This window comes from Tistrella mobilis KA081020-065, assembly GCF_000264455.2.
Classification (GTDB): Bacteria; Pseudomonadota; Alphaproteobacteria; order Tistrellales; family Tistrellaceae; genus Tistrella; species Tistrella mobilis.
This window is the reverse complement of record NC_017958.1, coordinates 855,686-912,146: the sequence shown is the minus strand read 5'-3', so window position 1 is coordinate 912,146 and position 56,461 is coordinate 855,686. Positions and strand designations below refer to the sequence as shown.

The following is a 56,461-nucleotide window of genomic DNA, read 5'->3' as shown; positions in this document are numbered from 1 at the left end:
TGAAGATCCGGCGCAGCAATGTGTACAAGAAGTACACGGATGTCATCGAAGGGCTCTATGCCTGACGCGGACCGAATATGGGAACCGCTCAGCGCGGCCCCACCTCCGACACCCGCTCTGCGGTGACGTCGCCGGGCTGTCCGCCCCAGCGGTGGCGCAGATAGTTGACCAGCGCCGCCATCTCGCCGTCGTCGAGCAGGTCGCCGAAGGCCGGCATTTCCTGCATCCGGCCGGTGCCGGCGAGCGGGCGGGCCGGAATGCCGTCGCGGATCACCTTCACCAGATTGCGCGGATCCTGCAGCATGGCGGTGGTGTTGGTGGCCAGCGGCGGCGAGGCGGCGGGGTGGCCTTCGCCATCGGCCCCGTGGCAGCCGGCGCAGAAGCCCAGATAAATGTCGTGGCCGGCGTTCCGCGTGTTGCCGGTCGTGACCGGTTCGGGCCGTGTCGGGGGCGGGGCCCCGTCGGTCAGATAGGCGGCGATCGCCCCCACATCCTCCGCCGTCAGATAGCGGGTGGAATGGTGGAGCACCGGATACATGCGGAAGGTCATCGTGCCCTGGGGCGAGAGGCCGGTGGCAAGGAAGCGGGTCAGGTCCCTGGCCGTCCAGCCGCGGGCCGAGAGGCCGGCCGGGGTGATGTCGGGGGCGAGCGCGCCTTCGATCACCTCGCCCTGAAGATGCCGGTCGTCCTCCATCGCATAGGCAAGGTTGCGGGGGGTATGGCATTCGCCGCAATGGCCCAGCACCTCCACCAGATAGCGGCCGCGGGCGGGATCGCCGGCCGGCGCGGCGGTGCCCGCGGGCGGCGGCAGATCACCCGGCTCGGGCCGGAAGATCAGGTTCCAGAAGGCGACTGCCGGTCGGATGTTGAACGGAAAGGCCAGATCCGGCGGCCGGTTCGGCTTCTCCACCGCCGGCAGGCTGGCGAGATAGGCCGCGAGCGCATCCACATCCGCCCGGGTCATTGCGTGATAGGAAGTATAGGGCATGGCCGGATACAGACGGCCGCCATCGGGCAGGATGCCATAGACCAGCGCCCGATAGAGATCGTCCGCGCTCCAGTCGCCGATGCCGTGATCGCGCGAGGGCGTGATGTTGGTGCCGTAGATCGTGCCGACCGGGGTTTCCATCGGCAGCCCGCCGGCATAGGCGCGGCCATCCTCGGCCACATGGCAGGCGGCGCAGTCGGCGGCACGGGCGATGTAGCGGCCCCTTTCCACCAGCCGGGCGCGCTGGCCCGCATCCAGCCGGGCCGGGTCCACCGTCGCAGGCGGGATCGGCCCGGCGCCGGTCAGCAGCGGCACCGCCACCACCGCGACGACCACGACAACGACCAGGGCAAGCGCCCCCAGAATCAGCCGCCGCCTCATGATCCGTCATCCCGCTTCTGCGCCGGCCGGTCGGTGGTCAGCCCCGGCGTTGACAGGATGACGTCGCGCACCGCGGCCAGATAGCGGACATAACCGGTGCAGCGGCAGATATGCCGGTCCATGCCTTCCAGCACCACGCGCTCCACATCCCGGCGCGGCACCGGTTTGCGGGCCAGGCGTTCGATCAGCACGGTCGCGCCGTTGACGAAGCCCGGGGTGCAATAGCTGCACTGGAAGGAGAAATGGGTCAGATAGGCCTGCTGGATGGCGGACAGCGCCAGGCTGCCATCCTCGTTCCGGCCGGCATGGCCTTCGACCGTGCGGACCCGCGCCCCATCCAGATGGGCGACGCCGGTCACACAGCTCGGCACTGCCCGCGAGCGGCCGTCGGGGCGGTCCAGGATCACGGTACAGGCACGGCAGACCCCCTGGCCGCAGCCATAGCGTGTGCCGGTCAGGTTCAGATATTCCTGCAGGAATTCAAGCAGCATCAGGTCTTCGGGCACCTCGACCGGGCCGGTATCCCGGCCGTTGACGGTCAGCCGCACCGATCTGGTGGCGGGGATCACAGCAGCACCTCCCTGATCTTTTCGGGGCGGATCGGCAGGTCGTGGAAGCGGTGGCCGATCGCATGGGCGACGCCGTTGGCGATCGCCGCCACGATCGGGATCATGGTCACCTCGGCGATGCCCTTGGGCGGGTCGGTGGGTGAAAGCGGCGGCAGCACCTGGCCGGTCTGCGACCAGACCGCGACATCCGATGCGCGCGGCAACCGGTAGCGGTTGAAGTTCCAGGTGCCGTTGCCCGGCCCGTCCTCGTACAGCGGCAATTCCTCGAACAGGGCATGGCCGATGCCCATGGCGATGCCGCCCTGCAGCTGGCCCGAGACCAGCTCGGGCACGATCATGTTGCCGCATTCCATCCACGAGTGGTGCGACAGCAACCGGATCTCGCCCGAGCCGCCGTTTACCGACAGCTCGACCAGGGTTGCGACCGGCGCGTAATAGACCACGGCGGCATTGTTGCGCTGGACGGGCGGGTAGAAGACCCGCCGGCGGGGCTGGAAGTCATAGCCGCCATCGCCCCGGCGCAGCGCCAGCGCATCGATCGGCCAGCGGTGGGTGCCGTCCTCCAGCTCGAACTCCGCCTCGGTCCAGGACCAGCGGTTGAAGGTATGGACCACGACGCCGGTCACCAGCCCCATCTGATGGGCCCGGGCCGCCAGCCGGGCCAGCGGCAGCGGCTCCAGCGAGGCCGCGACCAGCAATCCGTCGCGCCACACCGCCTCCTCGCGCCGGATCGCGAGCGGGGCCGCCTGGCCGCCGCCGATGCCCTCGCGCCAGATCGACAGCGCCGCCGGCCAGAGCCCGCGTTCGAACAGGATCCGCGCCGCCTCCCGCGTTGCATGCGACAGGTAATAGGCCGAGTTGGAGGCGCTGCGCGGCGAGGTGATCCGCGGCACCCAATGGGGATCACGGGCCGCCTGGTCCTGCGCCGCCTGCGACATGGTATAGGGCTCGTCATTCGAGGTCAGCGGCAGTTCCGGCCAGTCGGTTACCGCGAATTCGGCATCATGGGCCGGCCGGCCCAGCCAGTCCGCCACCACCAGCATCTGCGACGAGGTCGACCCGTTGCCGATCTCGTTGCAGACGTGGCGAAGGTGGATATGGCCGTCTGCGTCCAGCGCCACCCGGGCGATCGCCGCCTCGGCGCCGGTGCCGTAATCCTTCTGCACCGCGGCGAAGCCCACCCCGTAGTGATGACCGGGATGGTCCTGGTCGTGCAGCCGCTTGCGCTCGTGCCGTTCGGTCCAGAGCGGGTGGCGGGCGGCCACCTCCAGCAGTTCGCCTGCCCTGAGCAACCCGGCCGGCACGGCGCCCTGGGTGTTCTTCATGCCCGCCGTGAGCAGGTTGCGCCGGCGCAGTTCGATGGCATCGATCCGCAGCTCGTCTGCAATCTCGTCGACCAGCATTTCGGTGGCACTCATCGATTGCAGCGTGCCATAGCCGCGCATCGACCCGGCGGTCGGGGCGCGCGACGCCTCCATCCGCACCGACAGGTCGCTTTGGGGGAAATAGTAGATCGACTGCGCCGCACTTGCCGCGACCTCGCCCACCGAGGGGCTGAAATTCATCCGCCCGCCACCATCGCCCAGCAGATCCATGCGCAGCGTCCGGAACTGCCCCGTCCGGCGGTCGACCGCGATCGCGGCATCGATCCGGAAGGGGTGGCGCTTGATCGCGGTCTGGAAATGCTCCCACCGGTTCAGCGCCAGCCGCACCGGCCGGCCTTCGGCGTAGAGCGCGGCCATGGCCGCGTAATAGGGCAGGGAATGATGTTCCTTCTGGCCGTAGCCGACAGTGTAGCCGGCATTGAAGCGCAGCTCGTCCAGCCGGAACCGGCTGGCCCGGACCATGGCGATCACATGGGTGGCGTTGGTGTAGGGCGACTGGGTGCCGGTCACCAGATGCAGGCGCCCGGCGGCCGGGTCGTACCAGGCATTGCCGTTGTCCGGTTCCAGCGCCGCCGGGTCGACATAGGGCGAATGATATTCCCGCCGGAAGACCGCGAGATCGTCGTCGGCGCTCTCCAGGCTGCGGGCGATCTCTTCTGCGGCATGCATGGCACGCGCCGCCGCATCCCCCTCTGCATCGGCCGCCGGCCAGTCGTTGCTGTCTGCGGGCGGTCGCAGCACGGTGCCGGTCATTGGCGAATAGATATCGGGCGCGACGGGGGTGGCCCCGCCGATGCGCACGAAGCGTGCGCGGCCATAGGGCGGGCGGGCCTGGGCCCCCGTCTCCCGGCCATAGCGGATGGCATCCTCGTTGAATTGCAGCAGCTGCTTCGCCCGGCGGAAGCGCGGATAGTCGTGATAGATCAGCAGTGCCACCGGCTGGCCCAGCAGAGGCGGTATCTCACCGGTCTTGAGCAGCAGGTCGCCATAGAAATCGGGCTCGGGCATGGCCACGCCGTCGGCTGCAAGCTCGGCGTCGGTCACCAGCCGGTCGGGCATCAGCTCTTCCGGCAGCATCGACAGGTCGACGCCCTCGAACACCCGGTCGGCCCGGGTCGCCCTGAGCAGGAAGCCATGAGACTGGGCTTCGGGCCAGCCCGGCATGTCGCGGGCGCGGATGTCGACCGCGAACACCTTGTCGCCGGTCACCTTGCGGATGCCGTCATGGCGGAAGCGGATGCGCCCTGACTCGTCCAGCCAGTCGGGAGGGCGGGTGCTGCCTTCGGGGATCATCGCCCCCAGGGCCTGGCCCAGCGGCATGACCGATGCGGTCACTCCCGCAGCAGCGGCGGCGCGCAGAAAATCCCGGCGCGAGATGTCCGTCGGGCGCGACACGTCCCTCTCCATCTCTGAACTGCACTCAACGGGCCGGCCGCAGGAACGACGCGGATCCCGTGACATGCCAACCTCGGCGTCGGCGATCGGGTTCCATCAGCAGGGATGCGGAAAGCGATGAGAGGAGAGAGAGCGGGACAAAAAAAACGGCCCCGACGGGGGAAGCGTCGGGGCCGTGATGCGGTGACCGGTCCGTCTTGCGGCCCGGCGATGCGGCCCCTTGGGGAGAGGGGCGGACGGTGGGGCCGAGGGAGGGCGGCCGGACCGTCGTTGATGCATCGCGGGGCTGGTCGCAAGTGGGGAACGACCGGTCCCGTCGGCGTCGCGCAGCACTCGGGCCTGAGGGAGGGCAGGCGGAGGCGCAGCAGACGCCGGGCTGGGGTCGGGCCGGTTGCCGAGGGAGGGCGGCAGCGGCCCGGGCAGGCTGAAGCGGGGGAAACGCTTCAGTTATCGCATCGGGATCCGGGGGAGGACGTCTCCCGATGCGAAGCTTGTTTCAGGCGCGATCTCCGGCTATATCCACAGCCGGGCTCGCTGGATCACACGCCGTAGCCGGCAACCTCGTGACCCTGGCGACCATGGGTCGCGACCGAGCGGATCTCGCCGCGCGAGATGCCGATATCGGCCAGCATGCGGTCGTCGAGGGACTTCAGCTCGGCATAGGTCCGACGCTCAAGGCGCCACCGGATCATCCGGGCAACAACGTTCTTCAGCGAGATGACGCCAGGGATGAAGGCGGTCATGACAGGTCTCCTAGGGGCTGCGCCGTCTTCGCTGCCGGGCCTCTCGACCGGTCGCATCCTGAAGGTCTTTCAGGGCTGCGTGCTTGGGGGGCTCGGTCGGGGCGCCTGAGCTGCGGCGGCGCATCGTGTCGTTTCGATGAGCTAGAGATACGCCTGATCGATCGGTTTCGGGAGGGGTCCATTTCGCACTGCAACAATGCAGCTTCTGCATGGCACCAGACCCGTGCGCGATCTGCATGGCTTTCCTATCAGGCGTAAGGCGAGTTTCCCCGCTTCTGGTTCCGCCCCCAGCCGTGCATAATGGCCCCAGCCCGAGCCCGGGGAGGCCGGGGCAGGTGGCCTGCGCGGGAGAGATGGCGCAGGGTCTCTCTGCTCCGGAACGACGGCTCGCGGTGGTCGGATCCGGGCCGGCCGGTTGCCGAAGGTGACCGCCCAAGGCCCCCGCCGGACGCCGCGGCACCCGGGTCGTCGACGCATGATGTTGGATCGCAACCAGAAAAAGATGGGGAAGCGATGAAGCTCAATCCGATCCGGACCGCCACTGCGGCCGTTGTCGCCTCGATGATCGTCGCTGCGGCGCCGGCCTGGGCCGCCGGAGCGAAGATCGGTGCTCTGATGCCGCTGACCGGCGACCTTCAGGCCTATGGCGTGGCCTCGGTGACCGGCTCCGAGCTTGCGATGGAAGAGATCAACGCGCAGGGCGGCGTGCTGGGCGGCAAGCTCGCCCTGGAAGTGGCCGACACCCAGACCAACGCCCAGGCGGGCGTGGACGCGGCGCAGCGTCTGGTCTCGGTGGCGGGTGTCAACGCGATGGTCGGCGCGCTCTCGTCGGGCGTGACCATCCCGGTCGCCACCACGGTCTCGGCGGCGCGCATGGTGCCGCAGATTTCGCCGGCTTCGACCTCGCCGGTGATCACCTCGCTCGACGACAAGGACTTCCTGTTCCGCTCGGTGCCGTCGGATGCGCTGCAGGGCACGGTGATGGGCCAGCTCGCGGCGAACGAGGGCTACAAGACCGTGTCGGTGATGTACATCAACAACGACTACGGCCAGGGTCTGGCGGAAGAATTCGCCAAGACCTTCGAGAAGGGTGGCGGCAAGGTTGCGGCCTCGCTCGCCTTCGAGCCGGGCAGCGCGTCCTATCGCGGCGAACTGACCAACGCCGCCAAGGACGGTGCCGAGGCGCTGGTCCTGATCGCCTACCCCGAGAACGGCAGCACCGTGGTGCGGCAGGCGCTGGAAGAGGGGCTGTTCACCAAGTTCGTCTTCTCCGACGGCCTGAAGGCGCCCGAAATGTCGCAGGCGATCGGCGAGGAATACCTGAAGGACACGGTCGGCATCGCGCCGGAAGCCGTGGCCGACAGCCCGGCGGCGGCGAAGTTCCGCACCGCCTACGAGGCGAAGTTCAAGCAGCTGCCGCCCAAGCCCTATATCGACACCACCTATGACGCCGTCTATGTCCTGGCGCTGGCCATGGAGAAGGCCGGCTCCACCGACGGCACCAAGATCCGCGACGCGCTCCGCGACGTCGCCAACGCCCCCGGCGAGAAGATCCTGCCGGGCGAGTGGGAAAAGGCGGTGAAGCTGATCAAGGAAGGCAAGGACATCGACTATGTCGGTGCTTCGGGCTCGCTCGATTTCGATGCCGCCGGCGATGTCTCCGGCACCTTCGCGATCTACGAGTTCAAGAACGGCACCGTCGAGACCCGCGAGATCGTCGAGCCCAAGCTCTGACCGATCCTTTGGGGTACAGAACTGACGACCAGCGCGGCGGCCGGGCAACCGGCCGCCGCGTCTTATTGTCCGGGGGAGGCGTCCCGGACCGGATGCCCCTGGCATATAGACGCATTCGGGATATATCTTAGAACGCGGCTCCCGAGGGGCCGGCACCGCCGCCACCGGAGCACGCCGATGCGCCTGACCACCTTTTCCGACTATGCCCTGCGCAGCCTGATCTTCGTGGCGGTGGCCCCCGACCGGCTGGTCACCATCAGCCAGATCGCCGAAGCCTACGACATCTCGCGCAACCATCTGATGAAGGTGGTCCACCAGCTGGGCCGGCTCGGCTATCTGGAAACCGTGCGTGGCAAGGGCGGCGGGCTGCGCCTGGGGCAGGCGCCCGAAGACATCCGCATCGGCGCGGTCCTGCGCGAAACCGAGCGCGACAGCGCCCTGCTCGAATGCTTCGACACCCACGGCAATTGCCGCATCCTGCCCGCCTGCGTGCTGCGCGGTGCGCTGGCCGAAGCGGCCGAAGCCTTCTATGCCCATATGGACCGCTACACCCTGGCCGATCTTGTCCGCCCGCGCTGCGAAATCGCCAGCCTGCTCGGCCTCGCCCGCGCGACCGACGCGGCCTGACGGTCACTCCGTCAACACCTGCACGCTCGACCAGTCCAGGCCGAAACGCGCCAGATATTTCCGCAGCCGGTCGGCATCGTTGGGTGCGGCTTTCCGGGCTCGCGAGGCTGCGAACAGGGCCCGCCCGGCGGCGCTCAGGCTGGGTGTGCTGCGGCAGACGCGCACGACCTCGGCCAGCTGGACCCGGTCGAACGGGTCGATCTCCGCCAGCCGTGCCTCGCTCAGCAGACCCGGCAGCGGGTCCTCCCGGGCCGGGGCGGCCCTCCGCTGCCAGGCCCATTCCAGCCGCTCGATCTCTTCCGCCACCACCTCTTCGGTGATCCGCCCGCCGGGGGCGAGGGTTGCCATCCGGGTGACTGCGGCGCCGAGGTCGCGGAAATTCCCCGGCCACAGCCCGCCTGGGCCGGTGGCGAAGGCCAGGAAGCGCTGCCGGGCCTCGCGGCTGAACGAGACCTGGCGGCCTTCCCGGACACCATGACGGCGTAATTCCTCGTCGAGATTGGGGTCGATGTCTTCGGGCCGGCGGGCAAGCCCCGGCAGGTCGAAGCTCCAGAGGTCGATGCGGGCAAGCAGATCCTCGCGGAACCGGCCGTCCGCCACGGCGGTGCCGAGGTCGCGATTGGTGCCGGCGATCAGCTGGAACCGGCTGGCGGCCTCGCGATCGGCGCCCACCGGCAGAAAGCGGCCCTCCTCGATCGCGCGCAGGATCATCGCCTGTTCGTCCAGCCCCAGTTCGCCGATCTCGTCCAGAAACAGCAGCCCGCCATCGGCCGCGCGCAACAGCCCGGCCCGTTCGGCCACCGCCCCCGTGAAGGCGCCGCGGACATGGCCGAACAGGGCCGACATGGCGCCATCGCCGCGCAGGGTGGCGCAGTTGACCTCGACGAAGGCGCCGTCGACCTGGCGGCGCTGTTTCTTCAGCTCGAAGATCCGGCGGGCGAGGGCGGTCTTGCCGGCGCCGGTCGGGCCGGTCAGCAGGATCGGCGCGGTCGAATGCAGGGCCACCCGTTCGATGCGCTCGATCAGCCGGTTGAAGCCGGGATTGCGGGTATCGATCCCGGCTTTCAGGAACGATGTACGCTCGCGCTGTTCCTGCCCGAAGCGGCCGGCGATGCGGTCGTAACGCGCCAGATCGATATCGATGATGGTATGGCTGCCGAAGCCGCCCGGCCGTTCCCTGGCCGGCGGCGGCGACACCTGGATCAGCCGTGCCGGGATGTAGCGTGCCTCCACCAGCAGAAACCAGCAGATCTGCATCACATGGGTCCCGGTGGTCATGTGGATCAGATAATCCTCGGCCTCGGTATCGAAGGGGAAGCTGCGGGCGAAATCATGCAGCAGGCCGTAGACCTCTTCGAAATCCCAGGCATCGCGGATCGTCACTTCTTCGGGGTGCACCTCTACCCGGGGCGCGATCAGGTGGATATCGTCCACAAGCCGCGCCACCAGTTTGCGGGCAGCGGCCCCGTGCAGAAGATGCAGCCGATCGATGCCGATCTCCGGCTGCTGGATCAGGGCGATTGTCGGCCGCCAGGCCTTCCAGCGATGCGGGCCCGCCGCCACATCCAGCGTGGTGCCCACGAACCCGATCGCGACCCGGCGCTTCGACATGCCCTTATCCTGACGTATAACTTCCGAGATGACCGGATCATATCCGGTCGGGATGCCTCTGCCCAGCCGGTGCGACCTCTGGCCATCAGGCCTTTACAAAGCAAGGACTTGGGTGGATTTCCCTCGCGCAGGGCCGGTCTGGCACGCACCTCGCAAAGAGCGCCAGACTTACCTTTTTGCAGTTGGGGACCCCCGATGACTTTCGACCTTCTGGCGCATCGCTACGAACCTGCCCGCGACCGGCCGGCCGCACCGGTCAAGATGTGGACCCGCGGCGTGCCGGTCGACGAGCGTGCGATGGGGCAGCTGCTCAACACCGCCTTGATGCCCTTCATCCACAAATGGCTGGCGGTGATGCCCGACGTCCATCTGGGCAAGGGCGCCACCATCGGCTCGGTGATCCCGACCGTGGGCGCGATCATCCCGGCGGCGGTCGGCGTCGATATCGGCTGCGGCATGATGGCGGTGCGCACCTCGCTCACCGCAGATGATCTGCCCGACAGCCTGGCGGGCATCCGCTCGGCGCTCGAAGCCGCCGTGCCCCATGGCCGCACGGTCGGGCGGAAGAAGCGGGATGTCGGCGCGTGGGGCGACGATCTGCCCCCGGCGGTGACGGAAGCCTGGGCCGGGCTCGATGCCGGCTATCGGGCGCTGATAGCCCGCCATCCGGCCCTGGTCAAGGCCAATGCCATCGTCCATCTGGGGACGCTCGGCACCGGCAATCATTTCCTGGAAGTCTGCCTGGACGAGGCCGGGCGGGTCTGGGTGATGCTCCATTCCGGCTCGCGCGGGATCGGCAATATGATCGGCACCCGGTTCATCGACCTCGCCAAAGAGGATATGCGCCGCTATCACCTGGATCTGCCTGATGCCGATCTGGCCTATCTGCCCGAGGGCACGGCGCATTTCGACGATTATGTGATGGCGTTGGAATGGGCGCAGCATTTCGCCCTGACCAATCGCCGGGTGATGATGGACCATGCGGTCGCCGCCCTCCGGAAGGTGGTCACGCGGCCTTTCGATGCAGCGCTGGAGGCGGTGAACTGCCACCATAATTATGTGGCGCGCGAGTGGCATTACGGCCGCGAGGTCTGGGTCACCCGCAAGGGGGCGGTGCGTGCGACCGAGGGTCTCCTCGGGATCATCCCGGGGTCGATGGGGGCGAAGTCCTTCATCGTGCGCGGCAGGGGCAACCCCGAAAGCTTCTGCTCCTGCTCCCACGGCGCCGGGCGGGTGGTCTCGCGCACCGAAGCCCATCGCCGCTTCACCCTCGACGATCATCTGCGCGACACCGCCGGGGTCGAATGCCGCAAGGATGCGGGCGTGCTCGATGAAACGCCTAAAGCCTACAAGGACATCGACGCCGTGATGGCTGCCCAGGCCGATCTGGTCGAGGTGGTCCACACCCTGCGGCAGGTGGTCTGCGTGAAAGGATGACATGTCCGACGGTGTTTCCCGGGCTGTTGACAGACCCTGTCAGCAGCCCGGGCGCATGATCCCGTCAGGGCGGCTCATCGGGGGCTGCCCGAACGGGAGCGGGAATGATGACCCATCCGAGCTATGCGCTGCTCTATGTCGCCGACCCGGCGGCCAGTGCCACCTTTTATGCCGATCTCTTCGACACCCGCCCGGTGGATGTGTCCCCGGCTTTCGCCCTGTTCGCCCTGGAGGGCGGCATGATGCTCGGCCTCTGGGCACAATCCGTGGTCGTGCCGGCACCGTCGGCGGCGCCGGGTGCCTCGGAACTCGGCATCCGCATGGCCGATGATGCCGCCGTGGATGCGGTCTTCGCCGACTGGCAGGCCCGCGGCGTCACCATCGCCGCGGCGCCGATGAAGCAGGGCTTCGGTTACAGCTTCATGGGGCTCGACCCCGACGGGCACCGGCTCAGGGTCTATGCGCTGGCCGGCGGCTGACGGCGCCGGTCAGATCACCCCGATCACCCGCAGCCACAGCACCTGCAACGGCCAGAGCACCAGAATGGTGACGATCGCGGTCAGCAGGCAGAGCTTCGCCACATCGCGGATCGGCAGCCCGCCGATCAGGATCGCCATCATCAGCGGCGGGGCCTGATAGGGCAGGATGACGGTCGAGAAGCCCATCACCTGCGCCGCCAGGACGGCGGGGGTGGAAAGGCCGGTGGCGGCGGCGAGGTCGCCGGTGAGCGGTGTCAGGATGGCGGGCACGCCGGGCAGGGTGGTGGCCAGTGCCACCACCGTCGCCAGCCCGCCGGTGCGCAGGAAGTTGCCGACGGCATCTCCCGGTTGCAGCCCCACTGCATCGAGCAGCACGGCGGCCAGCCAGTCGCCGAGCCCTGCATGCACGATCAGCGCACCGAGCCCGATGACGCCGCCGGCATAGAAGATCGGCTCCATGTTGAGCGTCTGCAGGGCCCGGGGCGGCAGGAAGGCGAAGCGCGGGATCAGGCAGATCACCGCCACCGTCATGCTGACCCAGGCGGGCGAGATGTGGTGCAGCGCGTCGGTCATCCAGAAGCCCAGCGCCACCAGCAGCACCAGGGCCAGCCGGCGCTGGTCGCGGGTCATCGGTGCCGGGCGGTCGGGGCGCGTCACCGGCTTCTGCCGGCCGCGGCCGTAGAGGGCCAGCAGCACGCCGGCCAGGACCAGCGTCTTCAGCAGCCCCAGCACCGGGAAATTGGTCATCAGATAGGTGGAGAAGCTGGGCACGGGCGCACCTGCCGCTTCCAGGATGCCGACCATGATGTTGTTCGGCACATTGGCGGGCAGGATGGTGAACGACGGCAGGAAGGTGCCGATCACCCCCGCCAGCATCATGCCCGCATGCCGGCGGTCACCCGGCTGATGCCCCAGATGTTCCCCCAGCGCCGCCAGGATCGGCAGGATCAGCACGATCCGCCCCATGGCCGAAGGCATCAGGAAGGCCATGACCAGGCCGAAGGCGAGCGCCCCCAGCAGCGCGCCCCGGTAGCTGGTCCCGACCCGTCGGGCCAGATGGCCGGCGATCCAGGCCCCCAGCCCGCTGTGGCGGACGGCCACCCCGATCACCAGCCCTGAGAAAATCAGCCAGAAGGCCGATGAGGTGAGCCCTGAAAAGATCACCTCCGGCGGCGCCAGCCCGGTGAGCATGGCGATGGTGAAGAAGCCGAGTGCGGTCACCGATTCCGGCAGCAGCCCGGTTGCCCAGAGGCCGAGGGTCATCACCACCAGGGTCGCCGCAGGTGCCGCCGCGGGCGACAGACCGCCCGGTGCCATCCCCGCCTCTGGCAGCAGGCGGATGGCTGCGCTCACGATCAGCAGCAGGCCGGCGATGAGGGCGGTGACGAGCGGCGGGCGGGCAGTGGCGGCGGACATGGGCGGACGGGTCTCCGGAGCGGCGGGGAACGTCTGGAGAATTTGCCCTTCGACACCATCGCGCAAGCCGCTGAAACTTGACCTGCCCTGTGCGTAAATGCACAGATGGAGACTGGACCTTCCGGAGGCGGGCAGGATGGCGGCAGGCATGGACTGGGACGATCTGAGGCTGTTTCTGGCCGTCGCCCGCGCCGGCAGCCTGACGGGGGCCGGCCGGGCCCTGGGTGTGCGCCATTCGACGGTGCTGCGGCGGATGGCGGGGTTCGAGGCGCGGCTCGGGCTCAGGCTGTTCGATCGCGGGCCGGGCGGCTATGCGCTCACCGCCGCCGGCCGCGAGCTGCTTGAGGAGGCGTCGGAGGTCGAAACCCGGCTGGTGGCGCTGGAACGGCGGCTGTCGGGCCGTGATCAGCGGCTGACCGGCACGGTGCGGATCGCGACACTCGGCGCACTGGCGCCCTGGCTGGCCGAGGCGCTGGCGGCGTTCCGGGGGCTGCACCCCGGCATCCGCACCGAGATTGCCATTTCCCATGAAACCGTCAGCCTTGCCAGGCACGAGACCGATATCGCGATCCGGATCAGCCGCAACCCGCCCGACAGTCTGATCGGCCGGCGGATCGCCACCCTGGTCCACGGCATCTATGGGGCCCGCGATCGCCTGCCGCTGCCACCGGAGGCCACGCTTGCCGAGGCCCCCTGGGTGACCTATGCCCAAGGGCGGGCGGATCTGCCCCAGGCACGCTGGGTGGCGGCCAATATTCCCGACAGCCAGGTCGTGCTGCGCACCGACCATACCGGCATGCTGATCCAGGCGGTCAGGGCCGGCATCGGTCTCGGGCTCTTCGCCTGCTATCTCTGCGATGCCGATCCGGGGCTGGTGCGGTTGCGCACGCTCAACGGGCTGGGCTTTGACCTCTGGATCCTGACCCATCCCGATCTGCGCGACACGCCCAGGGTGCGGGTGCTGATGGATCATCTGGCGGCGGCCCTTGCCGCCCGTCAGCCGGCCCTGACCGGGCAGATGCCGGCCATGGATCCGCGACAGCGGGGGGAGGGGGAATGGACGGGCTCGGCAGATTGACCCTGTTCCTGCAGGTCGCGGAAGCGGGCAGCTTCGTTGCCGCCTCGCGCCGGCTCGGCATTTCCGCCTCGGCGGTGGGCAAGGGCATCGCCCGGCTGGAAGAGCGGCTGGGTGTCACCCTGTTCCGCCGCACCACCCGCAGTCTCAGCCTCACCGACGAGGGGCTGCTGTTCCTGGAGCGCTGCCGGCGGATCCTGAGCGAGATCGAGGCGGTGGAACTGGAGCTTGAGCGGCGGGCGACCACCCCGCGTGGCCGGCTGCGCGTCGCGCTGCCACTGGTGCATCACCTGCTGCTGCCGGCGCTGGCCGCGTTCAATGCCGCCCATCCCGGGATCGAGCTGCATCTCGACTTCTCAGACCGGCTGGTCGATCTGGTCGAAGAAGGTTTCGACGTCGCCATCCGAACCGGACCGCTGGCGGATTCCCGGCTGAAGAGCCGGTTGATCGGCCGCTTCCGTCTGATCCTGGTGGCGGCCCCGGATTATCTGGCCCGCAACGGCATGCCCGCAGGGCCGGATGATCTGGCGGATCATCTCTGCCTGCATCACCGCTTCGCCCAGACCGGCCGGCTGGAGCCCTGGCCGGTGCCCGAAACCGTGCCGCTGCCCGAAAGCGTGGTCGCAACCACGGTGGAGGCCCTGCTGCATCTGGTCCTGGCCGGGCGCGGCATCACCTGCCTGCCGGATTTCACCGTCGCCGCCGATCTGGCGGCGGGCCGCCTGGTTCAGGTGCTGCCGGACAAGGCGGTGCATGACGGGGTGATACAGGCGGTCTGGCCGGCCAGCCGTCAGGCCTCGCCCAGGGTTCGGGCCTTCGTCGACCTGCTGCATGATCATCTGAAGACCTGATTGCGGACAGAACTGTCCGGAAAGTCCGGCATATCGGCCGGTTTATTCCGGGGTGGTGCTGATGCCTATTGGAAGCCGGTACCAGACACGGCCGGGCGGCCGCACCTCCTCCGACATCTTTCCGCAGGGTCCGACATGACGACATCATCCCCAGCCGGGCTGCCGCTCGGTGGCCTGCTCGCCCTCGCGCTTGCGAGTTTCATCACCGTGCTGACCGAGGCATTGCCGGCCGGGCTGCTGCCGGGCATTGCCGCCGTTTTCGACATTCCCGAGGCCCTGGCCGGGCAGATGGTCACGGTCTATGCCGCCGGATCGCTGCTGGCCGCGGTGCCCGTCACCCTGGCGACCCGCGGCCTGCGCCGGCGGCCGCTTCTGTTGGTTTCGGTCGCAGGCTTCGTTCTGGCCAACGGCATCACGGCCATCTCCGGCAGCTTCATCCTCACGCTCGTCGCACGCTTTGCCGCCGGGATCGCGGCCGGGGTGCTCTGGGCGCTGCTTGCCGGCTATGCCGCACGCATGGCGCCGGATGCGCTGCGCGGCCGGGCGATCGCCATCGCCATGGCCGGCACACCACTCGCCCTGTCGCTGGGGGTGCCGGCCGGCACTTTCCTGGGGGGCATCATCGGCTGGCGGGCGAGTTTTGCGCTGATGAGCCTGGGGGCCGCGCTGCTGATGGTCTGGATCCGGCTGGGCCTCCCCGATTTCCCCGGCGAGCCGGCCGGCCGGCGGGTGCCGGCGTCCCGGGTTCTGGCCCTGCCGGGGGTGGCGGGCGTGCTGGCCGTGATGATGCTCTATGTCCTCGCCCACAACCTGCTTTACACATACATCGCACCTCTGCTGGCGCTTGTCGGGCTGGGCGCGCGGGTCGATCTGGTGCTGGCGGTCTTCGGCCTGGCTGCCATCCTCGGCATCTGGGCAACCGGGCTGGTGGTCGACCGGCATCTCCGCCGGGCAATGCAGCTCAGTCTCTGGGGGTTCGTGCTCTCGGCCATTCTGCTGGCGGCTGGCAGTGACGCTGCGGTGATCGTGGCAGCCATCGGCCTCTGGGGTCTTGCCTTCGGCGGGGCTGCAACCCTGTTTCAGACCGCACTCGCCCGCGCGGCCGGCCCTGCCGCCGATATCGCCCAATCCATGCTGGTCACCGGCTGGAACCTTGCCATTGCCGGGGGCGGGCTGATCGGTGGCCTGCTGCTCGACCTTCGGGGGCCGGACCTCCTGGGCCCGGTGGCCCTGGTGCTGCTGCTGCCCGCAGCCGCCATTCTGGCCGGTGCGCGCCGCCACGGCTTTCCCGCCGCGATGCGCTGACCTTCAAACGCAACCGGGGGCGATCGCAGGTTGGTTCTGGTCAGCGGACCTCGCGGCGATGGGCCTTGGGGTCGGCCTGGGCGGTGCGCCCTGTGCGGTAGAGCCGTTCTTCCGACAACAGGCCGGCCGGCCGGGTGAGCAGGATCACCTGCAGCAGCACGCCGATCAGCAGCAGGCGCAGTGCACCTGCCTGGGTCGTCAGGCTGGCCGGCAGAACCTGGCTGATGATGAACTCGCTGCCCGACCAGATGACCCAGATCACCAGCGCGCCCAGGATGGCGCCCTTGTTGTTGCCGCTGCCGCCGGCGATCAGCATCACCCAGATCAGGAAGGTGCCGACCTCGGGCATGAAGGCTTCGGAACTGATGAAGCCGATGAAATGGGCGTAGAGCCCGCCGGCAAGCCCCATGATCGCCGCACCGAAGACGAAGGCCTGGATGCGGAAGCCGACCACGTCCTTGCCGGCCGCCGCTGCCGTGTCCTCGTTCTCGCGGATCGCGCGGAGCACGCGGCCCCACGGCGATTTGCGGGCGCGCTCGATCGCCAGATAGACCAGCACCACCAGCACCAGCACCATCGCCAGATAGGCGAGTTCGAAATAGCCGCTGTCGAAGAAGGGCCGCGGAATGCCGGGAATGCCGCGCACGCCGTTGGTCAGCCAGGCCTCGTTCTTCAGGAACAGGCGGACGATTTCGGCGATGCCGATGGTGGCGATCGCCAGATAGTCGGCGCGCAGGTTCAGGCAGATCAGCCCGATCGCCAGGCCCAGCAGGCCGGCGACGATCATGCCGCCGATCAGCCCGATCGGCAGCGGCAGGCCGAAGCCGCCCAGATAGCTGCCGCCGCTGTCGGGTCCGGTCAGGATCGCCGAGGTATAGGCGCCAAGGGCATAGAAGGCGACGATGCCGAAATTGAACTGGCCCGACAGGCCCCACTGCACGTTCAGCGCCAGGCAGACGATGGCATAGATGCCGACCGAGGTGAGAAAGAAGACCGCATAGGTTTCAAGACCACCCATACCCATCATCACACCTTCCTCCCCGCGAACAGGCCGGTCGGGCGGACCAGCAGCATGACCACCATGATCGCGAAGGCGACCGCCGGCTTATAGGCGGGCGAGATCACCATGGTCGACCATTCCTGGACGATGCCGATCACCAGCCCGCCGGCGATGGCGCCATAGGGGCTGCCGATGCCGCCCAGGATGGCGGCCGCGAAGACCGGCAGCAGGATGTTCCAGCCCATGGTCGGGTGCAGGCGGGTGTCCATGCCCAGCAGCACGCCGGCGGTGGCGGCAAGTGCGATGCCGATCGCCCAGGTCCAGATCACGATCCGGTCGACCGAGATGCCGGTCACCTGGGCCAGGTCGCGATTGTCGCTCATCGCGCGCATGGCCTTGCCGACCCGGGTTTTCTGCAGGAACAGGTGCAGCGCCAGCACCAGCCCCGCTGCAACGCCGACGATCATGAAATGCGCCGGCTTGACCCGAAGGTCGCCGAAGCGGACCGGCATCTGGATGCCCGACTGGTAGACCTGGGTTTCCGAGCCGAAGATCATCTGCAGCAGGGCACGCAGGATCAGCGCGGTGCCGACCGACGAGATCAGCAGGATGACCGGCTGGGTCTTGCGCAGGCGGCGATAGATGGTCTGGTCGACGGCAATGGCGAACAGCACCGCACCGGCGGCGCCGAAGGGCAGGGCGATGATCGGCGGCACGCCGAAGGTGGTGACGATGGCGAGCGAGATATAGGCACCCAGCGTCATGAAGTCGCCATGGGCGAAATGCGGGAAGCGCAGGATCGCATAGACCAGCGACAGGCCCACGGCACCCAGCGCGAAGATGCTGCCCAGCACGATGCCGTAAATGGTGAGCTGAAGGAGATCGGTCATTCCGCGTGGCCTCCGCCGCCCAGGAACATCTCGGCCACCTCACGATTGTCGAGCAGTGCCGCGCCGGTATCGGTGAAGCGGTCGCGGCCCTGGACCAGCACATAGCCGCGATGCGACATGGCCAGCGCCTGTTTGGCGTTCTGCTCCACCATCAGGATGCCGACGCCCAGTTCATTGATCTTGATGATGTTCTGGAACATCTGGTCGATGATTGCGGGCGCAAGGCCGGCGGTCGGCTCGTCCAGCAGCAGCAGCTTGGGTTCCAGCATCAGCGCCCGGCCCATCGCCACCATCTGGCGCTGGCCGCCCGAGAGCGAGCCGGCGGGTTGTTTGCGCTTCTCGCGCATCACCGGGAAGAGATCGTAGATGCGCTCCATGGTCGGGCGATAGTCGTCGCGCCGGATGAAGGCCCCCATCTCCAGGTTTTCCTGGACGGTGAGCGTCGGGAAGACGTTGTTTTCCTGCGGCACGTAGCACATGCCGTGATGGACGATGCGGTCGGGCCGCAGATTGGTGATGTCGTGTCCCTGAAAGCGGACATGGCCCTGGCGGATCTTCACCAGGCCGAAAACCGCCTTCATGGCCGTCGACTTGCCGGCGCCGTTGGGGCCGATGATGACGACGATTTCGCCGTCCTCGACGCGCATGTTGACGCCGTTCAGGATGTCCACTTCGCCATAGCCGCCGCGGACGCCCTCGACTTCGAGCAGGCTCATCTGTTCCTCGTTCGCTGCGTCACGCCTTGCGGCGGAAAGCTTCCGGATCGCCGGCGGAGCCCAGATAGGCGTCGAGCACCGTCTGGTTCGCGCGGATCTCGGCCATGGTGCCCCGGGTCAGCACGGTGCCCTGGGCCATGACGATGACCGGGTCGCACAGCTCGGTCACGAGGTCCATGTCGTGCTCGATGATGCAGAAGGTCATGCCGCGCTCGCGGTTCAGCCGGCGGATCACATCGGCCAGCTTGACCAGCAGCGTGCGGTTCACGCCCGCTGCCGGCTCGTCGAGCAGGATCACCCGGCAGTTGTCGACCATCATGGTCCGGCCGAGTTCCAGCAGTTTCTTCTGCCCGCCCGAGAGGTTGCCGGCCAGCTCGCCCGCGACATGGGTGATCTCGAGGATGTCGAGCACCTCCATCGCCTTGCGGCGGATCTGCGCATCCTCGCGCTGAACCCGTCCCCAGGACAGCCAGGCCGAGATCAGGTTCTCACCCGCCTGGCCGGGCGGCACCATCATCAGATTTTCGAGCACGGTCATCCGACCGAGTTCGTGCGGAATCTGGAAGGTGCGCACCAGCCCCTGCCGGAACAGCTGGTGGGGTTTGAGCCCGGTCACGTCGCGCCCTTCCAGCAGCACCTTGCCGCTGGAGGGCGACAGGGCGCCGGCGATGATGTTGAAGAGCGTGCTCTTGCCGGCACCATTGGGCCCGATCAGGCCGGTGATGGAACCTTTCGGCACGTCCAGCGAGCAGTCGTCGACGGCTGTGAGCCCGCCGAAGCGCTTCACGATGTTCTGTACGGAAATCAAGGCCGACATCGCTTCCATATGTCGAAGTTGGCCGCATGCCGCACCGATCGTCCCGCGGGGGCCGGACGGCCGGACGGCGGTTGCCCTGATGGAATGCTGCGCGCTGTGGTTTCGCGCGTCCAGCCGTAACGTGTTCGGAAGCACGTGCGGTGCATCAATTCTCCCCCAGCACCGCAGCCCCTCCGCGGGCCTCCCCTGAAGGCTCCGGACCTAAGTAACCAAACCGTCGCGCGCTGGCAACCGTGAAACCCTACCAGAGCGAACGGTGTCGATTCCGAGGTTTGGGCCGCATGTTTCGCGATCCCCGAACCGGTGCGCGATCCCGATTATTTCCGGAAGAACCCTTCGGATCTGATACCGACCGCCGGATCGCAACGATATTGCGCTGCACAAGAAATATTGTGCATGGCGACATCCTGGATCCGGGCGATTTGATTCCGAACTGGTATACCATTATCTCGGGCGTGATTGCGATCGTATGGGCCGTCACCACTCCCGGTGGTGCGCAAGCTTCTGCCTTGATTTGCACGGGGCTGGAATGATCCTGCCCCACGCGCCCTCTGCCGGCGGGTGGATAGACAGCACATTCCCGCGGCGGCCGCCCAGACTTCGCGACCGGGAGCGGGCGGAGGCCCGATCCCGTCCTCATGCGAAGGGATCCCCGGATGACTGCCGCCGACACACGCATCGCCATCGTCATCGACCCGGCCCTGCCGGCCGGCCTGCTTGCCAACACCATCGCCGGCATCGCCATCGGCCTGGGGTCTGCCCGGCCGGCCCTCGGCGCCGTCGCCCTGACCGATGCGGCCGGTCGCCGCACGGCCACGATCACCAACCTGCCGGTCCCCGTCCTTCAGGCACCGGCGGAGGTGATCCGCGGCCTGCTGCTGAAAGCCCTGCCGGCCCCGGAAGAGGCGGTGGTCGTCCCGTTCCCGGCCTTCGCCCGCAGCCTGCACGTCTTCGCTGACTACGTCGCCGCCTTCCCCGACCGCGACCTCGGCACCGAGTCGATCGACGGCGTCGGCCTCGTCGGCCCCGGCAAATGGGTCCGATCGCTGACCGGCAGTCTCAAGCTGTTGCGTTGAGCGACCTCTGCCGACAGCCGGTTGTCCGGACCCTGGCGTTTCTGCATATAATTCGATGCAGAACACACGTTCCGGGCGAATCGTGTCCGTCGGATCGGCCGACGGGCTGATGGCCGGACGAATAGCGGGACGGTCCGTCCATCATGCTGAAATCGGCGTTGAGCCGTCTGACCGGGAGCCTGCATCGCCCGGTCCATCTGAACCGTGCCTCGTTGCAGGTGTTCACCGAACTCGACGCCACCCGGGTGGCGACCGACCTCCGGCTTGAGGCCGAGGGCCGTGCGCGTGGCGCGCGTGAGGAGCCGCCCGCTGACAGCCTGGTCCCGGACGATGTCGAGGCCCGTATTGCCGAGCAGGTTGCCGCCCAGAACGGCCGTGCTTTCGAGACCTTCGAGGAACAGGTCCATACCTATTCGGAGCGCCTGGCCGGGCTCGCCTTCGAGGAACGGTTCAACGAGATCCGGCTTGCGGCGCCTGAATGTCTGTCCGAATTTCGGGCCGAGGCGGCGAAGGGCATGGACGAGCTGCATGGGCTGCGCCGCCGGGTGCTGGAGGCCGAGGCGGAACGCAACGCCTTCCGTGCCCGTCATGGCATCGACCGTGCAGCCCGGCTGCACACGCCGCTCCGGCGCGGGCTGTCCGTTGCGGTGATCGCGCTGCTGCTGCTGGTCGAGACCATCGCCAATGGCAGCTTTCTGGCGGTCGGCAACCAGGCTGGTCTGCTGGGCGGCGCATCGCAGGCCTTCTTCTTTGCGGCGCTCAATATCGGCGTGGCCTTCTTCCTGGCATTCTGGGGCGTCTCCTGCCTCGCCCACCGCAACGGGGCGGTGAAGGCCGTGGGCGTCGTCTCGCTGCTGATCTATCTGGTGCTGGCCGTGGCGATCAATCTGGCGCTCGCTCATTACCGCGAGGCTGCCGAACTCGTCGCCGAAGGGGCCGGGCAGGAGGTGATGCGCCGGCTTGGCACGGCGCCCTTCGTCATGGCCGACATCCAGTCCTGGATCCTGTTCGGCATCGGTCTGCTGTTCTCGGCCCTTGCCTTCGCCGATGGCTGGCAGTTCCGCGACCCCTATCCGGGCTATGCCGGCGTGCAGGCGCGGCTGAATGCCGCCCATGATGCCTATATGGCCCGCAAGACCGCGCTGATCGACACGCTCGACGACATCCGCCGCGACTATGGCGAAAAGCTGGGGGAGGTGAGCCGCGACCTCTCGGAACGGCGCAAGGACTACGACACGATCATCTCCAACCGCCAGCGTCTCCAGCTGCTGTTCGAACAGGCGCAGGTCAATCTGGAGGCTGCCGGCACCGCGCTGCTTCGGATCTACCACGCCGCCAACCAATCGGCGCGGAGCACGCCGTCGCCGGAACGTTTCGTCCGGGGCTTCACCCTGACGCGCATTCCTGCCGCCATCCCCCGGCGGGACGAGGGAGATCGCGACCTGCTGAACGAGCAGATCCGGATCGCCCAGCAGACGCTGGAAGCCGCGATCGTCGACATCAACCGCGCTTTCGCCGACACGGTCGAACGTTATCGACAGCTCGACACCCTGATTCCGGAGGCGGGGGATGGCAAGGCGGCGTAGGCGGCGCGGCGGCCGCGGCGAGACCGGCACCGTCATCGGCCTCGTTCTTGCGGTGGTGGCGATCCTCGTCATCCTCGGGGCCGGCGGCTGGCTGTGGTTCGGCGCCGAACGTCCGACGAAGCGCGACCCTGAGAGCCTGTGTCCGGCCGACGGACGGCTTGCCGGCATCACCGTGATCCTGATCGACAGTTCCGACCCGCTGCCTGAGATCGGGCGGCGCGAAGTGAAGACCCTGCTCACCGATATCGCGACCCGTGCCGCGGTGAACGAGCGCATCGATCTGAGGGTGATGACACCCGAAAACGGCGGTTCGCGGTCGCTGTTCAGCCGCTGCAATCCGGGCGATGGCAGTGATCTCGACGAATGGACCGCCAATCCGGCACTGGCTCGCAAGCGCTGGATCACGGCCTTTGAACGGCCGCTTGCCGAGGCGCTGGGAACCGGATTGGCGCCGCATACCGCCGATGTCTCGCCGATCATGTCGGCCATCCAGGGCATCGCGGTCGACAGCTTTGCGGGCCAGGCCGTAGCCGATTTGCCTAAGTCCCTGGTGATCGTGTCCGACATGGTTGAGAACACACCGCTCTATTCGCAGTTCCGGGGGGATCTGCGCTACGACACCTTCAGGGCATCCCCTGCATACAGGCAGTACCACACCGATCTCAAGGACGCCTCGGTGACGCTGTTCTATATCGAGCGTGCGACATCGAGGTTCAGATCGGTGGAACATGTCCGCTTCTGGGGTCAGTGGATCGTTGACAACCTGGGCCGGCCTGGCCCGGTCCATAAGCTGCAGGGGGCTGGCTGAATGTCCGGCACGCGTCTCGACACGGCCTTTGGGCCGATCGTGTTCTTTGCATTCGTGATCGCGGGCGCCGGCTTCATCATGGCGGCGAAGCTGATGGGCCTGCCTGCCGGGGTGGTCACGGGCGTGCCGGTGGTCCTGATGCTCTGCTATGCAGCGGCCCTGCTCGGCTTCCGCAGGCTCCGGCTGCGCGCTGACCAGAACGGCGACAATCTTTACTATATGGGCTTTCTCTACACCCTGGTCAGCCTGGGGGCCTCGCTCTACCAGTTCAGCGCCGATGGTGCGGCCGACGAGATCGTGCGCAATTTCGGCATCGCGATTGCCTCGACCATTACCGGGGTGGCGCTCCGGGTGATGTTCAATCAGATGCGGGTCGATCCCATCGAAGTCGAGCATACCGCCCGCATCGAACTTGCCGACGCTGCCCGGAAGCTGCGGCGCGAGCTGGACCGGACGGTGCTCGAACTCTCCCATTTCCGCCGTGCCACTGAACAGGTGATGGGAGAAGGCTTCGAGGAGATTCTGAATACCACCCGCACGGTGTCGGAACGGCTGCTTGCCGAGGTCGAGACCGCCGTGCAGAAGGCGGTGCAGCCGATCGAGGCGGTATCGCAATCGTCGAGTGCCACGCTCGACGGACTTACCACCCGGGTGTCCGCCTCGCTCGGCGACGTCACCCGCCGTCTGGCCGAGGACACCGACGGGCTGGCCGCCAGCGCCGGCCGGGTGACCAGCAGCCTGGGTGAGACGGCCGAGCGGCTGCGCGCGATGCAGACGCCGGAACAGCTGATCCGGATCCAGCTTCAGCCGACCGTCGATGCGCTGGCCGGGGCTGCCGCAGGTTTCGAGCGGGCGTCGCACGGGAACACCGAGGCGCTGATCCGGGCGATCGGGGAGGTGGAACGAGCAGCCCGGGCGCGGGAGGCCGCCGGAGATGAGGTTCTGGGCGAGACCCGGGACGGGCTGCGCCGGCTCGCCGAGGCAATGGAGCGCGCCGAGGCCGGCAACCGCCGGATCGCCGAGGCGCTTGCCGCGCTTGCCGCCCGCGATCACGTGCAGGCGGTGCCTGTGGCATCGGCAGAAACCTTCCAGACGGCGGATGACGCGCGACCCGTGGGGCAGGGCGGATGAGCGACGCACCGGATGGCGGCATGCGGCGTTCTGCCGCCTCCTATCGTCGCGGCATCGTGCTTGGCCTGACCATGGCAGAGCTGATGCTGTTGCTGGTTTTCTGTCTGGCGCTGATCTCCGCCGTGATCTTCACCCGCGACGCCCGCACCATTTCGCGCATTCAGGCGGAGCTTGCCGAGGCGCGGCTCAAGGTCGCAGAACTCGATGCCGAGGGATCGGTGATGGCCCGGATGCTGGAGGCGCGCCCGGATGTGCCCGAGGACTGGCGCGAGCTGTCTATTGGCGCGGCAACCGCCCGCCAGCTGGCGGAGACCGGCATGACCGTGCCGGAGGTGCAGGAAATCGCCCCTTATTGGCGCGACCTCGCCCCTTATGTCCGAGCCGGTATCACGCCTGAAGAGCTGGCCCGCCTGATCGACGAGGCCCGGGCGCTCGACGCTGCCCGCGCGGAACAGGATCTGGTCGGGATGACGCCCGACGAGATTGCGCGGCTTGCAGCCGGAGCCCGCACGGCGGAGACTGCCCCGAAGACCGATGCGGCGCCCGGTATGCTCGACCGTCTGCTCGGGCGCGGGGCACATGACTGGCCGCCGATCATCAGCCTGAGCGAAGCAGACGGCTATTCCTTCGGGATCGGCAGTGCCGAGATTTCGCCGGAGTTCCGGACGCTTCTGTCCACGGCTGTGGTCGAGCAGCTGGTGCAGATTTCGGGCCGTTACGGCACCGATGTGATCGAGGTGATCGGCCATACCGACGAGCAGGGCATGGGCGGCCGCCAGTCAAATCTGGATCGCAGCCTGCTGCCGGTTCTGCGTGGTAGCGAAGGTGCCGGCCGGCTTCGTCCAGGGGACAATGCCGGGCTGGGCATGGCCCGTGCGGCCGCGGTCGCCCGCATCCTGCGGGCGGATCCCCGGCTCTCGGAACTGCGCATCCTGCCCTATTCAGGCGCGCAGACGATCATGCCCGGCGATGTGCTCGCCGATGGCTCGCAATCGGGCGACGTGAAGGAACGCCGCCGGATCGAGATCCGGGTCCGCCGCTCGCCGCAGGCGGGGTGAACGGATCAGCCGCCCGTCAGCCGCCGGATGTCGGCGCCGAGCGCATCGACGGCCCTGTCCAGATCCTCCCCGGTCATGCCCAGGCGGTCGCAGGCGTGGCGGCGGTTGTCCGGAAGGTCGAGCGTCTCGTGAACCCGTGAGAGGGCGGCCAGGACCGAGGGGCCGTAGGCGCCGACGGCCTTTGTGACCGCTGCATCCGGGACAGGGCCCAGATGCTGGATCAGCATGCCGAGATCGATCGCATCCCACCAGGCGACGGCTTTGTCTGCCTCGCGGTCGGCATTGGCGAGCAGTTTTTCGGCGTACTGGTCGGCTGTTGTCAGCACCGGACAGCCGCACAGCCGGGCATCTGGCGGATCCAGGTCGATGCGGGCTTCGCGGACGATTTCGAACTTCACCGGCCGGCCGTCGATCTCGATCAGGGCACGCAGGCCGTACTGATCGGCGCGGTGGCCGCGAGGCAGGGTGACGGGGGCTCTGAACAGGCTTCCGAATCCGCCGTCGAAGATGCGCTGATGGAGGAAGCGATACCCTTCCGTGCTGGCGCAGAGAAAGTCGACATCGGCCGAAACCCGGTATTCCCCAAGCGCCAGCACGATCGCGGTGCCGCCGCCGAAGCGGCAGGCGCCCGCATCCAGAACCGCCGCGTCCAGCCGATCGAGCAAAACGGCGACGGCCTGATGTTCGGGGCGACGATAGCCGGTCATCGGACCAGCATCCGCCCGGCCCCCCAGCGCCGGGTCAGGCGGTCGATCAGCGCCCGTTCGCGGGGCGTCAGGCGGTCCTGGTCGACATGGCGCCAATTGGCTTCGTAGAGCGCAAAAACTTCCGCTTCCGGCAGTGGTCGTGCCGGATCGCGGTTCCAGGCGAGCAGCCGGAGTTCGGGATACTCGGCCGGGACGATGAGGGCGGGTGGGGCGATGTCGTGGGCCATGGCCCTGACTCTAGGCATGGCGGGCCGCCGCTGCCACCAAAACCGAACGCCGCCCCGGTCGGAACCGGGGCGGCGTCGGGTGGTCATCGGGATGCAGGCAGGGGCGGGCGGGCCGCCCGGCCGGTCACGAGCAGCCGCTGGTCGAGCCGCAGGTGACGCATTTCAGGCAGGTGCCGTTGCGGACCAGGGTCATGTTGCCGCATTCGCCGCAGGGGTCGCCCTCGAAGCCCTTCTGGCGGGCGATGCGGATCGCCTCCAGGCGCTCGTCGACCACTTCGGCACGGCCGATGGCGGTCGGCGACAGGTCTTCATGCGCATGGGCATGGTCGTGGGGCTCGGCATAGGCAGTGGCGGTGTTGCCGCCGGCGCCGCCGCGGAGCACGTAGAGATTGCTGCGCACGAAGCCGGCGCTGGCGAGCCCCATGGCCGCGGCAACCGCCGGCGCCGGGACGGGCGTGCCGCCCTGACCATCTTCGCGGGTGCCCTCGCGCACGCCGCGGCCCACGCTGTCGGGCAGCAGGTCGGCGGCCTGGACCGGCTGAACATGGGCGAGATCGGTGCGGCCCAGATACGAGATCGCGAGTTCCCGGAACACGTAGTCGAGCACCGAGGTCGCCATCTTGATCGCGTCATTGCCTTCGACCATGCCCGAGGGCTCGAACCGGCTGAAGACATAGGCGTCGACATACTCGTCCAGCGGCACGCCGTACTGCAGGCCGATCGAGATGGCGATGGCGAAGGCGTTCATCAGGCTGCGGAAGGCGGCGCCTTCCTTGTGCATGTCGATGAAGATTTCGCCCAGCTTGCCGTCTTCGTATTCGCCGGTGCGCAGATAGAGCTTGTGGCCGCCGACCACCGCCTTCTGGGTATAGCCCTTGCGGCGATGGGGCAGGCGCTGGCGCTCGCTGATATACTGGGTGACGATCCGCTCGGCCACCACGCGCGCCTGTTCGGCGGCGGGCCTGGCTGCGAACTCGGCCACCGCCTCTTCCACGTCCTCGACATCGTCGTCCAGGATCATGGCGTTCAGCGGCTGCGAGAGCTTGGAGCCGTCGCGATAGAGCGCATTGGCCTTGAGGCCCAGGCGCCAGGACAGCATGTAGGCCGCCTTGCAGTCTTCAACCGTGGCCGCATTCGGCATGTTGATGGTCTTGCTGATCGCGCCCGAGATGAAGGGCTGCGCCGCCGCCATCATGCGGATATGGGCTTCGGCCGACAGGTAGCGGGTGCCCTTGCGGCCGCAGGGGTTGGCGCAGTCGAAGACCGGCAGGTGCCGGGCTTCCAGCCCCGGCGCGCCTTCCAGCGTCATCGCGCCGCAGACCCAGATGTTCGCGGCCTCGATCTCGTCCTTCGAGAAGCCCAGGCCCTGGAGCATGTCGAAAGCCGGGTCGTCGAGCTGGGCATCGGTGAAGCCCAGCGCGTCGCGGCAGAACTCGGCGCCCAGCGTCCACTTGTTGAAGGCGAATTTCAGTTCGAAGGCCTGGCCCAGCGACTTCTCCAGCCGCTCGATCGCGGCATCGTCGAAGCCGCGGGCCCGCAGCGCGTCATGGCCGATGGCGGGCGAGCCGGCCAGCGTGCCGCGGCCGACCGCATAGTCGATGATCGCGCGGATCCGCGGCTCTTCATAGCCGAGCTTCGCCAGCGCTTCGGGCACGGTGCGGTTGATGATCTTGAAGTAGCCGCCGCCGGCCAGTTTCTTGAACTTCACCAGCGCGAAATCGGGCTCGATGCCGGTGGTGTCGCAATCCATCACCAGACCGATCGTGCCGGTGGGGGCGATCACGGTCGACTGGGCGTTGCGGAAACCATGGGCCTCGCCCAGTTCCAGCGCCTGGTCCCAGGCGCGGCGGGCGGCATCGCCCAGGCGCGGATCGGGCAGGTTGGCATGGTCCAGCGCCACCGGGGCCACCGACAGCTGCTCATAGCCCTCGCTCGCCCCATGGGCGGCGCGGCGATGGTTGCGGATCACCCGCAGCATCGCCTCGGCATTGGGCGCGTATTTCGGAAAGGTGCCGAGTTCCTTCGCCATCTCGGCCGAGGTCGCATAGGCGACACCGGTCATGATCGCGGTCAGCGCACCGGACAGGGCGCGGCCCTCGTGGCTGTCATAGGCAAGGCCCGAGGCCATCAGCAGGCCGCCCAGATTGGCATAGCCGAGGCCGAGGGTGCGGAAATCATAGGACAGCTGAGCGATGGTCGCCGAGGGGTACTGCGCCATCAGCACCGAGATTTCCAGCGTCACGGTCCACAGCCGGACCGCATGCTCGTAGGTCTCGATGTCGAAGGAGCCGTCCTCGCGCCGGAAGGTCATCAGGTTCAGCGACGCCAGGTTGCAGGCCGTGTCGTCGAGGAACATGTATTCCGAGCACGGGTTGGACGCGTTGATCCGGCCGTGGGCGGGGCAGGTGTGCCAGTCGTTGATCGTGGTGTCGAACTGGATGCCGGGATCGGCGCTCGCCCAGGCGGCGTTGCCGATCTGCTCCCACAGATCCTTGGCGCGGATGGTGCGCACCGACTTGCCGTCGGTACGGCGGGTCAGCGTCCACTCGCCATCGGCCAGCACCGCATTCAGGAAGGCATCGGTGACGCGCACCGAATTGTTCGAGTTCTGGCCCGAAACGGTCAGATAGGCTTCCGAATCCCAGTCGGTGTTGAACACCGGGATATGGAGTTCGGTATAACCCTGGCGCGCGAACTGGATGACGCGCTGAACGTAATTCTCGGGGATCAGCGCCGCCCGGGCGGCCTTGACCGCGGCCTTCAGCGCCGGGTTGCGGCGCGGGTCGAAGCGGTCGTCCTCGGCCACCTTCAGATCCGAGGCGGCCTTGATCACCGCGTTCAGATGCTTGTTGGCGAGCTTGGAGCCGGTGACGAGCGCCGCCACCTTCTGCTCTTCGATCACCTTCCAGTTGATATAGGCTTCGATATCGGGATGGTCGACATCGACCACCACCATCTTCGCGGCCCGGCGGGTGGTGCCGCCCGACTTGATAGCGCCGGCGGCGCGGTCGCCGATCTTCAGGAAGCTCATCAGGCCCGACGAGCGGCCGCCGCCCGACAGCGGCTCGCCCTCGCCACGCACCGACGAGAAATTGGTGCCGGTGCCCGAGCCGTATTTGAACAGCCGCGCCTCGCGGACCCAAAGGTCCATGATGCCGCCCTCGTTCACCAGATCGTCCGAGACCGACTGGATGAAGCAGGCATGGGGCTGCGGGTGTTCATAGGCCGTGGCCGAGCGGGTCAGCTCGCCGGTGACGTGGTCGACGTAATAATGGCCCTGGGCCGGGCCGTCGATGCCATAGGCCCAGTGCAGGCCGGTGTTGAACCACTGCGGCGAGTTGGGTGCTGCCATCTGGTCGGCCAGCATCCGGCACATCTCGTCGCGATAGGCGGCGGCATCGGCTTCGCTGTCGAAATAGCCGCCCTTCCAGCCCCAATAGGCCCAGGTCCCGGCCATACGGTCGAAGACCTGGGCGGCGGTGCGCTCGCCGGTATAGCGCTCACCCTCGGGCAGGGCGGCCAGCGCCGCCTCGTCGGGTTCCGAACGCCACAGGAACTCGGGCACGCCCTCTTCGGGCACGCGCCGGGTGACGGCGGGAACGCCGCGCTTGCGGAAGTACTTCTGCGCGATGATGTCGCAGGCGACCTGCGACCACGAGGCGGGCACCTCGATATTCTCGAGCTTGAAGACGACCGAGCCGTCGGGGTTGCGGATTTCGCTGGTGGCGGTCCGCATCTCGATCCCCTGGTAAGGGGAGCGGCCATCGACGGTGAGCTTGCGGGCGATCCGCATCGTATCCTGCCTCCATCATGCTGGCGGGCGGCTTGAGGCCCGCTCGCGTGGGATTCAACGGAAAATGGCGACGCAACGACGCCCCGGGCACGGAAACACCCCGAAGCCCGGCCACCGGCGCATCGACTGCATCGGTTCGTTCCTGGGCGCGCGGGGTGCGGTGTCGGGGGTCGGGTCTGTCGGGTTGGGGTTATGTCCGAAGGTCGCCGGCCGGACCGGCGCCAAATCTGCGGCGGGATCCCCGAGGAAGATGTCTTCGGTCTGCCCGTCTGACCCGGATCGTAAGCCTGTACGGCCCCGCGCCGCAAGTGTTTTCCGAGCACCCTGCCTTACAATATCTAGGGGGTCTTGCGGGGGATTTTATCTATATGGTGTGGTCATGTATGGAAAAGCCCGCCATGTCCGGGACTTCGCACAGCATTCGCGCAAAGCCCCGGAGGGCCTTGATTCCGCGCCGGAACCGGGCGATTCTTCCCCCGCTTTTCCACAAGCGGCCTGTGGACAGGATGGCTGTCATCGATGCGTAATGCAGCGCCGCGGCCACCCCTGCACGGCACATATGCCCGCCCTGCACGGCCGAGGCTTGCGCACCCGGGGGGCAACCCCTATCTTGGCGGCGGCCAGTCATCCGGATAGTGGACCCCATGACCAATCTCATGACACGTCTTTACACCCTGCGCCACGGCGTGTCCGTGGGCGAGGACGAGTTCGGGAACCGTTATTTCCGGCACAAGGACAACCCGTCCAAGCGCTGGGTGACCTATGGCAAGGGTGTCGACCCGACCACGGTGCCGCCGGAATGGCATCGCTGGCTGCACGGCACCACCGACCAGACCCCGGTCGAGGCGCCGCTGGCGCGCAAGACCTGGGAAAAGCCGTTCGAGCCGAACCACACCGGCAGCGCCGAAGCCTATCTGCCCAAGGGCCATATCCTGGCCGGCGGCGAGCGGCCCAAGGCCACCGGTGACTACGAACCCTGGACGCCGTCCTGATCTGATCGGGTATCTGCCGGCCGGCACTGTCGCCGGCCGTCGCAGCTGATCCGGATCCAACGGCCGGAAGGAAGCAGAGCTTGCAGCGCAGTGTCGTCGAAACCCTGCTCGGCGCGGCCGTCATCGCGGTCGCGGTCGGCTTCGCCGTCCATGCCTATACCGGCGCCGGGCGCGGCGGCAGCGGCAGTGGCTATGCCCTGACCGCCGCTTTCGACAGTGTCGACGGCATCGTGCCCGGCTCGGAGGTCCGCATCGGCGGCATCAAGGTCGGCAGCGTCACCGGCCAGCATCTGAACCCCGAGACCTATCGCGCCGAGATCACGCTGTCGATCGACCCCACGATCAAGCTGCCGGCCGACAGCTCGGCCGAGATCGCAAGTTCGGGCCTGCTGGGCGACAAATACGTCTCGGTGGTGCCGGGCGGCGATGATCGCATGCTGCAGCCGGGCCAGGCGATCACCTATACCCAGTCCTCGGTCAGCCTCGAATCGCTGATCGGCCGCTATCTCTTCTCGTCCGGCGGCAGCGGCGAGGAGAAGCCGGCCGGTGCCGAAGCCCCCGCCGCCGGCGGTGCGGCGAAGAAGGATCCGTTCGCGGAATGATCAGGATGCGCAGCCTTGCGACCGTGGCGCTCGGCGCCCTGCTTCTGGCCTCGGGCCCTGCCGCCGCGCAGCAGCAGACGGGTGGAACGGGCGGCATCCCGGGCAAGGTCGCGATCTTCAACGGCCTGAACAAGGTGACGGCGCGGATCAGCCGGATCGTGGCGCCCATCGACCAGCCGGTCGAATTCGGCTCGCTGGTGATCACCGTGCGCTATTGCGAAAGCGCGCCGCCGGAACAGGCCCCTGAGGCCCGGGTCTTCCTGGAAGTGCAGCAGACCACCGCTTCGGCACCGACCGAGCGGATCTTCGACGGCTGGATGTTCGCCTCCTCGCCGGGTCTGAACGCACTCGACAACCCGATCTACGATATCTGGCCGATCTCCTGCGTCGACAAGGCGCCGGAGCCGTCGGACGAGGGCGCCGCGAAGCCCGCGGGCTGATCCCGCTCAGACCTCCACCACCACCGCATCGGCATCGTCCATCGGATCGCGCGGCCGCCGCCGCCGGGGCTGTGCCACCGGGCCGTCGATCGCCGCCAGCACCTGATCGGGCGTGCCCGCGCCGAAACCGAAAGGCTCGGGGATGAAGCTCGCCCTGATGCCCAGCGCATTGCGCAACCGGTCCTGATAGACCCCACGCGGGATCTCGATCGCCCCGAAGCGGGTCAGGTGGTCGGTCACGAACTGGGTGTCGAGCAGCCGATAGCCGCCACGTTTCAGCCGGGCCACCAGATGGACCAGCGCCACCTTGCTGGCATCGGTGCGGCGGCTGAACATGCTTTCGCCGAAAAACGCCGCTCCCAGCGACACGCCGTACAGCCCGCCGACCAGCTCGTCGCCCTCCCGTACCTCGATGCTGTGGGCATGGCCCATCTGGTGCAGCTCGGTATAAAGCGTCAGGATCTCGTCATTGATCCAGGTCCGCTCGCGCCCGGGGGCAGGGGTCGCGCAGCCGCGCATCACGCCCTCGAAATCGGCATCCACGGTCACGGTGAACGGCTGGCGGCGGATAGTCTTGCGCAGCTTGCGCGGCAGGTGAAAGCCATCCAGCGGCAGCACGCCGCGCCGGTCGGGGTCGACCCAGTAGAGTTCGGGTTTGTCGCCCGACTCGGCCATCGGGAAGATGCCGCAGACATAGGCGCGCAGCAGCAGGTCGGGCGTCAGATGCATGCCGGATGTCCCTGGGGAGGAAACTGCTCCAGATGTGGGGTGGCCGGCCGCGTTCCTCAACGTCGCCCCGGTCCCTGACCTGCAGCCGGCACCCAACCTGCACCCCGTGGCGCCGGGTGGCAAGAGCAGCCGTCAGTTGCCCGTCAGCATCCGCATCATGTCGCGGCGCAGATCGGTGGTGCGCGGCCGCTTCACTGCCCGGAAGGGCAGGGGGCGGCAGGCTTCCATGGCGCCGAGCCCGATGCGGGCGGCGACCAGGCCGTTGACCACGCCCTGGCCCAGCCGGGCCGAGACCGCGGCGGCAAGCCCGCCGCCCAGCGCGTCGACGGCGGTATCCTGGCCGGCCTCGCCCATGCCGGCGACGGCGGCCGCACCCAGGCTGCGGCGCACGATCTTCAGGCTGGCGATCCGCCCGGGCCGCACGCCGTAGAGTGCCGCCACCTCGCGCACCAGCCGGGCATTGCGCCACAGCACCACCGCGGCATCCAGCAGGGCCGCCGGGCTGGCGGCGGTCGCCAGGGCCGTGTCGCGGGCGGCCAGCAGCACCAGCCGCCGCGCCTCGGCATCGATCGGGGCCAGCAGCAGGCGTTCGGTCAGGGCCAGGGCCTCGGCGGCGTCATGGGCATCGGTCAATTGGGCGGCGAAATCGGCCCGCGCGGCGGCAAGCCCCGGCCGGGCCTCGTAGAGGGCCGCGACCCGGGCGGCGAGGGCCGCGGCATCGGCGGCCGCGGCGGGGTCGTGCAGGGCATCCGGTGCCACCAGCCGTTCCGCCTCGTCCCGCAGCCCGTCGACCCGGGCAAGCCGCCGGAGGGCGGCAATCTCGGCGCCGCCCAGAATGCCGAGCCCGCCAAGCGTGGCGACGCCGAGCCCGGTGACCATCCAGCCCAGCCAGTCGGCATGGGCGAAGGCGCGGGTGGCGAGATCCCAGGTCTCGAAGCCGATCAGCGCCACCGCAAGGCCGCCGAGCCCGCCCCAGAGCAGCCGGCGGCCGGTGCGGCGCGTCGCGGCCCCGGGCGCCAGATCCGGCATCAGCCCGCGGCCGGGCACTGTGGCGGGCAGTGCCGCCTCCTCTGCCGGCCGTGCGGTCAGGGCGGCCGCTTCGGGCAGCTCCAGCGGGCCCGACGCTGCCGCATGGGCGGCTGCCGGACGGCGGGGCGGCGTTGCGGCCGGTTCGTCGAAAATGCGCGGGCGGTCGGTCATCCGAGCCGGTCTCCGATCAGATGATCCAGCGCCTGATCCAGGCGGATATGGGCCATGCCATGGCCGTCGCGGACCAGACCCTCGGGCGGCAGGAAGGGCGGGAAGTCGAAACCGCCACCGGCGGCCCGGGCCAGCGCCTCGGCCGGATCGGCCGGCAACTCGCCCGGATAGACCACCGACGGCCGCTTGCGGCCGGCGATGCGGCCGCGCACGCAGGCGAGGTTGCGGCCGTCATGCTCGGCGAACACGCTTTCCGCCGCCTTGACCGCGGCGATGGCCAGTGTGCGGGTCTCGGCCCCCTCGAAGCGGATCGCGCGCGCGGCATCGGCCACCAGCGACTGCATCAGCGCGTCCAGCCGGGCATGCTGGGCGGCCGGCACCTGGTCGGCCTTGGTGGCGGCGAACAGCACCCGGTCGATGCGCACGCCCGACAGCAGCCGGCCGATCATGCCGTGGCCGCGGCCATAGCGGAAGGCGCCCAGGCTTTCGGTCAGGGCGAGCTTCAGATCCTCCACGGCATCGGCCCCGGCGCTGAGCGCACCGGGCAGGTCGACCAGCACCACCTGGCGGTCCAGCCGCGCGAAATGTTCTCGGAAGAAGCGGCCGACGATGCGCTTGCGATACTGGTCGAAACGCTCCGCCGCCACGGCATACAAACTGCCCGAGGGCACGCGCCCCTTGGGTTCCGGCAGAGGGGAGAAGGCCAGCACCGGCGCGCCTTCCAGATCGCCCGGCACCAGAAAACGGCCGGGGCCGAGGCGCGAGACGGCAAGTCCCGCCGTACGGCAGGCAATCAGATGCGCGCTCCAGCCCTGGCCGAGTTCGGCGAGCGTCACGTCATCGGCCGGGGCGGCCGGATCCAGGGTTTCCAACCGGGCGAGGAAGGGGCGGGCCAGCTCGGCGCGTGGCCCCTGGCGCAGCGTGGCCAGAGCCTCGGCCGACCAGTCGGCGAAGCTGCGCTCGATCAATGCCAGATCGAGTAGCCATTCGCCCGGATAGTCGATGATATCGAGCGTCAGCTCGCGTACAGGCCTGATCCGCCGGTCGACCATGCCGGCCGGTTTCCAGCGCAGCCCCATGCGTAGTTGCGAGAGCATGCGGGTGGAGGCGGGCCAGCCCGGCATCTCGCCATCGCTGCCGGCCAGTCGCGCCAGATGGGTTTCATAGGCGAAGCGCGGGATCTCGGGATCGCCCGGCCGGCGCAGCTCGGCGCCGATCAGCCGGCCATCGGCGCGGGCCTGAAGGAAGGGCAAGCGGTCGGGAAACAGCAGGGCGCGGGCGACCGCGGTGGTGAACACGGTCTTGCCCGACCGGGCAAGACCGGTCACCCCCAGCCGGAGCGGCCGGTCGAGCAGAGACGCCGCCTCTTCTGCCAGCGCCTCAGGCGTCAGGCGGCGGGCAAGACGGCGGGCTTCCAGGCCCAGGCGATCGAAGGGAGAGGTGGACAAGAGGGTGCGGTTCCGGTCGTGAATGGGCAATCCGGCTGACAAAGGGCAGCCGCGTCACCTTTCCAGATCGGGACCCGGTGGCCTCCCTTCAACAGGAGCCGTGAATCATCGCCGTGTCACTGGTCGCCGGATCACCAGCCGCCGAAACGCGGCCAGATCGCCGGGGCGGCGCCAATATCCGCCGGGATGACGTGATAGGCGTCGAACTGTGCGGCGGTGGCGCAGGCATGGTTGGGCAGGATGCGCAGCAGCGTGCCGACCGGCAGCTCCGGCGGCGTGGCCGCCGCACCGGGACGCAGGGCCAGGATGCCGTGTTCCTGATTGGCGCCGGTGACGATCAGATCCGGGATCACCCGGCCATCCGCAGTCAGCACCAGCCCATAGCCCTGATCGACCGCCTGGCCGGCCGTGCCGCGATCGCGCGACAGCGCCATCCAGCCGGCATCGACCAGGATCCAGCCCCGGTCGGGGCGGTGGCCGATCACGGTGGTGGCGACGGAGAGCGCGATGTCGTCTACCGCGCAGGCGCCGATCCCGGCCATCACCAGATCGAAAAAGACATAGACCCCGGCGCGGACCTCGGTCACGCCCGCAAGATCGCGGGCGGCAAGCGCCGTGGGGGTGGAGCCGACGCTGACCACCGGGCAGGGCAGGCCGGCCGCGCGCAGCCGGTCTGCCGCCGTCACCACCGCCCGGCGCTCGCGTTCGGCGAAGGCGGCATGGGCGTCCGCGCCCGAGACGTCGTAGCTGCCGCCGGCATGGGTCATCACCCCGCGGAGGTCGGCCCCGCCTTCGTGCAGGATATGGCCGATCTCGATGATCTCCGCCGCATCGGGGGCGAGCCCCGCACGCTTGCCGTCGCAGTCGATCTCGATCAGCACCGGGATCGGGCCGGCCCCGGCAGAGGCTGCCGCAACCGCCTGCGCCTGTCCGGCGGAATCCAGGATCACCGCCAGATCGCAGCCCCGGGCCCTCAGCGCCTGCACCCGGCCGAGCTTGGCGGGCGTGATGCCGACCGCATAAAGGATGTCGCGCACGCCCGCCGCCGCGAAGACCTCGGCCTCGCGAAGGGTGGAGACGGTGGCCGGCCCGCCCATGTCGGGCAGCATCCGCCGGGCGATCTCCACCGATTTGGCCGTCTTCAGATGCGGCCTGAAGCCCACGCCGAGCCCGGCGATCCGCCGGGCCATCCGGTCGATATTTGCCGCCATCTTCGCCTCGTCGACCACAAGGCATGGGGTCTGCAGATCGGGGGAGAGGCCGGCCATGGCAGGGCTCCGGGAGAGGGTGGGCTCCGGTAAAACGCAGACGGGCGGGCCGGAAACGCCTCCGGCCCGCCCGCCCCTTGATGCGGGATGGTCCCGGATCAGCCGCGATTGGCGACCAGGGCCTCCAGCCAGCGGATGTCGTAGACGCCGTCGACGAAATCCGGATGGCGGGCGATGCGCTGATGCAGGGGCAGGGTGGTGTCGATACCGCCCACGACATATTCCTCCAGCGCCCGGCGCAGCCGCATGATGCACTCGTTGCGGTTGCGGCCATGGACCACCAGCTTGGCGATCAGGCTGTCGTAATAGGGCGGGATGCGATAGCCCTGATAGAGGCCGCTGTCCACGCGCACCCCCAGCCCGCCCGGGGCGTGATAGGTGTCGACCAGCCCCGGCGAGGGGGCGAAGGTCTCGGAGTTCTCGGCGTTGATCCGGCACTCGATGGCATGGCCCTGGACGCGCACGTCGTCCTGGGTGAAGCCCAGCGGCTGGCCGGCGGCGACCCGGATCTGCTCGCGCACCAGATCGATGCCGGTGATCGCCTCGGTGATCGGATGCTCCACCTGCAGGCGGGTGTTCATCTCGATGAAGTAGAACTCGCCGTTCTCGTAGAGGAACTCCACCGTGCCGACGCCGCGATAGCCCAGCTTGCGCATGGCATTGGCGACGATCTCGCCCATGCGGGCGCGGTCGGCCGCATCGATCGCCGGCGACGGCGCCTCTTCCAGCACCTTCTGATGGCGGCGCTGCAGAGAACAGTCGCGCTCGCCCAGATGCACCACGGTCCCGAAGGTGTCGCAGAGGATCTGGATCTCGATATGGCGCGGATTTGCGAGATACTTCTCAAGATAGACCGCATCCGATCCGAAAGCGGCCTTGGCCTCGGCGCGGGCGGTCTGCAGTGCCTCGCGCAGGCCCTCGGCGCTTTCGGCCACCTTCATGCCGCGGCCGCCACCGCCGGCGGCGGCCTTGACCAGCACCGGAAAGCCGATCTCGCGGGCGATCTTCATCGCCTCGGCTTCGTCCGTCACCGGCCCGTCGGTGCCGGGCACCAGCGGCAGGCCCAGCTCCCTGGCCGCGCGCTTGGCCTCGATCTTGTCGCCCATCAGCCGGATATGGTCCGGGGTGGGGCCGATGAAGGTCAGGCCGTGGGCCTCGACGATCTCGGCGAACTGGGCGTTCTCGGACAGGAAGCCATAGCCCGGATGCACCGCCTCGGCGCCGGTGATTTCGGCGGCGGCGATGATCGCCGGGATGTTCAGATAGGAATTGCGCGCGGGCGCCGGGCCGATGCACACGCTCTCGTCGGCGAGACGGACATGCATGGCATCGGCATCGGCGGTGGAATGGACCGCAACGGTGCGGATGCCCATCTCCTGGCAGGCGCGATGGACGCGCAATGCGATTTCGCCGCGATTGGCGATCAGCACCTTCTCGAACATGATCGCTCCCGCGTCACTCGATGATCGCCAGCGGCTCGCCGAATTCCACCGGCTGGCCGTTCTGCACCAGAAGCCGGCTGACGGTGCCGCTCCGCGGGGCGCGGATATGGTTCATCACCTTCATGGCTTCGATGATCAGCAGGGTCTGGCCCTCGCGCACGCTCTGGCCTTCGGCGACGAAGGCCGGCGCACCCGGTTCCGGGGCCAGATAGACGGTGCCCACCATCGGCGAGGGCACGGCGCCCGGATGGCTGGCGGGGTCGGCTGCAACCGGTGCCGCAGGGGCTGCGGCGGCCGGGGCCGCCGCGGGGGCCGCGGCGGCGGGCGCCTGGAACAGCATCTGCGGGGCGGTCATCTGCGCCGGCGCCTGGCGGGCGATGCGGATGCGACCCTCGCCCGCGCCGACCTCGATCTCGGTCAGGCCGGTCTCGTCGAGCAGCAGCGCCAGTTCGCGGATCAGGCCGGTATCGACGGCACGAGCCTTGGTGTCAGACATGCGATTGGTCCTTCGTGGCCGCGCGGGCCTGTCCCCCAGGGATCAGCCCGGCCATCGCCTCGATCGCCAGCGCGTAACCCGTGGCCCCCAGGCCGCAGATCACGCCGACCGCCGTCCGGGACACATAGGAATGATGCCGGAACGTTTCGCGACGATGGATATTCGACAAATGCACCTCGATCACCGGCAGTGCCGTCGCGGTGAGCGCGTCGAGCAGGGCGACCGAGGTATGGGTGTAGGCGGCTGGATTGATCACGATCCCTGCCGCAGAGGTGCGGGCGTCCTGTACCCAGTCCACGAGAACGCCTTCGTGGTTCGACTGGCGGAAATCGACCGCCAGCCCCAGGGCCGCGGCACGGGCTTCGCACAGACGCCGGATGTCGTCCAGCGTCGTATGCCCGTAGACCTCGGGCTCGCGGGTGCCAAGCAGGTTCAGGTTCGGTCCGTTCAGGACCAGGATGGTCGGCGCCATGCGGGCTGTCGATACCCCGTGAACGGTGATTAGGAGAGGACGCCACGTCAGCCCTGCGTTATAAAGCACCCGTGCCGCGGGGCGCAACGCCGTTCGAAGCGGGCGTTCCGCCACCCCGGGGCCCGAGCATCATATCGAGCGGAGATCCTGGTATGCGACTGATGATCAACGGCGAGGCCCGCGAGGTTGCAGGCGAGCCGACCGTCGCCGGGCTTCTGGGCCAGCTGGGGCTGGATGCGCGGAAGATTGCGGTTGAACGCAATCTGGAGATCGTCCGCCGCGCCGCGTTCGACACCACGCAGCTCGCCGACGGCGACCGGCTGGAGATCGTGCATTTCATCGGCGGCGGCAGCGGCGCCGACGTGGCTGTGGCCCCCGTGGAAGATCCTTTCGTCGTCGCCGGCCGGACCTTCACCTCGCGGCTGCTGGTCGGCACCGGCAAGTACAAGGATTTCGAGGAAACCGCCCGCGCGATCGAAGCTTCGGGCGCCGAGATCGTGACCGTGGCGGTCCGCCGGGTGAACGTCACCGACCCGTCGGCGCCGATGCTGATGGATTACGTCGATCCGAAGCGCTACGTCTACCTGCCCAACACCGCCGGCTGCTTCACCGCCGACGATGCCGTGCGTACGCTGCGGCTTGCGCGCGAAGCCGGCGGCTGGAACCTGGTCAAGCTGGAAGTCCTGGGCGACCATAAGACGCTCTATCCCGACGTGACCGAAACCCTGAAGGCCGCCGAGGCCCTGATCCGCGACGGTTTCGACGTCATGGTCTACACCAGCGACGACCCGATCGTGGCGAAGAAGCTGGAAGATCTGGGCTGCTGCGCGATCATGCCGCTGGCGGCGCCGATCGGCTCGGGGCTCGGCATCCAGAACCCGGTCAACATCCGGATCATCGTCGAGCAGGCAAGCGTGCCGGTGCTGGTCGATGCCGGTGTCGGCACGCCCTCGGAGGCGGCGGTGGCCATGGAACTCGGCTGCGACGGCGTGCTGATGAACACCGCCATCGCCGGCGCCAAGGATCCGGTGATGATGGCACGCGCCATGAAGGCCGCGGTCGAGGCCGGGCGCCTCGGCTATCTGGCCGGGCGCATGCCGCGCAAATTCTATGCGGACCCGTCCTCACCGCTCGCCGGCCTGATCTGAGCCGGGGGCGGGGGGCGGTTCCCGGTTCAGCCAAGGAGCCCGACCCCCATGAGCATGGAACTCTACTATTGGCCCGGCCTGCCGGGGCGGGGCGAATATGTCCGTCTGGTGCTGGTCGCGATCGATGCCCCCTGGCGCGACATGGCCCGCCTGGCCGAGCGCCAGGGCGGCGGCATGGACGGGCTTTTGCGCGTGCTGGGGGATGAGCGCGAGCCCTTCGCCCCCTTTGCCTGCCCGGTGCTGAAGGATGGCGATCTGCTGATCGCCCAGACGCCGCTGATCTGCGCCTATCTGGGCGAGACCTACGGGCTGGCCCCGGCCGACGAGGCGGAGCGGCTCTTCGCGCGGCAGATCGCGCTCACCACCGCCGATCTGGTGAACGAGGCCCATGACGTCCATCACCCGCTCGGCTCCTGGGACTATTACGAGGACCAGAAGCCCGAGGCGGCACGCCGGGCGGCGGGCTTCCGCGATCAGCGGATCCCCAAATTCCTCGGCTGGTACGAACAGGTGCTGACCCGCAACCCGGCCGCATCGGGCTGGCTGGTGGGCGCCGGTCTTTCCTATGCCGATCTGGGCCTGTTCCAGACCGTTCTGGGCCTGCGCTACGCTTTCCCCAACCACATGGCGGGCCTTGCCGGGCGCTGGCCGGGGGTGGAGGCGCTGGTCGATCGCGTGGCGGCCCTGCCGCGGATCGCCGCCTATCTGGATAGCGACCGCCGGCTTGCCTTCAACCAGGACGGCATTTTCCGCCACTACCCGGAACTCGACGCCCCGGCCGTCCCCGGCTGACCGGTCACAAAACCATCGGTTTGGGTGTGATCACAGACCTGGACCAACTCATGATAGAATGATAGGGTGCCCGCCAGAGAGTTTTTTCGTCTGGCGGGCCACTGCATCCGGAGAGGCTGCCCCCCGTCCCGGTCGCTCCAGAACCGCCCCGGAGGACATATGGCGCTGACCGTCGCCCTGCAGATGGACCCGATCGAGACCATCAACTTCGATGGCGATACGACCTTCATGCTCGGGCTGGAGGCCCTGCGCCGCGGCCACGATCTTTATCACTACCAGCCCTCGGATCTGAGCCTCACCCCCGAGGGCGCAGTGGCCTGGATGCGGCCCATGGGGCTGCAGCGGGTGCGCGACGATCACTACCGTCTGGGCCCCAAGGAACGCGTTCCGCTCCGCGAGATGGATGTCGTGCTGCTGCGGCAGGATCCGCCCTTCGACATGGCCTACATCACCAGCACCCACCTGCTGGAGCATGCCGGCCCCCGGACGCTGGTCTCCAATGATCCGGTGCAGGTGCGCAATGCGCCCGAGAAGCTGTTCATCACCCGTTTCCCTGACCTGATGCCGCCCAGCCTGGTGTCGTCCTCGGTCGACGAGATCCGCGCCTTCCGCGAGGAACACGGCGACATCGTGATCAAGCCGCTCTACGGCTTCGGCGGGCTGGGCGTGTTTCGGGTCAGGCCGGATGACGAGAATCTCGGCGCGCTGCTGGAGCTTCACGCGCTCCGCGGGCGCGAGCCGCTGGTGATCCAGAAATATCTGCCGGCGGTGCGCGAGGGCGACAAGCGGATCATCCTGGTCGAGGGGGAACCCCGCGGTGCGGTGCTGCGCGTGCCGCAGCGGGGCGAGGCCCGGGCCAATATGCATGTCGGCGGCCGGCCGGTGAAGACCACGCTGACGGCGCGTGACCGCGAGGTCTGCGAGGCGGTGGGGCCGGAACTCCGTGCCCGCGGTCTCACCCTGGTCGGTATCGACATGATCGGCGACCACCTGACCGAGATCAACGTGACCTGTCCCACCGGCATCCAGGAGATCGACCGCCTCGACGGCGTCACGCTCGAACGGGATGTGTGGGATGCCATCGAAACCCGGCTGACCACCCTCAGGGCAGGCGCCGCCTGAGCTTTGCGGCCATCTGACATCTGATGCCACCTGACCTCTGATGTCCGGCGGCCGCCGTTCTTCAACCACCTCACAACCAACCCGGAACAGGACATGACCGGCGGCGGGACAGACCCGCCAGGGCTGGAACGGGTGTTTTATGCGCTGTCGCGTCGCGCAGAAAACACCCGCAGGGCGGAGCCATGCCCGCACCCGGCTCCGCACGGCCCCCGGGAACAGGTCCGCCCTCTCAGAGGTCGCATCAGGAGCCGGACGTGATGGAAACCGCTTCTCCCGCCTTATCATCCTCTCTCCCATCGCCTTCTCCCTTTCCGTCTCCGCCTCACGGCACCGATCCCGAGGTGCCAGCCGTCGTGCATGACATGGCTGTGTCGGCGCCCGATCAGGCCCTGTGCCGGACCAGGGGGGCCATCCCCCTCGACCGGTTGCCGGCCCTGCTCGCCGTGCTGGTCCATCGCTGGCGCGCCCTGCCGCAGCCACGCATCGCCGTGGCCGATGCCGGCGGGCTGCGCATCCTGGCGCTGGAGGTCACGGCCGATGCGCGCCTCGGTGATCTCGTCCCGGAGGGGCCGACGCCTGATGCGACCGAAGGCCCGGCCGATGCGCTTCTGGTTCCGGAACCTGCCGGCGATCTGCCGGCTGTAGCTCTGGCGCTCAGGGTCGAGGCGGACGGGCGGCTGCGGGTCGTTCTGGACCGGCGCCTCTGCCGTCCGCCCTTCGACGAGGCGCGGGCGAGTGATCTCGCCCATGCACTCGACCGCCTGATCGCCGCCGGCGCCGATGCTGCCCTGGGGGCGGTGGATCTCATTTCCCCGGCACGCCGCTACGAGCTGCTGATCGAACGCAACGGCCCGCGCCGGCCATGCCCCACGGCCCCCGCCATCCCCGATGCGATCCGCGCCATCGCCCGCCGGGACCCGCAACGTGTGGCGCTGGTGCACGAGACGGCGCGGCTGACCTTTGGCGAGCTCGACGCCCGCGCCGACCGTCTGGCCGCAATGCTTGCCGCGCGCGGCGTCGGCCGTGGCGACATGCTGCCACTGTTGATGCCCAACGGGCTGGAGCTGCCGCTCGCCATGCTGGCGGCCATGAAGCTCGGCGCCCCCTTCGTGCCCATGGATGACGGCTGGGCGCCGGAGCGGATTGCCGCCCTGCTCGACGCGCTCGCCCCCCGGCTGGTGATCGCGGCCGACCCGGCGGTGGTGCCGCCGGGGGTGGCGGCGCTGATCCTGGACCATGCCGCAATTCTGCCGGCCGAAACCCCGTTCGACGCCGTGGCGGTGGACGGCCGCGACCCGATCTACGGGTTCTATACTTCGGGCACCACGGGCCTGCCCAAATGCGCGATCAACCTGCATGGCGGGCTTCTCAACCGTTTCGGGGTGATGACCCGGCGCTTTGCCGCCGATGGCCGGCCGCCGGTGGTGCTTCAGAACAGCCGCCATGTCTTCGACAGCTCGATCTGGCAGCTGCTCTGGCCGCTCACCATCGGCGGGCGGGTGATCATCCCGCGCACCCGCGGCGTGCTCGACCTGGAGACCACGCTCCGCACCATCGCGGCACACGAGATCGAGATGACCGATTTCGTGCCATCGATCTTCAACGCCATGGTCGATCTGATGGTGGCGGAACCCGGGCTGGTGCGGCGCCTCGGCTCGCTCCGCCATCTGCTGATCGGCGGCGAGGAGATCGATCCCCGGGCGGTGCGGCGCTTCCGGCGCATGCTGCCGGGCATCGGCATCGTCAACACCTATGGCCCGACCGAGGCCTCGATCGGCATGGTCTTCCACCATGTCGGTGATGCCGACGACCGCAGCATCCCGATCGGCACACCGATCGACAACACGGTGGCGGTGGTGGTGGACGATCACGGTTTCATCGCCCCGCCGGGCATGGTGGGCGAGATCCGCATCGGTGGCGCCTGCCTGGGCGGCGGCTATCTGGGCGCGCCCGAAAAGACCGCGGCCGCCCATGTCGACAACCCGTTCCCGGAACTGCCCGGCGACCGGCTCTACCGCACCGGCGATCTCGGCTACTGGCGCCGCGACGGCCGGCTCGCCTATGTCGGCCGCCGCGACGATCAGGTGAAGATCGGCGGGGTGCGTATCGAACTGGGGGAAATCGAAGGCGCGCTGGCCGATCATCCCGACATCCGCGCCGGCCGCGTGGTGGTGCATGAACAGGGCGGCCGACGCGAACTGGTCGCCTGCCTGATCGGCCATGGCGAGGTCGATACCGCCGATCTGCGCCGCTTCCTCGCCACCCGCCTGCCGCGCCAGGCGCTGCCGGCACGGTTGCTGGTGCTGGATGCCCTGCCGCTCAACGCCAATGGCAAGGTCGACCGCCGGGCCCTGGCCCGGCTCGCCAACGACCGGCTGGAGGCGGCGGCCGCGGCCGATGCCGGCTTCACCGATCCGACCAGCGCCGCGCTGGCGGCCCGCTGGCGGGCGACATTGCAGCTGGCCCCTGCCGGACCCGAGGACGGCTTCTTCGATCTGGGCGGCACCAGCCTGACCGCGCTGGTGCTGGCCATGGACCTGACCCGTCATTTCGGCATGCGGATCAGCGTTGCCGACATCTTCACACATCCCACCCTGGGTGCATTGGCGGCGCTGATCGACCGCCGCCGCCGGGGCGAGGAGACCGGCTCCGCCCCGGTGCCGGCGCCCGAGGTCCGACTGGCGGACGACATCCGCCCGTCGGCGGGGGCCGCCGCCTGGACGCCGCCGTCCGGCCGGGTGCGGGTGCTGCTGACCGGTGCCACCGGCTTCGTCGGCGCCCATCTGCTGCCGGCGCTGCTGGCGCGGCCGGATGTGGATCTGGTCTGCCTGGTGCGGGCAGAAGACGATGCCGCCGCGGCTCTGCGCCTCGGCATCGCAGCCGACCGCGTCACCGTGCTGGCGGGCGATCTGGCCCTGCCGCAGCTGGGCCTCGGCGATGCGGTCTGGCGCCGGCTGGCAGAGGGCATCGACGTCATCGTCAATGCCGGCGCGCTGGTCAACCTGCTCCATGGCTATGCGGCCCATGCCGCCGCCAATGTCGCCGGGGTCGAAACCCTGCTCAGGCTGGCGGTGACCGGCGTCCCCAAGCATGTCCACCAGGTCTCCACCCTCAGCGTCTTCGCGCGCAGCCCCGGTCATGATGCCGTGACCGAGGCCGATGCGGCCGATCCCCGTGCCCTGCCGCAGGACGGCTACAGCCGGTCCAAATGGGCGGCCGAACGGCTGATCGACGAGGCGCGCCGCCGCGGGATCACCGGCAGCCTCCACCGTCTGGGCGAGATGCTGCCCGCCCGGCGGAGCGGTCTCGGCAATCCTCAGGCCCTGGTCGAACGCTTGACCGCGGCCTGCCTCAGGCTGGGGCTGCGTTTCCCGACGGGGCTGCGCTTCGACTACAGCCCCGTCGACATCGTGGCCGCCTTCGTGGCGGCGCGGCTGACCGAACCCGCCGGCACCTTCCACCTCTACGGCCCCGGCACCCGGTTCGAGGATCTGCTCGACGAGGCAGAGGCCGCCGGGATCGCGCTCACCCCCGTCAGCTATGCCGCCTTTCACGAGCGGCTGAGCCGGGCCGCGGCGAGTGACGTCGATGCGGCGGCCCTGCTGGCCCTGCTGCCCGATCCGGCGGGCGACGCCGGCGCGGATGCCTTCGCGACCGCCGATCTTGTGGCGGACAAGGATCTGATGTTCGGCGATGCGGCCAGCCGCGCTGCGATGGCGGCGGCCGGGCTCGCCTGGCCGGCGGTGGATGCCGGCCTGCTCGCCCCCTGGTTCGCGCGCCGGCGCGCCGCCTGCCCACACCCTTCCGGCGACGTCTTTTCCGATGAGTCCGCTTCCGAGGAGACTGCATGATGAACCGACGCAGGCTCGGCCGGCTTGGCTGGCAGATCGGCGAGATCGGCTACGGCACCTGGGGCATCGGCGGCGGCGAGGGCGGCTGGACCGGCAACGAGGATGCGCAGAGCCTGGCCGCCCTGCATCTGGCGGTCGATCAGGGGGTCAATTTCCTCGACACCGCCTGGATCTATGGCCGCGGCCATTCCGAGGTGCTGTGCGGCCGGCTGCTGGCCGAACGGCCGGGGGAGCGGATTTATGTCGCAACCAAGATCCCGCCGGCCGACCGGTGCTGGCCCTCGACCCGCGCATCGCGCCTGGCCGATGTGTTTCCGCCCGATCATATCCGCGACTACACCGAACGCAGCCGCCGCAATCTGAACGTCGACCGCATCGACCTGATGCAGTTCCACGTCTGGGAGGATGCCTGGGCCGATGATCCGGCCTGGCAGGACACCATGGCCGACCTGAAGGCCCGCGGCCTGATCGACGGCATCGGCATCAGCATCAACCGCTGGGAGCCGTGGAACGCCATGGCGGCGCTGCGCACCGGGCTGATCGACACGGTGCAGGTCATCTACAACATCTTCGATCAGGCGCCCGAGGACGAGCTGTTCCCGCTTTGTCGGGCGCTGGATGTTGGGGTGATCGCGCGTGTGCCCTTCGACGAGGGCACGCTGACCGGCACGCTCACCCTCGACAGCCGCTGGCCCGAGGGCGACTGGCGCAATTCCTATTTCGTGCCCGAGAACCTGGCCGCCAGTGTCGCGCGTGCCGACCGGCTGAAGCCGCTGGTCCCGGCGGGGGAGACCATGCCCGGCATGGCGCTGCGCTTCATTCTGGCCAATCCGGATGTCCACACCGTCATCCCCGGCATGCGGTCCCCCGCCCATGTCCGCGCCAACACCGCCGTGGCCGATGGCCGCGGCCTGCCGCCCGATCTGCTCGCCGCCCTCCGCGATCATCGCTGGGATCGCGAGCCCACCGAATGGTCGCAATAAGACCCGCCCCCGTCCGGATCCCGATGACCCGACCGGAGATCACCCAGATGAGCCTGACCGACATATCCATGCCTGTCGCCGATGCCGATATCGTTACCGTGGCCGAGCCCGACCTGACGGCGGAACTGGACGACCTGCTTGCCCGGCAGATCGAGGCCGTGGTGACCGACGACCTGCTCGCCCGCTGGCGGGCACGCTTCCTGGCCGAAGGGCTGGTGGTCGTCTCTGAAATCTGCCCGCCCGAGGTGATGGCGGCCCTGTGCGCCGAGGTGGAGCGGCTGATCGCCGGCTGGGCGGTGCGCCGCGACATCCGCCTGCCGACCACGTCGAACACGCCGCGGAAGATGAACTCGGTCAAGCGCGACTACATCGCCCGCAACAGCGCGCTGGTGCCGCTGCTCTACCGGTCGAAGCCGCTGCTCGACCTGGCCACGCGCATCGCCGGCGAAGAGGTGGTGCTCTGCCCCTATGACGACGAGCAGTTCGTCATCGCCCGGCTGACCGAGCCGGGCGACACCCATGGCTGGCACTGGGACGACTATGCCTATGGCATGGTCTGGGTGCTGGAGGCGCCGCCGGTAGAGGATGGCGGCTTCATCCAGTGCGTCGCCGATACTCGCTGGGACAAGGCCGATCCGCGGCTGCACGAGATCCTGTGCAGCCGGCCGATCCGGTCCTATGCGCTCAAATCCGGCGACATCTATTTCCTGCGCTCCGACACCACGCTGCATGGCGTCTATCCGCTGCAGCGGCCGTCGCAGCGCACCATCCTCAATCTCGCCTGGGCCAGCGTCGCCGATTGGAGCCGCGAGGTGGTGCACGAGACCACCGACGAGGTCTACACCCATCGCGGCGCCACTCATGTCGAGGACGGGCAGTCATGAGCACCGCTCTGGCTTTTGATACCGTACCTGATGATGCCGCCAGCCGGCGGGCGGCGATGGAGGCAGACGCCGCCGCCGCCGAGCGGCGGCTTGCCAGCGCGCGGGCGCAGCTGGTCGCCGATGCCGGCTTCATGCAGATCCGGGACCGCTATTTCCTGTGGCGCATGGCCGACAGGGGGCGATCTGGGGTGCCGGTGCCTGGCTCGCCCTCGGTACCGGCATCCTGCCGTTGCAGATCCTGGGGGCGGTGCTGATCGGCGCGGTCTATGCCCGCAATCTGGAATTTGCCCATGAATGCATGCATTTCATCGCCTTCCGCAGCCGCCGGGTGAACCGGGCGGTCGGCACGGCACTGGCCATGACCCTGCTGACCAATTTCGAGGAATGGCGGGTGTCGCATGCCCGCCATCACGTCGATGTCCGGGACGAGGGCTTCGCCTATCAGCCGGCGGCCATCCGCAACTTGTGGTTGTTATGGCGCAATCTGCTGGCGCTGGACCACTTCCGTGCGGCGCTGGGCAAATGTCTGGCGGCGGTGCGCGGCCGCATGCCGGTCCGCAGCCGGTCCGAGCGGCGGGTGCGCGACGGCTTCCGGCTGATGGCGACCTGTCTGGCGGGCGGGGTGGCCTTCGACCTTCTGACCGGCCAGCCGGTCTTCCTCTGGCTGTGGTTCCTGCCGCTGATCCCGGCGGCGATCTTCAACTTCCACATCCAGCTGCCCGAGCATTTCGGCTGTGTGATGGACAATGGCAGCGCCCTGATCAACAGCCGCACCATCACCACCAGCCGCTTCCTGTCGTGGTTCGTGAACGGCAACAATTTCCACGCGTCGCATCACTGGCTGGCCAATGCGCCGATCCGCCATCTGGCCCGGATCGACGCCGTCATCCATGCCGATCTGGCCCATACCGAGCCCTCCTATACGGCCTTTTTCGGCCGCTACTACCGCGAGGTGTTCCGTAACATCCGCGCGCCGAAGGGTGCCGCATGACTGATGCCGACGCCGATCGCTATGCCCATGCCCGGCCGCTGGTTCTGGCCGGTCTGGCTGCGACCATGGTCTACAACGTCACCAGCGCCGCAAAAGAGGTCTATGCCGGCCATGTGCTGCAGACCGTCGATCCCTTCGTGCTGATCACCGCCTGTTTCGGCCTGGTGATCCTGCTGTTCCAGGTGATCGACCGGGCCGGCGGCGGCCAGCCGTCGGTCTACACGCCCCGGGTGATGCGGGCGCTGGTGATGGTGAACCTGACCACGGCCGGCGCCTGGCTCGGCATCTATCTGGCGCTGCGCTGGCTGGAACCGGCGGTGGCCGGCGGGTTGAGCGGCGGTGTCGGGCCGCTTGCGGTGCTGGCCTGGCGCCGCTTTGCCGGCATCCGAACCACGGGCATCCGAACCACCCTGGCCGAGGCGGCGAGCGGGGCGGGCATTCTGGCCGCCTGCCTGCTGCTGGCCTGGAGTGCGGCCGAGGGGCAGGGCGAGGTGATCGCCGCCACCCCGGTCGAAACCGCGCTCGGCCTGGTGGCGGCCACCGCGGGCGGCATCTCGGCCACGCTGACCAGTGTCTGGGCCAAGAAACTGTCGCTGGCGGGGCTGGGCCCGTCGGCGATCATGGCCCGGCGCTTCTGGCTGTTGGTCGGCTTCTGCGGCGCGGTCGCCTGGGCCACCGGCCGCTTGGCAGGGCCGATGCCGTCGGTCGAAACCGTCGCCGGCATCGGCCTTCTGGGCGTGGCGTTGCCGCTTTATGCGCTGCAGGTCGGCATCCGCTATGGCCGGATCTTCCACGTCAACGTCATCGTCGGCCTGTGCCCGCTGTTCACGCTCGCCTTTCAGGCCTTCAGCGCCTGGAACCACTGGTCGCCGCTGACCGTCGCCGGTGTGGCGCTGCTGGTCGCCGCCGGCTATCTGGGTCTGATGCGGCCGCGCCGCAGCGGCCCGGCGTTCGCTGCGGGGGATGCGCCATGACCGGTCGCCCGTCACGCCCCGATGTCAGGCCGGTTGCGGTAGTGGTCGATGCCTATTCGACCGGCGCGGCACTTGCCCCCGCCTTCGCCGCCGCCGGCTGGCGTACGGTTCATGTCTCCAGCAGCCCGGTCGTCCCCGAGCCCTATCGGGCAAGCTTCCGGCCGGGGGACTTCATCGGGCTGATCGCCCATGACGGCGATCTTCGCCGCACGCTCAATGCCCTGCTGCCCCATACGCCGGTGGTGGTGCTGCCGGGGGCCGAATGCGGCGTGGAGCTGGCCGACCGGCTGGCCGCGGGGCTGGGCCTGCCCGGCAACGGCACGGGGCTGAGCCGGGCCCGGCGCGACAAGTTCCTGATGGGGCAGGTGGTGGCGGCGGCCGGCCTTGCCGCCGCGCCCCAGCATGTGACCGACAATCCGGCCGATGCGGTTGCCTGGGCGGTGGCGCGGGGGGACTGGCCGGTGGTGGTCAAGCCGCTCGACAGCGCCGGTACGGATGGCGTCACCTTCTGCCATGATGCCGCGGCGGTCGACCGTGCCTTCCGGGCGCTGCATGGCCGGCCCAACCGGCTGGGGTCGGTCAACGACCGGCTGCTGGTGCAGGGCTTCCTGCGCGGGCGGCAGTATTTCGTCAACACGGTCAGTCTGAGCGGCCGCCATCTGATCGCCGAGATCTGGGCCGAATCCAAGCGCGAGGTGGCCGATGCCGCCTTCATCAACGATCTGGAGATGCTGATGCCGCGCGCAGGCGCGGTTCAGGACGCGCTCGCCGCCTATACCTCGGCCGTGCTCGATGCGCTGGGCATCGCCTGGGGGCCGGCCCATACCGAATTGATGCTCACCGCCGAGGGGCCGGTGCTGATCGAAACCGCCGCCCGGCTGATGGGCACGGTGGAACAGCAGGCGGTGCGGCGCAGCCTGGGGGTCACCCAGGCTGATCTTGCGGTGCAGGCGGTGACCGATCCGGCGGGCTTCCTTTCCCGGCTCGACCAGCCCTACCGGATGGCGGCGGAGATCTGGTGCGTGGCGCTGATTTCAGAGCATGAGGGCATCATCACCGGCCGTTCGGGCTTCGCGCGGATCGAAGGCCTCGCCTCCTATGCCTCCTCGATCGCCGTGGCGGGGCCTGGGGTGCGGCTCAGGCCCACGATCGACTATTTCTCAAGCCCGGGGGTGGTCTATCTGGTCCACGAGGATGCGGCGGTGCTGGCGGCGGATTACGCCCGGATCCGCGCCTGGGAGCGCGAGGGGTCGATCTTCGATCTGGCGCCCGGCTCCGGCCGCGGCTGAGGGTCAGCCGCCCAGCCGGTGCACCGCCTCGGCCGGCACCGCATGCACCGCCAGCGGTTCCACCCGGCCGCGGACGGTGATTTCGTGGCAGCTGGCATCCAGCGTCGCCGGGGCCCGTCCGGCCGCCTGCAGGATGTCGTCCGATACCACCAGCAGGCAGGCATGGGCCTTGGTCAGCTCTTCCAGCCGCCGGGCGACATGGACGGTATCGCCCACCGCGGTCAGCATCCGGGTTTCGCCATAGCCCAGCCGGCCGACCACCGCCGGCCCGCCATGGATGCCGATGCCGATCCTGAGCGGCTGGCCCAGATCGCGCACCAGGCTGCGGTTCAGCACCTCCAGCCGGCGGGCGATCTCGCCTGCCGCGTGCAGGGCCTGGGTGGCCGCCGCGGCGAAATCTTCAGGGCCATCGCCGCCATCCGCACCGAAGATCGCCATCACCTCGTCGCCGACGAAGGCGTTGGGTGTGCCGCCGGCCGCTTCGACAGCGCCGCCGATGGTCTCGAAATAGCGTTCCAGCAGGAACATGATGTCATAGGGCGGGCGCTGTTCGGCGATGGCGGTGGAGCCGCGGATGTCGGTGAACAGGATGGCGACCCGCTTCTCGCGCCCGCCATGCACCATCGGATCCTCCGACGGCCGCCGGCCGTGGCCCTGGGCCTTGAGCAGCGGGTGCACCGTCACCGGCCCGGTCGGATGCAGCCGGCAGGCCAACCGCACGCCCGCGGGCGCGCGGATGCGCGACAGCAGGGCCGATTCTTCGGCATCGGCCGGCGGCAGGTTTTCCAGCCCGCGCACGATTTCCACCCGGCAGGTGGAACAGCGGCCGCGGCCGCCGCAGACCGCCACATGGGGCACATTGCCCAGCCGACTCGCCTCCAGCACCGAGGCGCCCGGAATCATGCGGACCGTGCGACCGCCGGGATAGGTCACGGTGATCCGGCCGTGGCGCAGCGAGATCAGGTGGCGCAGGCCGCGGGCGGCGAAGGTGGCGACGATCGCCAGGATCCAGGCGGACATCATCGCATGCTCGCCCGCCTGGGCCCGGGCATGGAGGTCGGCGGGCAGGGCAGACAGCGTCGGCGACAGCAGCCCCAGCTTCATCAGCCCGGCCACGCTGCGGCCGGCATCCAGGAAGCCCAGCAGTGCGGCGAGCGGCAGCGCCCAGGCGCCGATCCGCCAGGCGGCGATCCAGCCCGCGCCGGCCCCGCGCCCCTTCAGCCAGAAGCCGAGACCGATCATGCCGTGCAGCCAGACCACCCCCAGCAGCACGAACTGGCGCAGCGCCCCGGTGGGTGTCCAGAGCAGGGCCATGATCCGGGTATAGCTGTCGACCCCCGCATCGGCGCTGAGTGCGGCATCGACCCCGGTGATATGGGCAGCCAGCAGCAGGGGCAGCGCCAGGCCGAGCGTCAGCTGCAGCGCCTCGGTGGGCGGCATGCGCAGGCTGCGGCGCAGATAAAGCGCGCGCAGACCCAGGGCGGCATGGAGCAGAAAGGCCGCCGGCAGCAGCAGGCTGCCCGGCGGCACCGTCCAGGGCGCCATGGTGACGTCCAGCACCTTCTGGGCAACGCCGATGCCGAACAGCCCGCTGGCATGGGCGATCAGATGGCCGGTGACGAAGACCAGCATGATCGCGCCGGTTATCGCGCGCAGCCGGCGTACCAGACGGTTGCGCCGGCTTTGCGGGCGGCCCTGGGGCAAAGGAAGACTGGGGCTGGTCATGGCTCGCGGCTCGGGCTCCGGGCTGGCCGGACCGCGCGGAAGGCGGGTGCTGCGGCCGGCCGCCCCATCCTAGCGGACCGGGCGGCCGAGGGCAGCCCCAGGCTTACTTCATGCGCTGGACGACGACACCCATCCAGCCCAGGCCGTCATATTCCTGATAGCCGATGGTTTCGGAGAAGCCGATCACCGTGTCGCCGGTCATATAGGTGCCCTGTTTGGCGCCGTCGGTCGACAGGTGGAAGGTCTGATAAAGCCCCTGGCCGTCGGAAGCGGCGATCACGCGCCGGGCGCGATCCAGCAGCAGTACCCGCGAGCGGGTCCATTCATCGGCCGACAGCGAGGGTTCATCGACCACGATCGAGCGGCCCTGGCGTTCCCAGTCGAAATAGATGCCGAGCGTGCCGATGATCCGGCCGTCGGTGCGCCCGCCCTCGCGCACTGCGGTTGCATAGACCAGAACCGAGCGATTGTCGTGCATGGCGTCGGTGCGCACGTCGTCGACGATGTATTCATCGCCGCTGCGGGTGGCGAGGGCATCACGCACCCAGGCTTCCCGTGACAGATCGGCGCCGCGCATGCGCTGGAAACTGTCGTCGGCCATGGCGACCACCCGGCCCGACGCATCGGTCAGCACCAGATTTGTATAGACGGTGTAATAGCGGTGGATGACCGAGAGCCGCATGGCGGCATGTTCCAACGCCTCACGCGACGGCTCCTCCAGCGCTTCCCAGAAGGCGGTGTCGGTCGCCCACCACCGCACATCGCAGGTGCGTTCGTACAGATTGCGGACGATCAGCTGCACCAGGGCCTTGGCCAGTTCCTGGCCGCGCTGGCCGACCAGACGCTGGGTCACCGCCTCGCAATCGGCGATCCGGCCGATGATCTCCTGCTGGAAGCGTTTTGCGGCACCGTCCGCCTGTTCGGCGAGGCTTTTGACCTCGCCCGCGACCACCGAAAAGCCGCGACCGGCATTGCCGGCGCGGGCGGCCTCGATCGCCGCGTTCAGGGCCAGCAGCCGGGTGCGTGCGGCGATTTCCTGGTTGCCGCTGGAAAAGCGCCGGACATCGTCGCTCAGCCCCTGCATCAGGCCGCGGACCTTCTGCGCCGAGACGGTTTCGGCAGCGACGGCATCGGCCGCGGCACGCACTGCGAGTGGCATCTGACTGGTCATCACCAAACCCCCTATCTTTTCCGGTCGCAGAAGGCGTCTCCGGTCGCGGTTGGCCGCGTATTGCTTGTATGTGTCACGCGTTGAAGGCGATCCACCCGGGGGCTGCACCGATCCTGCGATGCCGAAGTGTCACGCCTGTATGTCACCCTGCTTTAACTGTAGTGCAGGATGCGGCGGCGCAACAAGAGGATATATCGTGCGGTGCACACATCGTGGACCCGCGGGCGGGAAGGCTGTCACGGCATCGAATTCGGCCGTATTCCGCCAGTTTTTACAGATGTCATCTGCATAAAATATCGATCGAAGACGACGCAAAGCCGATAGATGTGCTGCGCCGCGTCACATTCTGTCGCGCCCATTTGCCGGCGCACGGCGCCGCCGCCTGGCAGCCTTGTCCATTTCATCTACTTATGATTGATGAACCCGGTCAGACCTCGGTGCGGGCGGCCATGTCGGTCAGGCGATCGATCAGCAGGACCAGGGCGTCGCGTTCTTCGGGCGTCAGGTCGGCGATCAGCCGTTCTTCGTAATCCAGCGCCAGCGGCGCGATCCGGCCATAGACATCCAGCCCGTCGGCCGACAGCCGCAGCAGCACCCGGCGGCGATCGGCCGCGTCGGTGGTGCGCTCGATCCGCCGGGCGCGCTCCAGCCGCTGCACGGCGCGGCTGACCGTCACCTTGTCCATCTGCGTCGCCTCGCAGATTGCATTGGCGGTGAGGGGGGCAAACCGGCCCAGCACCGCCATCACCCGCCATTCGGGAATGGTGAGGTCGAACGTCTCGGCATAGGCGCGGGCCAGGGTGGAGGAGATCCGGTTGGCCAGGATCGACAGCCGGTAGGGCAGGAAACGCTCCAGCCTCAGGCTCTTGCCGTCCTCGCCGCGTGCCGGATTCGGCCGGCTGCCGGAACCGGAACCCGGCTCGGCACTGGTGCCGGGGGCGGGATTGGAACCGGGGGCAGGGCTGGCGCTTTCGCTCACCGGATGATGGCCTCCGCTTGACATTGCCCGGGTCCGGGGGCAACTTGGTTACAAATGAAACTATCAGGTGCCGACGGCGACGTCGAGCCCCGGAAGGCCCGGTCTCCCGATCCTTGCAGTCCTGCAGGGCGTCGTCCGCGTGCCGTCCCGGGGGCAGGATGGTAGCCGTGGCACGTCGAGGGGGAAAGCGATGAGCGCGGAAAGCAGGATTGGCGGCGATACGCCGTTCGGTTTCGAGAACCCGATGGGCACCGACGGCTTCGAGTTCGTCGAGTTTGCCAGCCCCGACCCGGTGGAGATGGGGGCGCTGTTCGAGCGGATGGGCTTTACCGCCGTCGCGCGTCACCGCAGCAAGGACGTCACCCTCTACCGCCAGGGCGACATCAATTTCATCGTCAATGCCGAGCCCGAGAGCTTCGCGCAGTCCTTCGCCCGGGTGCACGGCCCCGGCGCCTGCGCCATGGCCTTCCGGGTCAAGGATGCGCGCTTCGCCTATAAGCGCGCGCTGGAGCTGGGCGCCAAGCCGCATCTGGGCCAGGTGGGCCCGATGGAGCTGAACATCCCGGCCATCCAGGGCATCGGCGGCAGCGTGATCTATCTGGTCGACCGCTACGGCGCCCGGGGCACGATCTACGACATCGATTTCGAGCCGATCGAGGGGGCGGAGGCCGCCGCCAATGATCAGGGCCTCACCTATATCGACCATCTGACCCACAACGTGCATCGCGGGCGGATGAATCACTGGGCGGAATTCTACACCAAGCTGTTCAATTTCCGCGAGATCCGCTATTTCGACATTGAAGGCAAGCTGACCGGCCTGCATTCGCGTGCGATGACCAGCCCCTGCGGCAAGATCCGGATCCCGATCAACGAATCGGCCGACGACAAGTCGCAGATCGAGGAATATCTCCAGGCCTATAACGGCGAGGGCATCCAGCATATCGCGCTCGGCACCGAGGCGATCTTCCGCTCGGTCGAGGGCATGCGCGAGCGCGGCGTCGCCTTCCTGGAAACGCCGTCCAGCTATTACGACATGGTCGACACCCGCGTGCCGGACCATGGCGAGGATCTGGAGCGGATGCGCCGCGACCACATCCTGATCGACGGTCTGCCCGACAATCATGTCGGCATGCTGCTGCAGATCTTCACCGAAAACGTCATCGGCCCGATCTTCTTCGAGATCATTCAGCGCAAGGGCAATGAGGGCTTCGGCGAAGGCAATTTCAAGGCGCTGTTCGAGGCGATGGAACTCGACCAGATCAAGCGCGGAGTGTTGAGCGCCGATGCGTAACTGGATCAACATCCCGCGCGTCGAAGGCCGGGCGTCGCGGCAGGCCCATGCGGACCTGCCCGACGGCACCTTCGAGCACGAGATCGGGCGGGAAGGCTTCTTCGGCCCGGCCGCCCATATCCACCATGCCCATGCCCCGACCGGCTGGGTGCGGTTCGAAGGCCCGATCCGGCCGCGCGCCTTCGACACCACGAAATTCGATGCGGTGCCCGCCGGCCCCTGGTCGGCCGAGGCGCTGGTCGGCAACCGCCGCTGCGCGGTGCGCTTCTGGCGGATCGATGCGCCGATGGATCATCTGGCGCGCAATGCCGATGGCGACGAGCTGCTGTTCATCCATGACGGCGCCGGCCATCTGTTCTGCGATTTC

Annotated in this window: 51 protein-coding genes (2 of these 51 cut by a window edge); 28 read left to right on the top strand and 23 right to left on the bottom strand. The window is 68.6% G+C overall.

Annotated features, from left to right (window positions below; translation table 11 throughout):
• Window positions 1-65, top strand: the 3' portion of a protein-coding gene (locus TMO_RS27635; protein WP_014748365.1) for an AMP-dependent synthetase/ligase. It extends 1,741 nt beyond the left edge of the window; the window shows 65 of its 1,806 coding nt (coding positions 1,742-1,806); its start codon lies off the left edge, out of view; its stop codon occupies window positions 63-65.
• A 23-nt stretch (window positions 66-88) separates the two neighbouring features.
• On the opposite strand, the gene TMO_RS27630 is transcribed toward TMO_RS27635, so the two are convergent.
• The 4 genes from TMO_RS27630 to TMO_RS27615 form a co-directional block, all read right to left on the bottom strand.
• Entirely contained in the window at window positions 89-1,369 is a 1,281-nt protein-coding gene (locus tag TMO_RS27630) for a cytochrome c (RefSeq protein WP_014748364.1), read from the bottom strand.
• Complete coding sequence (locus tag TMO_RS31120; protein WP_014748363.1) at window positions 1,366-1,938, bottom strand: (2Fe-2S)-binding protein; 573 nt, start codon at window positions 1,936-1,938, stop codon at window positions 1,366-1,368. Before TMO_RS31120 ends, TMO_RS27630 begins: the two co-directional genes overlap by 4 nt.
• Complete coding sequence (locus TMO_RS27620; RefSeq protein WP_041607666.1) at window positions 1,935-4,730, bottom strand: xanthine dehydrogenase family protein molybdopterin-binding subunit; 2,796 nt, start codon at window positions 4,728-4,730, stop codon at window positions 1,935-1,937. Before TMO_RS27620 ends, TMO_RS31120 begins: the two co-directional genes overlap by 4 nt.
• Before the next feature lie 527 nt (window positions 4,731-5,257).
• A complete protein-coding gene (locus TMO_RS27615; protein ID WP_014748361.1) occupies window positions 5,258-5,461 on the bottom strand; it encodes a DUF1127 domain-containing protein in 204 nt (67 codons plus the stop codon).
• A gap of 513 nt (window positions 5,462-5,974) precedes the next feature.
• On the opposite strand from TMO_RS27615, the gene TMO_RS27610 reads away from it, so the two are divergent.
• Together TMO_RS27610 and TMO_RS27605 are read left to right on the top strand one after the other, a co-directional pair.
• Complete coding sequence (locus tag TMO_RS27610; RefSeq protein ID WP_014748360.1) at window positions 5,975-7,195, top strand: ABC transporter substrate-binding protein; 1,221 nt, start codon at window positions 5,975-5,977, stop codon at window positions 7,193-7,195.
• Window positions 7,196-7,372: 177 nt separating this feature from the next.
• The gene (locus TMO_RS27605) at window positions 7,373-7,822 is read left to right on the top strand and encodes an Rrf2 family transcriptional regulator (RefSeq protein WP_014748359.1); all 450 of its coding nucleotides are present in this window, start codon (window positions 7,373-7,375) and stop codon (window positions 7,820-7,822) included.
• 3 nt (window positions 7,823-7,825) lie between these two features.
• On the opposite strand, the gene rtcR is transcribed toward TMO_RS27605, so the two are convergent.
• Window positions 7,826-9,433 (bottom strand): RNA repair transcriptional activator RtcR, encoded by a 1,608-nt coding sequence (rtcR, locus tag TMO_RS27600; protein ID WP_014748358.1) that lies wholly within the window; start codon window positions 9,431-9,433, stop codon window positions 7,826-7,828.
• A gap of 195 nt (window positions 9,434-9,628) precedes the next feature.
• Here rtcR and TMO_RS27595 point away from each other — a divergent pair, with 195 nt between their 5' ends.
• Window positions 9,629-10,870: an RtcB family protein gene (locus TMO_RS27595; protein ID WP_014748357.1), complete on the top strand. Its 1,242-nt coding sequence runs from the start codon at window positions 9,629-9,631 to the stop codon at window positions 10,868-10,870.
• Between the two features lie 104 nt (window positions 10,871-10,974).
• The gene (locus TMO_RS27590) at window positions 10,975-11,349 is read left to right on the top strand and encodes a VOC family protein (RefSeq protein ID WP_014748356.1); all 375 of its coding nucleotides are present in this window, start codon (window positions 10,975-10,977) and stop codon (window positions 11,347-11,349) included.
• A gap of 9 nt (window positions 11,350-11,358) precedes the next feature.
• Here the strand turns inward: TMO_RS27590 and TMO_RS27585 are convergent, their stop codons facing one another.
• Window positions 11,359-12,765 carry an SLC13 family permease gene (locus TMO_RS27585; protein ID WP_014748355.1) on the bottom strand — a complete coding sequence of 469 codons (1,407 nt, stop codon included), beginning with the start codon at window positions 12,763-12,765 and terminating at the stop codon, window positions 11,359-11,361.
• Window positions 12,766-12,901: 136 nt separating this feature from the next.
• On the opposite strand from TMO_RS27585, the gene TMO_RS27580 reads away from it, so the two are divergent.
• The 3 genes from TMO_RS27580 (at window position 12,902) to TMO_RS27570 (ending at window position 15,996) form a co-directional block, all read left to right on the top strand.
• Window positions 12,902-13,843: a LysR family transcriptional regulator gene (locus TMO_RS27580; RefSeq protein ID WP_014748354.1), complete on the top strand. Its 942-nt coding sequence runs from the start codon at window positions 12,902-12,904 to the stop codon at window positions 13,841-13,843.
• The gene (locus tag TMO_RS27575) at window positions 13,822-14,691 is read left to right on the top strand and encodes a LysR family transcriptional regulator (protein WP_014748353.1); all 870 of its coding nucleotides are present in this window, start codon (window positions 13,822-13,824) and stop codon (window positions 14,689-14,691) included. Before TMO_RS27580 ends, TMO_RS27575 begins: the two co-directional genes overlap by 22 nt.
• 135 nt (window positions 14,692-14,826) lie before the next feature.
• Window positions 14,827-15,996, top strand: coding sequence for an MFS transporter (locus TMO_RS27570; RefSeq protein ID WP_014748352.1), 1,170 nt, complete (start codon window positions 14,827-14,829; stop codon window positions 15,994-15,996).
• A gap of 40 nt (window positions 15,997-16,036) precedes the next feature.
• Here the strand turns inward: TMO_RS27570 and TMO_RS27565 are convergent, their stop codons facing one another.
• From TMO_RS27565 to TMO_RS27550, 4 genes are read right to left on the bottom strand one after another with little or no spacing between them, the layout of a single operon-like run.
• Window positions 16,037-17,020 carry a branched-chain amino acid ABC transporter permease gene (locus tag TMO_RS27565; protein WP_041607663.1) on the bottom strand — a complete coding sequence of 328 codons (984 nt, stop codon included), beginning with the start codon at window positions 17,018-17,020 and terminating at the stop codon, window positions 16,037-16,039.
• A gap of 2 nt (window positions 17,021-17,022) precedes the next feature.
• A complete protein-coding gene (locus TMO_RS27560; RefSeq protein WP_014748350.1) occupies window positions 17,023-17,886 on the bottom strand; it encodes a branched-chain amino acid ABC transporter permease in 864 nt (287 codons plus the stop codon).
• Window positions 17,883-18,602, bottom strand: coding sequence for an ABC transporter ATP-binding protein (locus TMO_RS27555; RefSeq protein WP_014748349.1), 720 nt, complete (start codon window positions 18,600-18,602; stop codon window positions 17,883-17,885). Before TMO_RS27555 ends, TMO_RS27560 begins: the two co-directional genes overlap by 4 nt.
• Before the next feature lie 19 nt (window positions 18,603-18,621).
• On the bottom strand, window positions 18,622-19,428 hold the full coding sequence (locus TMO_RS27550) for an ABC transporter ATP-binding protein (RefSeq protein ID WP_014748348.1): 807 nt from the start codon (window positions 19,426-19,428) through the stop codon (window positions 18,622-18,624).
• A 272-nt stretch (window positions 19,429-19,700) separates the two neighbouring features.
• On the opposite strand from TMO_RS27550, the gene TMO_RS31455 reads away from it, so the two are divergent.
• The 6 genes from TMO_RS31455 (at window position 19,701) to TMO_RS27525 (ending at window position 25,078) form a co-directional block, all read left to right on the top strand.
• Complete coding sequence (locus TMO_RS31455; RefSeq protein ID WP_145978478.1) at window positions 19,701-19,952, top strand: hypothetical protein; 252 nt, start codon at window positions 19,701-19,703, stop codon at window positions 19,950-19,952.
• 123 nt (window positions 19,953-20,075) lie between these two features.
• The gene (locus tag TMO_RS27545) at window positions 20,076-20,495 is read left to right on the top strand and encodes a DUF2000 domain-containing protein (protein WP_014748347.1); all 420 of its coding nucleotides are present in this window, start codon (window positions 20,076-20,078) and stop codon (window positions 20,493-20,495) included.
• 143 nt (window positions 20,496-20,638) lie between these two features.
• A complete protein-coding gene (locus tag TMO_RS27540) occupies window positions 20,639-22,081 on the top strand; it encodes a hypothetical protein (protein WP_014748346.1) in 1,443 nt (480 codons plus the stop codon).
• On the top strand, window positions 22,065-22,889 hold the full coding sequence (locus TMO_RS27535) for a hypothetical protein (RefSeq protein ID WP_014748345.1): 825 nt from the start codon (window positions 22,065-22,067) through the stop codon (window positions 22,887-22,889). Before TMO_RS27540 ends, TMO_RS27535 begins: the two co-directional genes overlap by 17 nt.
• Complete coding sequence (locus TMO_RS27530; RefSeq protein WP_014748344.1) at window positions 22,890-24,020, top strand: hypothetical protein; 1,131 nt, start codon at window positions 22,890-22,892, stop codon at window positions 24,018-24,020. It abuts the gene before it with no gap.
• On the top strand, window positions 24,017-25,078 hold the full coding sequence (locus tag TMO_RS27525) for an OmpA family protein (protein WP_014748343.1): 1,062 nt from the start codon (window positions 24,017-24,019) through the stop codon (window positions 25,076-25,078). The genes TMO_RS27530 and TMO_RS27525 overlap by 4 nt, the downstream gene beginning before the upstream one ends.
• Before the next feature lie 5 nt (window positions 25,079-25,083).
• Here TMO_RS27525 and TMO_RS27520 read toward each other — a convergent pair whose 3' ends face one another.
• The 3 genes from TMO_RS27520 to TMO_RS27510 all read right to left on the bottom strand — a co-directional run bounded on the left by TMO_RS27520 (window position 25,084) and on the right by TMO_RS27510 (window position 29,805).
• Complete coding sequence (locus TMO_RS27520; RefSeq protein WP_014748342.1) at window positions 25,084-25,785, bottom strand: nucleotidyl transferase AbiEii/AbiGii toxin family protein; 702 nt, start codon at window positions 25,783-25,785, stop codon at window positions 25,084-25,086.
• Window positions 25,782-26,012: a hypothetical protein gene (locus tag TMO_RS27515; RefSeq protein ID WP_014748341.1), complete on the bottom strand. Its 231-nt coding sequence runs from the start codon at window positions 26,010-26,012 to the stop codon at window positions 25,782-25,784. The genes TMO_RS27520 and TMO_RS27515 overlap by 4 nt, the downstream gene beginning before the upstream one ends.
• Before the next feature lie 124 nt (window positions 26,013-26,136).
• Entirely contained in the window at window positions 26,137-29,805 is a 3,669-nt protein-coding gene (locus TMO_RS27510; RefSeq protein ID WP_014748340.1) for a vitamin B12-dependent ribonucleotide reductase, read from the bottom strand.
• 644 nt (window positions 29,806-30,449) lie between these two features.
• Here TMO_RS27510 and TMO_RS27505 point away from each other — a divergent pair.
• The 3 genes from TMO_RS27505 (at window position 30,450) to TMO_RS27495 (ending at window position 31,839) form a co-directional block, all read left to right on the top strand.
• Window positions 30,450-30,797: an NADH:ubiquinone oxidoreductase subunit NDUFA12 gene (locus TMO_RS27505; protein WP_014748339.1), complete on the top strand. Its 348-nt coding sequence runs from the start codon at window positions 30,450-30,452 to the stop codon at window positions 30,795-30,797.
• Between the two features lie 80 nt (window positions 30,798-30,877).
• Window positions 30,878-31,399: an outer membrane lipid asymmetry maintenance protein MlaD gene (gene mlaD / locus TMO_RS27500; protein WP_014748338.1), complete on the top strand. Its 522-nt coding sequence runs from the start codon at window positions 30,878-30,880 to the stop codon at window positions 31,397-31,399.
• Window positions 31,396-31,839 carry a DUF2155 domain-containing protein gene (locus tag TMO_RS27495; protein ID WP_014748337.1) on the top strand — a complete coding sequence of 148 codons (444 nt, stop codon included), beginning with the start codon at window positions 31,396-31,398 and terminating at the stop codon, window positions 31,837-31,839. Before mlaD ends, TMO_RS27495 begins: the two co-directional genes overlap by 4 nt.
• Window positions 31,840-31,845: 6 nt before the next feature.
• Here TMO_RS27495 and aat read toward each other — a convergent pair whose 3' ends face one another.
• From aat to aroQ, 7 genes are all read right to left on the bottom strand, one after another.
• Window positions 31,846-32,568: a leucyl/phenylalanyl-tRNA--protein transferase gene (gene aat, locus TMO_RS27490; RefSeq protein ID WP_014748336.1), complete on the bottom strand. Its 723-nt coding sequence runs from the start codon at window positions 32,566-32,568 to the stop codon at window positions 31,846-31,848.
• 132 nt (window positions 32,569-32,700) lie between these two features.
• Window positions 32,701-33,768 carry a TIGR01620 family protein gene (locus TMO_RS27485; protein WP_014748335.1) on the bottom strand — a complete coding sequence of 356 codons (1,068 nt, stop codon included), beginning with the start codon at window positions 33,766-33,768 and terminating at the stop codon, window positions 32,701-32,703.
• Window positions 33,765-35,216: a YcjX family protein gene (locus TMO_RS27480; RefSeq protein ID WP_014748334.1), complete on the bottom strand. Its 1,452-nt coding sequence runs from the start codon at window positions 35,214-35,216 to the stop codon at window positions 33,765-33,767. The genes TMO_RS27485 and TMO_RS27480 overlap by 4 nt, the downstream gene beginning before the upstream one ends.
• Window positions 35,217-35,347: 131 nt before the next feature.
• Entirely contained in the window at window positions 35,348-36,484 is a 1,137-nt protein-coding gene (locus tag TMO_RS27475; protein WP_014748333.1) for an alanine racemase, read from the bottom strand.
• Window positions 36,485-36,582: 98 nt separating this feature from the next.
• Window positions 36,583-37,926, bottom strand: coding sequence for an acetyl-CoA carboxylase biotin carboxylase subunit (gene accC / locus TMO_RS27470; protein ID WP_014748332.1), 1,344 nt, complete (start codon window positions 37,924-37,926; stop codon window positions 36,583-36,585).
• Window positions 37,927-37,939: 13 nt separating this feature from the next.
• Window positions 37,940-38,422 carry an acetyl-CoA carboxylase biotin carboxyl carrier protein gene (gene accB, locus TMO_RS27465; RefSeq protein ID WP_014748331.1) on the bottom strand — a complete coding sequence of 161 codons (483 nt, stop codon included), beginning with the start codon at window positions 38,420-38,422 and terminating at the stop codon, window positions 37,940-37,942.
• Complete coding sequence (gene aroQ, locus TMO_RS27460; RefSeq protein ID WP_014748330.1) at window positions 38,415-38,894, bottom strand: type II 3-dehydroquinate dehydratase; 480 nt, start codon at window positions 38,892-38,894, stop codon at window positions 38,415-38,417. The genes accB and aroQ overlap by 8 nt, the downstream gene beginning before the upstream one ends.
• Window positions 38,895-39,046: 152 nt before the next feature.
• Here aroQ and thiS point away from each other — a divergent pair, with 152 nt between their 5' ends.
• The 9 genes from thiS (at window position 39,047) to TMO_RS27415 (ending at window position 50,928) form a co-directional block, all read left to right on the top strand.
• Window positions 39,047-40,042: a sulfur carrier protein ThiS gene (gene thiS, locus TMO_RS27455; RefSeq protein ID WP_014748329.1), complete on the top strand. Its 996-nt coding sequence runs from the start codon at window positions 39,047-39,049 to the stop codon at window positions 40,040-40,042.
• A 48-nt stretch (window positions 40,043-40,090) separates the two neighbouring features.
• On the top strand, window positions 40,091-40,834 hold the full coding sequence (locus TMO_RS27450) for a glutathione S-transferase (RefSeq protein ID WP_014748328.1): 744 nt from the start codon (window positions 40,091-40,093) through the stop codon (window positions 40,832-40,834).
• A gap of 159 nt (window positions 40,835-40,993) precedes the next feature.
• Window positions 40,994-41,956: a glutathione synthase gene (gshB, locus tag TMO_RS27445; protein ID WP_014748327.1), complete on the top strand. Its 963-nt coding sequence runs from the start codon at window positions 40,994-40,996 to the stop codon at window positions 41,954-41,956.
• A 362-nt stretch (window positions 41,957-42,318) separates the two neighbouring features.
• Window positions 42,319-45,807 carry a non-ribosomal peptide synthetase gene (locus TMO_RS27440; RefSeq protein ID WP_041607661.1) on the top strand — a complete coding sequence of 1,163 codons (3,489 nt, stop codon included), beginning with the start codon at window positions 42,319-42,321 and terminating at the stop codon, window positions 45,805-45,807.
• Window positions 45,807-46,790, top strand: a complete 984-nt coding sequence (locus TMO_RS27435) for an aldo/keto reductase (RefSeq protein ID WP_041607659.1) — start codon at window positions 45,807-45,809, stop codon at window positions 46,788-46,790. Before TMO_RS27440 ends, TMO_RS27435 begins: the two co-directional genes overlap by 1 nt.
• Window positions 46,791-46,837: 47 nt before the next feature.
• A complete protein-coding gene (locus tag TMO_RS27430) occupies window positions 46,838-47,674 on the top strand; it encodes a hypothetical protein (RefSeq protein ID WP_145978476.1) in 837 nt (278 codons plus the stop codon).
• A 157-nt stretch (window positions 47,675-47,831) separates the two neighbouring features.
• Entirely contained in the window at window positions 47,832-48,665 is an 834-nt protein-coding gene (locus TMO_RS27425; protein WP_041607657.1) for a fatty acid desaturase family protein, read from the top strand.
• Window positions 48,662-49,639, top strand: coding sequence for a hypothetical protein (locus TMO_RS27420; protein WP_014748322.1), 978 nt, complete (start codon window positions 48,662-48,664; stop codon window positions 49,637-49,639). Before TMO_RS27425 ends, TMO_RS27420 begins: the two co-directional genes overlap by 4 nt.
• Entirely contained in the window at window positions 49,636-50,928 is a 1,293-nt protein-coding gene (locus TMO_RS27415) for an ATP-grasp domain-containing protein (RefSeq protein ID WP_014748321.1), read from the top strand. Before TMO_RS27420 ends, TMO_RS27415 begins: the two co-directional genes overlap by 4 nt.
• 3 nt (window positions 50,929-50,931) lie before the next feature.
• Here the strand turns inward: TMO_RS27415 and TMO_RS27410 are convergent, their stop codons facing one another.
• The 3 genes from TMO_RS27410 to TMO_RS27400 form a co-directional block, all read right to left on the bottom strand.
• On the bottom strand, window positions 50,932-52,653 hold the full coding sequence (locus tag TMO_RS27410; RefSeq protein ID WP_014748320.1) for an adenylate/guanylate cyclase domain-containing protein: 1,722 nt from the start codon (window positions 52,651-52,653) through the stop codon (window positions 50,932-50,934).
• 103 nt (window positions 52,654-52,756) lie between these two features.
• Window positions 52,757-53,824 carry a methyl-accepting chemotaxis protein gene (locus tag TMO_RS32745; RefSeq protein ID WP_145978475.1) on the bottom strand — a complete coding sequence of 356 codons (1,068 nt, stop codon included), beginning with the start codon at window positions 53,822-53,824 and terminating at the stop codon, window positions 52,757-52,759.
• A gap of 427 nt (window positions 53,825-54,251) precedes the next feature.
• A complete protein-coding gene (locus TMO_RS27400) occupies window positions 54,252-54,803 on the bottom strand; it encodes a MarR family winged helix-turn-helix transcriptional regulator (protein WP_014748318.1) in 552 nt (183 codons plus the stop codon).
• 190 nt (window positions 54,804-54,993) lie between these two features.
• Between TMO_RS27400 and hppD the strand changes: the two genes are divergently transcribed.
• Both hppD and TMO_RS27390 read left to right on the top strand, forming a co-directional pair.
• Window positions 54,994-56,094 (top strand): 4-hydroxyphenylpyruvate dioxygenase, encoded by a 1,101-nt coding sequence (gene hppD / locus TMO_RS27395; protein ID WP_014748317.1) that lies wholly within the window; start codon window positions 54,994-54,996, stop codon window positions 56,092-56,094.
• Window positions 56,087-56,461: the beginning of a homogentisate 1,2-dioxygenase gene (locus TMO_RS27390; RefSeq protein WP_014748316.1), read on the top strand. Its footprint extends 777 nt past the window's final position; the window shows 375 of its 1,152 coding nt (coding positions 1-375); the start codon lies at window positions 56,087-56,089; the stop codon falls past the right edge of the window. Before hppD ends, TMO_RS27390 begins: the two co-directional genes overlap by 8 nt.

Bases quoted from the DNA above. Each gene is read 5' to 3' on its own strand.
- TMO_RS27560 (WP_014748350.1), bottom strand. From the start codon at position 17,886: ATGACCGATCTCCTTCAGCTCACCATTTACGGCATCGTGCTGGGCAGC.
- TMO_RS27565 (WP_041607663.1), bottom strand. From the start codon at position 17,020: ATGGGTATGGGTGGTCTTGAAACCTATGCGGTCTTCTTTCTCACCTCG.
- TMO_RS27450 (WP_014748328.1), top strand. From the start codon at position 40,091: ATGAGCATGGAACTCTACTATTGGCCCGGCCTGCCGGGGCGGGGCGAA.
- TMO_RS27515 (WP_014748341.1), bottom strand. From the start codon at position 26,012: ATGGCCCACGACATCGCCCCACCCGCCCTCATCGTCCCGGCCGAGTAT.
- TMO_RS27620 (WP_041607666.1), bottom strand. From the start codon at position 4,730: ATGGAGAGGGACGTGTCGCGCCCGACGGACATCTCGCGCCGGGATTTT.
- aat (WP_014748336.1), bottom strand. From the start codon at position 32,568: ATGCATCTGACGCCCGACCTGCTGCTGCGCGCCTATGTCTGCGGCATC.
- thiS (WP_014748329.1), top strand. From the start codon at position 39,047: ATGCGACTGATGATCAACGGCGAGGCCCGCGAGGTTGCAGGCGAGCCG.
- rtcR (WP_014748358.1), bottom strand. From the start codon at position 9,433: ATGTCGAAGCGCCGGGTCGCGATCGGGTTCGTGGGCACCACGCTGGAT.
- TMO_RS27415 (WP_014748321.1), top strand. From the start codon at position 49,636: ATGACCGGTCGCCCGTCACGCCCCGATGTCAGGCCGGTTGCGGTAGTG.
- TMO_RS27575 (WP_014748353.1), top strand. From the start codon at position 13,822: ATGGACGGGCTCGGCAGATTGACCCTGTTCCTGCAGGTCGCGGAAGCG.
- TMO_RS27495 (WP_014748337.1), top strand. From the start codon at position 31,396: ATGATCAGGATGCGCAGCCTTGCGACCGTGGCGCTCGGCGCCCTGCTT.
- TMO_RS27570 (WP_014748352.1), top strand. From the start codon at position 14,827: ATGACGACATCATCCCCAGCCGGGCTGCCGCTCGGTGGCCTGCTCGCC.
- TMO_RS27540 (WP_014748346.1), top strand. From the start codon at position 20,639: ATGCTGAAATCGGCGTTGAGCCGTCTGACCGGGAGCCTGCATCGCCCG.
- TMO_RS27485 (WP_014748335.1), bottom strand. From the start codon at position 33,768: ATGACCGACCGCCCGCGCATTTTCGACGAACCGGCCGCAACGCCGCCC.
- hppD (WP_014748317.1), top strand. From the start codon at position 54,994: ATGAGCGCGGAAAGCAGGATTGGCGGCGATACGCCGTTCGGTTTCGAG.
- TMO_RS27410 (WP_014748320.1), bottom strand. From the start codon at position 52,653: ATGACCAGCCCCAGTCTTCCTTTGCCCCAGGGCCGCCCGCAAAGCCGG.
- TMO_RS32745 (WP_145978475.1), bottom strand. From the start codon at position 53,824: ATGACCAGTCAGATGCCACTCGCAGTGCGTGCCGCGGCCGATGCCGTC.
- TMO_RS27605 (WP_014748359.1), top strand. From the start codon at position 7,373: ATGCGCCTGACCACCTTTTCCGACTATGCCCTGCGCAGCCTGATCTTC.
- TMO_RS27555 (WP_014748349.1), bottom strand. From the start codon at position 18,602: ATGAGCCTGCTCGAAGTCGAGGGCGTCCGCGGCGGCTATGGCGAAGTG.
- TMO_RS27440 (WP_041607661.1), top strand. From the start codon at position 42,319: ATGGCTGTGTCGGCGCCCGATCAGGCCCTGTGCCGGACCAGGGGGGCC.
- accB (WP_014748331.1), bottom strand. From the start codon at position 38,422: ATGTCTGACACCAAGGCTCGTGCCGTCGATACCGGCCTGATCCGCGAA.
- TMO_RS27510 (WP_014748340.1), bottom strand. From the start codon at position 29,805: ATGCGGATCGCCCGCAAGCTCACCGTCGATGGCCGCTCCCCTTACCAG.
- TMO_RS27550 (WP_014748348.1), bottom strand. From the start codon at position 19,428: ATGGAAGCGATGTCGGCCTTGATTTCCGTACAGAACATCGTGAAGCGC.
- TMO_RS27610 (WP_014748360.1), top strand. From the start codon at position 5,975: ATGAAGCTCAATCCGATCCGGACCGCCACTGCGGCCGTTGTCGCCTCG.
- accC (WP_014748332.1), bottom strand. From the start codon at position 37,926: ATGTTCGAGAAGGTGCTGATCGCCAATCGCGGCGAAATCGCATTGCGC.
- TMO_RS27420 (WP_014748322.1), top strand. From the start codon at position 48,662: ATGACTGATGCCGACGCCGATCGCTATGCCCATGCCCGGCCGCTGGTT.
- aroQ (WP_014748330.1), bottom strand. From the start codon at position 38,894: ATGGCGCCGACCATCCTGGTCCTGAACGGACCGAACCTGAACCTGCTT.
- TMO_RS27590 (WP_014748356.1), top strand. From the start codon at position 10,975: ATGATGACCCATCCGAGCTATGCGCTGCTCTATGTCGCCGACCCGGCG.
- TMO_RS31455 (WP_145978478.1), top strand. From the start codon at position 19,701: ATGTTTCGCGATCCCCGAACCGGTGCGCGATCCCGATTATTTCCGGAA.
- TMO_RS27435 (WP_041607659.1), top strand. From the start codon at position 45,807: ATGAACCGACGCAGGCTCGGCCGGCTTGGCTGGCAGATCGGCGAGATC.
- TMO_RS27545 (WP_014748347.1), top strand. From the start codon at position 20,076: ATGACTGCCGCCGACACACGCATCGCCATCGTCATCGACCCGGCCCTG.
- TMO_RS27585 (WP_014748355.1), bottom strand. From the start codon at position 12,765: ATGTCCGCCGCCACTGCCCGCCCGCCGCTCGTCACCGCCCTCATCGCC.
- gshB (WP_014748327.1), top strand. From the start codon at position 40,994: ATGGCGCTGACCGTCGCCCTGCAGATGGACCCGATCGAGACCATCAAC.
- TMO_RS27520 (WP_014748342.1), bottom strand. From the start codon at position 25,785: ATGACCGGCTATCGTCGCCCCGAACATCAGGCCGTCGCCGTTTTGCTC.
- TMO_RS27525 (WP_014748343.1), top strand. From the start codon at position 24,017: ATGAGCGACGCACCGGATGGCGGCATGCGGCGTTCTGCCGCCTCCTAT.
- TMO_RS27505 (WP_014748339.1), top strand. From the start codon at position 30,450: ATGACCAATCTCATGACACGTCTTTACACCCTGCGCCACGGCGTGTCC.
- TMO_RS27615 (WP_014748361.1), bottom strand. From the start codon at position 5,461: ATGACCGCCTTCATCCCTGGCGTCATCTCGCTGAAGAACGTTGTTGCC.
- TMO_RS27580 (WP_014748354.1), top strand. From the start codon at position 12,902: ATGGCGGCAGGCATGGACTGGGACGATCTGAGGCTGTTTCTGGCCGTC.
- TMO_RS27595 (WP_014748357.1), top strand. From the start codon at position 9,629: ATGACTTTCGACCTTCTGGCGCATCGCTACGAACCTGCCCGCGACCGG.
- TMO_RS27630 (WP_014748364.1), bottom strand. From the start codon at position 1,369: ATGAGGCGGCGGCTGATTCTGGGGGCGCTTGCCCTGGTCGTTGTCGTG.
- TMO_RS27530 (WP_014748344.1), top strand. From the start codon at position 22,890: ATGTCCGGCACGCGTCTCGACACGGCCTTTGGGCCGATCGTGTTCTTT.
- TMO_RS27430 (WP_145978476.1), top strand. From the start codon at position 46,838: ATGAGCCTGACCGACATATCCATGCCTGTCGCCGATGCCGATATCGTT.
- TMO_RS27535 (WP_014748345.1), top strand. From the start codon at position 22,065: ATGGCAAGGCGGCGTAGGCGGCGCGGCGGCCGCGGCGAGACCGGCACC.
- TMO_RS27475 (WP_014748333.1), bottom strand. From the start codon at position 36,484: ATGGCCGGCCTCTCCCCCGATCTGCAGACCCCATGCCTTGTGGTCGAC.